This window comes from Escherichia sp. MOD1-EC5189 (genome assembly GCF_002966045.1).
GTDB lineage: Bacteria > Pseudomonadota > Gammaproteobacteria > Enterobacterales > Enterobacteriaceae > Escherichia > Escherichia coli_F.
The window spans coordinates 57672-114892 of sequence record NZ_PTRX01000011.1 but is presented as its reverse complement, the minus strand read 5'-3'; the positions used below and the strand labels follow the sequence as shown (position 1 = coordinate 114892).

Genomic DNA, 57221 nt, shown 5'->3' with positions numbered 1-57221 from the left:
ATGCTGGGCGCGTTCGGCGGATGCCGGATGGTCGTCAAACATTGAGCTTTGGCGGCCTTCTTCCAGTTTCGCCAGTTTTTCAAAGCTGGTGGCAAGACCAGCCGGGCTGATGCCGCGTTGGCGCAGAAGATCGTAAGAATAATCATCGGCTTCTGCTTCCTGGCGCTGGGAGAATTGCGAATTGACTAATTTCTCGCCCAGATCACCAAGTTGCGATTGCGATAAACTGCCGACAATCCCGCCCGCAGAGGCTGCCGCGACTCTCACGGCGTTGGTACCTAATGCAACTTGCATCCCTTTCTTCACATGGCCTAACGCGACGTGCCCCATTTCGTGACCGATCACCGCTTCGACTTCGTTATCCGTCATCATATCCATCAGCCCGCTATAGACGCGGATACAGCCGTTTGCCATCGCAAAAGCATTCACATCCTTCGCCATATACACTTTGTAGTTTACTGGCTGACCGTTGATATTGTTGCCTAGCGCATTGGCAATAGTTGTCAGACGTTTAGCGTATTCGCTATTGGCTGGCGCAATCGTCGCCTTGCTGTCCATCTCCTGACATGCCTGATCGCTCAGGGCTTTCACCTGCGCATCACTCAAACTGTAAGCCTGAAAAGCTTCCGCTCCTGATGAGAGCAGTCCGTTGGAGTCCATATTCTGGCAACCGGTCAGTACCGTTGCCACGCTCATTGCTACCAATAAGGCGCGAATTTTCATGTTTTCTCTTCCGCACAAGGTCAGGATTATTCTAAAAATGCACCGTTTGCAGGTGAATCGATGCTCAGTCTCAGTATAAGGAAAAGCGCAGCGGACGGGCGAGCAGATTGCGCAACATGCGAGCATGATCCAGAGATTTCTGAAGCGGCAAAAGGATGTTCCATGTACATGACGCGCGGCTTGCGGTAAATTGTTGGCAAATTTTCCGGCGTAGCCCAAAACGCGCTGTCGTCAAGTCGTTAAGGGCGTGCCCTTCATCATCCGATCTGGAGTCAAAATGTCCTCACGTAAAGAGCTTGCCAATGCTATTCGTGCGCTGAGCATGGACGCAGTACAGAAAGCCAAATCCGGTCACCCGGGTGCCCCTATGGGTATGGCTGACATTGCCGAAGTCCTGTGGCGTGATTTCCTGAAACACAACCCGCAGAATCCGTCCTGGGCTGACCGTGACCGCTTCGTGCTGTCCAACGGCCACGGCTCCATGCTGATCTACAGCCTGCTGCACCTCACCGGTTACGATCTGCCGATGGAAGAACTGAAAAACTTCCGTCAACTGCATTCCAAAACTCCGGGCCACCCGGAAGTGGGTTACACCGCTGGTGTGGAAACCACTACAGGTCCGCTGGGTCAGGGTATTGCCAATGCAGTCGGTATGGCGATTGCAGAAAAAACGCTGGCGGCGCAGTTTAACCGTCCGGGCCACGACATCGTCGACCACTACACCTACGCCTTCATGGGCGACGGCTGCATGATGGAAGGCATCTCCCATGAAGTTTGCTCTCTGGCGGGTACGCTGAAGCTGGGTAAACTGATTGCGTTCTACGATGACAACGGTATCTCTATCGATGGTCACGTTGAAGGCTGGTTCACCGACGACACCGCAATGCGTTTCGAAGCTTACGGCTGGCACGTTATTCGCGGCATTGACGGTCATGACGCGGCATCCATCAAACGCGCTGTAGAAGAAGCGCGCGCTGTGACTGACAAACCGTCTCTGCTGATGTGCAAAACCATCATTGGTTTCGGTTCTCCGAATAAAGCCGGTACTCACGACTCCCACGGTGCGCCGCTGGGCGACGCTGAAATTGCCCTGACCCGCGAACAGCTGGGCTGGAAATATGCACCGTTCGAAATCCCGTCTGAAATCTATGCTCAGTGGGATGCGAAAGAAGCAGGCCAGGCGAAAGAATCCGCATGGAACGAGAAATTCGCTGCTTACGCCAAAGCTTATCCGCAGGAAGCCGCTGAATTTACCCGCCGTATGAAAGGCGAAATGCCGTCTGACTTCGATGCCAAAGCGAAAGAATTCATCGCTAAACTGCAGGCTAATCCGGCGAAAATCGCCAGCCGTAAAGCGTCTCAGAATGCGATTGAAGCGTTCGGCCCGCTGTTGCCGGAATTCCTCGGCGGCTCTGCTGACCTGGCACCGTCTAACCTGACCCTGTGGTCTGGTTCTAAAGCAATCAACGAAGATGCTGCGGGTAACTACATCCACTACGGTGTTCGCGAGTTCGGTATGACCGCGATTGCTAACGGTATCTCCCTGCACGGTGGCTTCCTGCCGTACACCTCCACCTTCCTGATGTTCGTGGAATACGCACGTAATGCCGTACGTATGGCTGCGCTGATGAAACAGCGTCAGGTGATGGTTTACACCCACGACTCCATCGGTCTGGGCGAAGATGGCCCGACTCACCAGCCGGTAGAGCAGGTCGCTTCTCTGCGCGTGACCCCGAACATGTCTACATGGCGTCCGTGTGACCAGGTTGAATCCGCGGTCGCGTGGAAATACGGCGTTGAGCGTCAGGACGGCCCGACTGCGCTTATCCTCTCCCGTCAGAACCTGGCGCAGCAGGAACGTACTGAAGAGCAGCTGGCAAACATCGCGCGCGGTGGTTATGTGCTGAAAGACTGTGCCGGTCAGCCGGAACTGATCTTCATCGCTACCGGTTCTGAAGTTGAACTGGCGGTTGCTGCCTACGAAAAACTGACTGCTGAAGGCGTGAAAGCGCGCGTGGTTTCCATGCCATCTACTGACGCATTCGACAAGCAGGACGCGGCTTACCGTGAATCCGTACTGCCGAAAGCGGTTACTGCACGCGTTGCGGTGGAAGCGGGCATTGCTGACTACTGGTACAAGTATGTTGGCCTGAACGGTGCCATCATCGGTATGAATACCTTCGGTGAATCTGCACCGGCAGAGCAGTTGTTCGAAGAGTTCGGCTTCACCGTTGACAACGTTGTTGCGAAAGCAAAAGAACTGCTGTAATCGGTAAGATGCTTTGTGAGAAGGGCCGCGAAAGCGGCCCTTCAGATTATTGGCAAAGTGCGCGTTGTTCATGTCGGATGCGGCGTGAACGCCTTATCCGACCTACAAGATCGTGCAAATTCAATATATTGCAGGAAGTATGTAGGCCTGATAAGCGTAGCGCATCAGGCAGTTTTGCCTTTGCCATCAGTCTCAAGGGCCGCGAAAGCGGCCCTTTTTTTACTTAGTAGAGATAAACGGAACTGTACTGCCGGGGATCATGGTATCGGGTAGCTTACCGTCCCAACGCTCAGCAGTGGTGAGGGCAACAAGTCCGGGATTATCCCGCAGAGCTTCACCGCGCAGGCGGATCGCTTCTGCTTCAGCCGCACTTTTTAAACGAATAGTTTCAGCCTCTGCCGCGCCTCTTACGCGAATAGTCTCAGCTTCTGCTTTGGCTGCCGCCAGTTTACTGTCTGCTTCTGCCTGGGCCTGAGTTACCGCTATTTGCGCCTGGATTTTCTCTGTTTCCAGATTTTGCTTACGTGTGGCAATGGCGACTTCTGCTTTCATTCGATCTTCAATCGATTTTTCATAAGCGTCAGAAAAATCAATATTTTCAATCTGGACACCATCAATCACCACCGGGCCAACAACGGCTTTACGCATTGCATTTTGCAGATCCTGAACCAGTTTTGTACGATCCTGTACCGCGCTGATGGCGGTATATTGGCCGAAAACGTTCTCCAGTTGAGTTGGCAATTGACGGACAATCAGACGATCTTTTAATGCTTCAATGGTGTTGTAAGTGGTATAAACCGCGCCTGCTTCTGAAGGTTTAATGTGGAAGCTGACTGATACTGTCATTTGTGCCGGTTGCTGGTCGCGGCTGTAGGCCTGTAATCCCTGATAAACCACAGCCTGATTACGCGTGGAAATTTTCTCTACGCTTTCCATAAATGGGATCTTAAAACCCAGACCCGGCTCGGCAACTTTTACGATTTTTCCGTAGCGCAGCAAAATGCCGCGTTCACCTTCATTAACGGTGTAATACGAGAGAAATGGCAGCACAACCACGGTAAGCACGCCAATGGCGATAGCAATAGATTTTTGTGGGCGAAATGAGGTTATTGAAACAGGTGCTTTCATGGGAATCTTCCTTGAGTAAAGTGTGGGAATATGTCACATGAGGTGAGGAGAAAACAGCCAACAGGTGAGAATTCAGAATCTATAAAGGGGGAGAGCGAAAAACATCGGCTAAAAAAGTATGTTTTCGAACATTCAATAGATAAATAGAGATATGCATCACAAATACATAGGCAGATAAAACATTGGTTTTGTGATAAACATAACAAACACAAACTTGACTTTATAAGTATAAATTTCATGTTGTTGTTATTTAACATTTTATTATTTTGGTTCATGTTTTTTTTCTTCTCGCGTGCCCAATTGCTTTCATTAAATCGCACGAGTATTTTATTTTTACCGCCGGACGGTACCCTAAAAATAAAATAAGGATAATTTATGCGGCTTATTGATTATTTTCCAGAATCATCAATCTCAGTTATACATTCAGCAAAAGATTGGCAGGAAGCTATCAATTTCTCGATGGCATCATTGCTGGATAAAAACTATATCAGCGAGAATTACATTCAGGCTATTAAAGATTCCACCATTCACAATGGCCCTTATTATATTCTCGCACCAGGCGTGGCAATGCCTCATGCGCGACCGGAATGTGGGGCGCTTAAAACCGGGATGTCTTTGACGTTACTTAAACAAGGCGTTTATTTTCCGGGGAATGACGAACCGATTAAATTACTTATCGGTCTTTCTGCTGCCGATGCAGATTCGCACATTGGCGCTATTCAGGCGTTAAGTGAATTGCTGTGCGAAGAAGAAATACTTGAACAACTCTTAACTGCAACATCAGAAAAACAATTAGCGGACATTATCAGCCGCGAATAATGACTCTCTCCTCTACAGGATAATATTATGGAAAACAAGTCTGCTCGTGCAAAGGTCCAGGCTTTTGGGGGCTTTTTGACGGCAATGGTCATCCCCAATATTGGTGCTTTTATTGCCTGGGGTTTTATTACTGCATTATTTATTCCTACTGGTTGGTTGCCTAACGAACATTTCGCCAAAATTGTCGGCCCGATGATTACCTATTTATTGCCCGTAATGATTGGTTCTACCGGTGGCCATTTAGTTGGCGGTAAACGCGGCGCAGTCATGGGCGGAATAGGGACAATTGGTGTAATCGTCGGCGCAGAAATCCCGATGTTCCTTGGTTCAATGATCATGGGACCGTTAGGTGGGCTGGTCATAAAATATGTCGATAAGGCACTGGAAAAACGCATACCTGCTGGTTTTGAGATGGTTATCAATAACTTCTCATTAGGTATCACCGGGATGCTCCTTTGTCTGCTGGGTTTTGAAGTTATCGGCCCGGCGGTGTTAATTGCCAATACTTTCGTCAAAGAGTGTATTGAGGCGCTGGTACATGCGGGCTATCTGCCTTTGCTGTCAGTCATCAATGAACCGGCGAAAGTGCTTTTCCTCAATAACGCGATAGATCAGGGCGTCTATTACCCGTTGGGGATGCAACAGGCTTCAGTTAACGGTAAATCCATCTTCTTTATGGTGGCGTCCAACCCTGGGCCTGGCTTAGGACTGCTGCTGGCGTTTACTTTGTTTGGTAAAGGGATGAGTAAACGTTCTGCGCCCGGGGCGATGATTATTCACTTCCTCGGTGGGATCCACGAACTGTATTTCCCGTATGTGCTGATGAAGCCGCTGACCATTATTGCCATGATTGCCGGCGGTATGTCTGGCACCTGGATGTTTAACTTACTGGACGGTGGTCTGGTGGCTGGTCCAAGTCCGGGGTCTATCTTTGCTTACCTTGCACTGACGCCGAAAGGCTCGTTCCTGGCGACAATTGCCGGTGTTACGGTAGGTACCCTGGTGTCCTTTGCTATCACTTCCGTAATACTGAAGATGGAAAAAACGGTGGAAACGGAGAGCGAAGATGAGTTTGCGCAGTCCGCCAATGCGGTTAAGGCGATGAAACAAGAAGGTGCATTCTCGTTAAGCCGGGTTAAGCGTATCGCCTTTGTTTGCGATGCGGGAATGGGCTCCAGCGCGATGGGCGCAACCACCTTCCGTAAGCGCCTGGAAAAAGCGGGGCTGGCAATTGAAGTAAAACATTACGCGATAGAAAACGTGCCTGCGGATGTGGATATCGTCGTTACTCACGCTAGTCTGGAAGGGCGCGTGAAACGCGTGACGGATAAACCGCTGATATTGATTAATAACTATATTGGCGATCCCAAACTCGACACTTTATTTAATCAATTAACCGCTGAACATAAAAACTGATTGCCGAGGTAAAAATGAAAACCAAAGTTGCTGCTATTTATGGCAAGCGGGATGTCCGTCTGCGCGAATTTGAACTGCCCGAAATTACCGATAATGAACTGCTGGTGAGTGTAATTTCTGACAGTGTGTGTTTATCGACCTGGAAAGCGGCGTTACTCGGTAGCGAACATAAACGGATGCCCGACGATTTAGAAAATCATCCGGTCATTACCGGGCATGAATGTGCCGGGATTATTGTTGAAGTGGGGAAAAATCTTACCGACAAATATAAAAAAGGCCAACGTTTTGTATTGCAACCGGCGATGGGGCTACCAAGCGGGTATTCTGCGGGATACAGCTACGAATATTTTGGCGGTAATGCTACCTATATGATTATTCCGGAGATCGCCATTAACCTGGGCTGCGTATTACCCTATCACGGATCTTATTTTGCTGCGGCGTCTCTGGCAGAGCCGATGTGCTGCATTATTGGCGCTTATCATGCCAATTATCACACCACGCAATATGTTTATGAGCATCGCATGGGCGTGAAACCTGGTGGCAATATTGCGCTGCTGGCGTGTGCGGGCCCGATGGGGATAGGCGCTATCGATTACGCTATTCACGGCGGCATACAACCGTCGCGGGTAGTGGTGGTCGATATCGACGACAAACGCCTGGCACAGGTGCAGAAGCTGCTGCCGGTGGAGCTGGCGGCCAGCAAAGGCATTGAGCTGATATATGTGAATACCAAAGGAATGGCCGATCCGGTACAGAAGCTGCGGGCGCTGACAGGAGATGCTGGGTTCGATGACATTTTTGTTTATGCGGCGGTGCCTGCTGTCGTTGAGATGGCTGACGAATTACTGGCGGAAGATGGCTGCCTGAACTTCTTTGCCGGGCCGACGGATAAAAACTTCAAAGTGCCGTTTAATTTCTACAACGTCCATTACAACAGCACGCACGTCGTCGGTACATCGGGTGGTTCAACGGACGATATGAAAGAGGCGATTGCCCTGAGCGCCACGGGGCAGTTGCAACCGTCGTTTATGGTGACGCATATCGGTGGCCTGGATGCAGTGCCAGAAACCGTTCTCAATTTACCGGATATCCCCGGTGGTAAAAAACTCATTTACAACGGCGTTACCATGCCGCTCACTGCCATTGCCGATTTTGCCGAAAAAGGCAAAACAGATCCGCTGTTTAAAAAGCTGGCGCGGTTAGTTGAGGAAACGCACGGCATCTGGAATGAACAGGCCGAGAAATATCTGCTGGCGCAATTTGGCGTTGATATCGGGGAGGCCGCGCAATGATGTCCCTGGCGTGGCCATTATTTCGCGTTACGGAGCAGGCAGCGTTGGCTGCCTGGCCGCAAACCGGATGTGGCAACAAAAATAAAATTGATGGCCTGGCGGTCACCGCGATGCGCCAGGCATTAAACGATGTCGCTTTTCGTGGGCGAGTGGTTATCGGCGAGGGAGAAATTGACCATGCGCCGATGCTGTGGATTGGCGAAGAGGTGGGCAAAGGCGGTGGGCCAGAAGTCGATATCGCGGTTGACCCGATTGAAGGCACGCGGATGGTGGCGATGGGGCAAAGCAATGCGCTGGCAGTCATGGCCCTCGCCCCACGAGGCAGCCTGTTACACGCGCCCGATATGTATATGAAAAAGCTGGTCGTTAATCGGCTTGCGGCGGGCGCGATTGATCTGGCGTTACCCCTGGCGGACAACTTGCGCAACGTGGCGAAAGCGTTAGGCAAACCGCTGGACAAGCTGCGTATGGTTACGCTGGATAAACCGCGCCTGAGTGCCGCAATTGAGGAAGCGACGCAACTGGGCGTGAAGGTTTTTGCCCTGCCGGATGGCGATGTTGCCGCCAGCGTGCTGACCTGCTGGCAGGATAATCCTTACGATGTGATGTACACCATCGGCGGCGCGCCGGAAGGTGTTATTTCTGCCTGTGCTGTTAAAGCATTGGGTGGGGATATGCAGACCGAGCTGATTGATTTTTGTCAGGCCAAAGGGGATTACACGGAAAATCGGCAGATTGCAGAACAGGAACGCCAGCGTTGCAAGGCAATGGGGGTTGACGTGAACCGTGTGTACTCGCTCGATGAACTGGTGAAGGGGAACGATATCCTCTTTAGCGCTACGGGCGTGACGGGCGGTGAGTTGGTGAACGGTATCCAACAGACGGCGAATGGGGTGCGGACGCAGACATTACTGATCGGCGGCGCGGACCAAACGTGTAATATAATAGACTCCCTGCATTGATGGTGATCTATCGGAAGACCAATGGCGACGCTGACAGAAGATGATGTGCTTGAGCAACTGGATGCACAGGACAATTTATTTTCATTTATGAAAACTGCGCATTCTATTTTGCTCCAGGGGATACGCCAGTTTCTGCCGTCGCTGTTTGTCGATAATGATGAAGAGATCGTGGAATATGCAGTGAAGCCGTTACTCGCTCAAAGCGGCCCGCTTGACGATATTGATGTTGCGCTACGTTTGATTTTTGCGCTGGGGAAAATGGACAAATGGCTGTATGCCGATATCACGCACTTTTCCCAGTTCTGGCATTACCTGAATGAACAGGATGAAACGCCCGGATTTGCCGATGACATTACCTGGGATTTTATCAGCAACGTCAATAGCATAACCCGCAATGCGACGCTCTATGACGCGTTAAAAGCGATGAAGTTCGCTGATTTTGCCGTCTGGTCAGAGGTGCGTTTTAGTGGGATGGTCAAAACGGCGCTGACGCTGGCAGTAACGACCACCTTAAAGGAATTAACGCCGTGAAAATTGACTTAACGGTGAATGGTCTGAAGGTACAAGCACAGTACCATGTTGATGAGATAGAAAATGTACATAAACCGTTGCTGCGTATGTTGGCGGCCTTACAGACGGTAAATCCGCAGCGGCGTACCGTGGTTTTTCTTTGCGCTCCGCCGGGGACGGGTAAATCTACCCTAGCCACCTTCTGGGAATATCTCGCGCAACAAGACCCTGAACTACCCGCTATTCAGACGCTCCCGATGGATGGTTTTCACCATTACAATAGCTGGCTGGATGCGCATCAATTGCGCCCCTTCAAAGGCGCACCAGAGACATTCGATGTAGCGAAACTGTCGGAAAATCTGCGCCAGGTAGTGGAAGGGGATTGTACGTGGCCGCAGTACGATCGACAAAAGCATGAGCCTGTTGAAGATGCGTTGCACGTTACCGCACCACTCGTCATCGTCGAAGGAAACTGGTTGTTGCTGGATGACGAGAAGTGGCGCCAGCTTGCGCAATTTTGTGATTTCTCGATCTTTATCAACGCGCCAGCTACTGCGTTGCGGGAACGACTGGTGAGGCGCAAGCTGGCGGGAGGGTTATCGCTGGCAGACGCAGAAGCCTTTTATGACCGTACCGATGGGCCGAATGTTCGCCGGGTGCTGGAAGAGAGTCTGCCTGCAAATTTGACCTTAATGATGACCGCTACGGGTGAATATCGTCTGGTGGATTAACGTTCCTGATTACACCATCTTCCAGTCGCACCACACGAGAGAAATGACGCCGGGTAAATGCGGCGTCATGACTGATTGCTACGACGCTCGTGCCTCGCTGGCGGCACTTTTCCAGCCAGCTTTCAAACACGCTCATCCAATTTTCGTCAAAATCCCGACTCGGCTCGTCCAGCAGCAATAGCGGCGGAGAGAGTGCTTCCAGGCAGGCGACGGCGACCATCCGTCGCTGCGCACTATGCAGATCTAACGGATGCGCGCTGGCAGTGTCTGCTAACTGACAGCATTGCAGGGCAGCATTGGTACGTTGAGTGATTTCATCCGCCAGGCATTTTTGCAGTTTCAAACCAAATGCGATCTCGTCAGCGACGGTGCTGTGAAAAAGCTGGTTTTCCGCTTCCTGAAACAGTACGCCAATCTTTGCTGCACGTTGGCGGTTTTTCAGGTTTTTCATCGCCTGTTGTTGCAGTATAACCGTACCGGTTGTGGGCGTAAGAAGACCTGCCATTACTCGTAACAGCGTCGATTTTCCCGCGCCATTGTCGCCGGTCAGCGCCAACCATTCACCTTGTTTGAGTTGCAGAGAAATGTCGCAAAGACAATCCGTTGCCGCGCCAGGCCAGCGATAAGATATCTGGTTTAACGTTAACATAGTGGCTGGAGCGCTCCGTTTTGCAATTGCCACGCTTGCTGGCAGTAGTTCAGGAAAGGTGTGCGATGACGTTCAAAAAGAATAATCAGCGAACCACGTTCAAACGCCCAGTGTTGTAAGCGCTGCAACAGCATTTCGCTGGCCTGCGGCGTCAGGCGACTAAAGGCTTCATCAAGAATTAATAGTTTTGGCTGCATCGCGATGGCGCAGGCGATGACCACGCGCTGTGTCTCTCCACCGGAGAGTGTTGCCGGGTGACGATGGCGCAACGGCTGGCACTCGGTCAGAGTCAGGGCGGCATCAATCCGCGCCATAATCTCCTCTTCAGCAAGACACAGATTTTCTGGCCCAAAGGCAACTTCTTCTTCCACGCTAAAGGTACAGCCGGAGAGCTGCAAATAGGGCGATTGCTGAACGAGCTGGATGGTGGCGGATTGTTCATTAAGCGGGAGATACCCAATGGGCGTACCGAGAAGCGTCCCCGTGCCGGTTATCTCTCCTGGCAGAAAGTCCGGATACCAGCCCGCCATCAGTTGCGCCAGCGTACTTTTGCCACTGCCGTTGTCACCAAAGATGGCGACTATCCCCGGTTTGACATAGTGAAAGTCATAACAGAACGGAGGGTGCGTTGAGTGTGTCGGGCAATAGCGAAACTGTTCTAACGTAACCATATCCACGCTCCGAATTCTGCCAGCATCAGCAAGATCATGGCGTAACGTGCCACTTTTTCCAGGTTACTGTCAGGCGGTGCCCATAACGTAGTGCGCCGGTTGTGGATCCGAAATGCCCGCATATCCAGCGCCGCACCACGGATAGCCAGATCGTTTAGCGCATTGTGTGTTAGCGGAATAATTAGCGCGGGTATAGCACGTAAACGCTGATACCAGCCCTCATCCAGCGGCACGCCACGGGCGCGCTGCGCTTCATGAATAATCGCTAATTGCCGTTTTAACTGCTCAACGACCAACAAAGGCCCGGCGAACAGATAAGCGACGCCCGGCGGCAGGCGAGAAGCAAACAAAGCGCGGATAAAACGTTGCACTGGGACGAATTGCATCCACAACTGCGAGGTTGAAACAATCGCGAGAATCCGCAGCCAGAGCGTAATAGCATGCGTCCACCGTTCTGGCGAGCGTGGCGTGCCGCTTAGCCATTCTGTCAGCCAGCCACCGTGTACCAGCCACAGTCCAGCCCCCAGCGAGAACATCAGCCAGACAACATATTTTGCCCGCCGCCGCGTGGCCTTTAGCGCAATAAGGCAGAAAAAGGTCGCCGCGCTATAGACTGTCAGTATTGTCTGTGTGGGCAGGATAAGCGTGGTGCAGGCCGCCAGCGCCCACAGCGTTAGGGATGTAAACGGATGCATTTAGCGCACGGCAGCCATTGCCGGAAAATGGCGCGTGGTGCGAATCGGCAGCTGACGCAGTAAAAGCCAGACAATCACCGCTGTAAGAATTTTATCGACCAGGTTTGCGCCTATCACCGTAATCGCCACCGACTCCACCAGGTTTTGCCCCATAGAGTGCATCCAGGCAACGAACAAATCGGCTCCGCTACCGGTGACACCGCCGAACAGCGCAGTACGCAGCGGTACAGCGACGACCGTTACTGCAAGCGTAATAATCACGCCGCTGACAACGACTTTTGGCAGGGTGCGAAACCAACCCGCTCGCGCCAGCCAACCGGCGACCAAGCCAATAACCATCGCCACGGGGGCAAAGGCGGCGGCGATCGGGTCGGTGAGCAATCCCCAGAGTAAATTGGTCAGTAAGCCGGTCAGCATCCCGATCACCGGACCAAGCAGTACCGCGCTAATAAGTGTGCCGATGGAGTCGAGAAATATAGGTAATTTGACCATGCTGGCCAGTTGCCCGCCAATCATATTGATGGCGATAGAGATAACAATCAACACCAGTGCTTGACTGGAAAAGTGGCGACGCGCCATAAGAAAACCTCTCTGAAAGTAGTTATTTAACGGGGGAAATATGCAATTCGTCGTAACCAGAAAGCGCGCAAGGTTGGCGGCTAAACGCCAGCTCCTCAAGGCAGCCGATCACCAGTTCAAGCGTGGTCCGCACGGTACAGCCGGGCATCATATGACCGCCAAGTATCGTGCCGTGTGGATCGGAAACGCAGAGATGAAGATGTTCACCACTCTGTTCCAGTGTGCCGTTCAATGCGATGACTTCGAACTTACCGCTTAGTAGGGCCGTGTTTTCTTGCCCGGCATAGCGTAAGGCGACGTCAGTCAGACTGCCGGTACAACCTGCAATCCACGCGGCGTGGAGTTGTTGTTGCTGCGCGAAGGCGCGTAATTGGGAGAGAACTTCCTGCCCTGGGAGCAGGCGCAGCGCGTAAAAGCGTGCGGAGGAAGAATATGGGTAGGGCAATGTCATCATTGGAGTACTCCGAAACTCGGACGTATTGCGGATAATATCGACGCTGCATCAGTCATATTCTGATATAAGTCAGGGTTTGTGACGGCACAACGAAAAGATTTTGCTACGCTTATTCGTGATTCTGCAAAGTGGAATAAATTCCACAGGGGCGGGGCTGAAAACGTGACGTAAGTCAGATAATTGTCTTCTTTGACTGGACAATCATTCCTTTTATTCCACGTTTCGCTTATCCTAGCTGAAGCGTTTCAGTCGATTAAATGTTCGACAATTAACCAATCAGTCGCAGTTTGCGACAGGTAAGGTTTCCCCGGACGATTTGCTGGATTACTCTGTCTGGCAAATTTGCTCAGGGAAAACCTTGCAGGAGATCTATGACCGTACGCGTAGCGATAAATGGCTTCGGTCGCATCGGGCGTAATGTGGTTCGTGCTTTGTATGAATCCGGACGCCGGGCGGAAATTACCGTGGTGGCAATCAACGAACTGGCGGATGCTGCGGGCATGGCGCATTTGTTGAAGTATGACACCAGTCATGGCCGTTTTGCATGGGAAGTACGACAGGAACGCGATCAACTTTTTGTTGGTGATGACGCCATCCGCGTATTGCACGAACGTTCACTGCAATCGCTCCCATGGCGTGAACTGGGCGTCGATGTGGTTCTTGACTGCACCGGCGTATATGGCTCCCGCGAGCATGGCGAAGCGCATATTGCCGCCGGGGCCAAAAAAGTGCTCTTTTCACATCCTGGTAGTAACGATCTCGACGCGACCGTTGTTTACGGCGTCAATCAGGATCAACTTCGTGCGGAACACCGCATCGTTTCTAACGCTTCCTGTACCACGAATTGCATAATTCCCGTCATCAAATTGTTAGATGATGCGTACGGTATTGAGTCCGGCACTGTGACCACAATTCACTCCGCCATGCACGATCAACAGGTTATTGATGCATACCATCCTGACCTGCGTCGCACCCGGGCAGCCAGCCAGTCGATCATTCCGGTCGATACTAAACTGGCCGCCGGTATCACACGATTTTTTCCGCAATTTAATGATCGCTTTGAAGCGATTGCGGTACGTGTGCCAACCATAAATGTGACGGCAATCGATTTAAGCGTGACGGTGAAGAAACCTGTAAAAGCCAATGAAGTCAACCTGTTGCTGCAAAAAGCAGCACAAGGTGCATTTCATGGTATAGTTGACTATACGGAATTGCCGTTGGTCTCTGTAGATTTTAACCACGATCCGCACAGTGCCATTGTCGATGGCACCCAAACCCGGGTCAGTGGCGCACACCTGATCAAAACGTTGGTCTGGTGCGATAACGAATGGGGCTTTGCTAACCGAATGCTCGACACGACGTTAGCTATGGCTACTGTTGCTTTCAGGTAAGACGCAAGCAGCGTCTGCAAAACTTTTAGAATCAACGAGAGGATTCACCATGTCTGTAATTAAGATGACCGATCTGGATCTTGCTGGGAAACGTGTATTTATCCGTGCGGATCTGAACGTACCAGTAAAAGACGGGAAAGTAACCAGCGACGCGCGTATCCGTGCTTCTCTGCCGACCATCGAACTGGCCCTGAAACAAGGCGCGAAAGTGATGGTAACTTCCCACCTGGGTCGTCCTACCGAAGGCGAGTACAACGAAGAATTCTCTCTGCTGCCGGTTGTTAACTACCTGAAAGACAAACTGTCTAACCCGGTTCGTCTGGTTAAAGATTACCTCGACGGCGTTGACGTTGCTGAAGGTGAACTGGTTGTTCTGGAAAACGTTCGCTTCAACAAAGGCGAGAAGAAAGACGACGAAACCCTGTCCAAAAAATATGCTGCACTGTGTGACGTGTTCGTAATGGACGCATTCGGTACTGCTCACCGCGCGCAGGCTTCTACTCACGGTATCGGTAAATTCGCTGATGTTGCGTGCGCAGGCCCGCTGCTGGCAGCTGAACTGGACGCGCTGGGTAAAGCACTGAAAGAACCTGCTCGCCCGATGGTGGCTATCGTTGGTGGTTCTAAAGTATCTACCAAACTGACCGTTCTGGACTCCCTGTCAAAAATCGCTGACCAGCTGATCGTGGGTGGTGGTATCGCTAACACCTTTATCGCGGCACAAGGCCACGATGTGGGTAAATCCCTGTACGAAGCTGATCTGGTTGACGAAGCAAAACGTCTGCTGACCACCTGCAACATTCCGGTTCCGTCTGACGTTCGCGTAGCAACTGAGTTCTCTGAAACTGCACCGGCTACCCTGAAATCTGTTAACGATGTGAAAGCTGACGAGCAGATCCTGGATATCGGCGATGCTTCTGCGCAGGAACTGGCTGAAATCCTGAAGAATGCGAAAACCATTCTGTGGAACGGCCCGGTTGGCGTGTTCGAATTCCCGAACTTCCGCAAAGGTACTGAAATCGTGGCTAACGCTATCGCAGACAGCGAAGCGTTCTCCATCGCTGGCGGCGGCGACACTCTGGCAGCAATCGACCTGTTCGGCATTGCTGACAAAATCTCCTACATCTCCACTGGCGGCGGCGCATTCCTCGAATTCGTGGAAGGTAAAGTACTGCCTGCAGTAGCGATGCTCGAAGAGCGCGCTAAGAAGTAAAAAATCACAGGGCAGGGAAACCTGCCCTTGTTTCAGCGCGCTTTTAGAGCACGCATTTTTTCATACTCTAAATAATTCGAGTTGCAGGAAGGCGACAAGAGAGTGAATCCCCAGGAGCTTACATAAGTAAGTGACTGGGGTGAGCGAACGCAGACGCAGCACATGCAACTTGAAGTATGACGAGTATAAGGCCCGACGATACAGGACAAGAGACATGTCTAAGATTTTTGATTTCGTAAAACCTGGCGTAATCACTGGTGATGACGTACAGAAAGTTTTCCAGGTAGCAAAAGAAAACAACTTCGCACTGCCAGCAGTAAACTGCGTCGGTACTGACTCCATCAACGCCGTACTGGAAACCGCGGCTAAAGTTAAAGCGCCGGTTATCGTTCAGTTCTCTAACGGTGGTGCTTCCTTTATCGCTGGTAAAGGCGTGAAATCTGACGTTCCGCAGGGTGCTGCTATCCTGGGTGCGATCTCTGGTGCGCATCACGTTCACCAGATGGCTGAACATTATGGTGTTCCGGTTATCCTGCACACTGACCACTGCGCGAAGAAACTGCTGCCGTGGATCGACGGTCTGCTGGACGCAGGTGAAAAACACTTCGCTGCTACCGGTAAGCCGCTGTTCTCTTCTCACATGATCGACCTGTCTGAAGAATCTCTGCAAGAGAACATTGAAATCTGCTCTAAATACCTGGAGCGCATGTCCAAAATCGGCATGACTCTGGAAATCGAACTGGGTTGCACCGGTGGTGAAGAAGACGGCGTGGACAACAGCCACATGGACGCTTCTGCACTGTACACTCAGCCGGAAGACGTTGATTACGCATACACCGAGCTGAGCAAAATCAGCCCGCGCTTCACCATCGCAGCGTCCTTCGGTAACGTACACGGCGTATACAAGCCGGGTAACGTTGTTCTGACTCCGACCATCCTGCGTGACTCTCAGGAATATGTTTCCAAGAAACACAACCTGCCGCACAACAGCCTGAACTTCGTATTCCACGGCGGTTCCGGTTCTACTGCTCAGGAAATCAAAGACTCCGTAAGCTACGGCGTAGTGAAAATGAACATCGATACCGATACCCAATGGGCAACATGGGAAGGTGTTCTGAACTATTACAAAGCGAACGAAGCTTATCTGCAGGGTCAGCTGGGTAACCCGAAAGGCGAAGATCAGCCGAACAAGAAATACTACGATCCGCGCGTATGGCTGCGTGCCGGTCAGACTTCGATGATCGCTCGTCTGGAAAAAGCATTCCAGGAACTGAACGCGATCGACGTTCTGTAAGATATTCCTTTCTGCTTACCTCAAGGCCCGCTCTGCGGGTCTTTTTTTCGCCAAAAGAAAAAATGCCTGACCTGATGCGCTACGCTTATCAGGCCTACACGTATCCTGCAATATATTGAATTTGCAGGTTTTTGTAGGATGGATAAGGCGTTCACGCCGCATCCGGTATGACAAAGCGCACATTGATATCTGTCTGAGCCCCGCTCTGCGGGTCTTTTTTCGCCAAAAGCAAGGTGATGCAGATGAGAAATCTGTGATCTATTTGGCAAAATTATGCTTTATTGTTTACCCTTGTCAGACTGCCCGTCATAAGGCGGCGGAGTGTATTTCTCCATTTTGAGTCAGTTGAAAAGGAATATTGAATGGAAGATTTGAATGTTGTCGATAGCATAAACGGCGCGGGGAGCTGGCTGGTGGCTAACCAGGCGCTGCTGCTAAGTTATGCAGTAAACATCGTGGCGGCACTCGCGATCATCATCGTTGGTTTGATTATCGCGCGGATGATTTCCAACGCGGTGAATCGCCTGATGATCTCCCGTAAAATCGATGCCACCGTTGCTGATTTTCTTTCTGCATTAGTCCGTTACGGAATTATCGCCTTTACGCTAATCGCTGCACTGGGGCGCGTGGGCGTACAAACAGCGTCAGTCATTGCTGTACTCGGTGCCGCCGGCTTAGCTGTTGGTCTGGCTTTGCAGGGGTCCCTGTCTAACCTGGCCGCTGGCGTGTTACTGGTCATGTTCCGCCCGTTCCGTGCCGGAGAATATGTTGACCTCGGCGGCGTAGCCGGTACTGTGCTGAGCGTGCAGATTTTCTCCACCACCATGCGTACTGCAGACGGTAAAATTATCGTTATTCCGAACGGTAAAATTATTGCCGGGAATATTATTAACTTCTCCCGCGAGCCAGTTCGCCGTAACGAATTTATTATTGGCGTGGCATATGATTCCGATATCGATCAGGTTAAGCAGATCCTGACCAATATTATCCAGTCTGAAGACCGCATTTTGAAAGATCGCGAAATGACTGTGCGTCTGAACGAACTTGGCGCATCGTCGATTAATTTCGTGGTCCGCGTCTGGAGCAAAAGCGGCGATCTACAAAACGTGTACTGGGATGTGCTGGAGCGTATTAAACGTGAATTTGATGCCGCCGGTATCAGCTTCCCGTACCCGCAAATGGATGTGAACTTTAAGCGGGTGAAAGAAGACAAAGCTGCATAATCAACGCTGAGGCCAGATAATACTCTCTGGCCTCTCTCTTATTAGTTTTTCTGATTGCCAATTAATATTATCAATTTCCGCTAATAACAATCCCGCGATATAGTCTCTGCATCAGATACTTAATTCGGAATATCCAACGTGTTTTCTTATTATTTTCAAGGTCTTGCACTTGGGGCGGCTATGATCCTACCGCTCGGTCCACAAAATGCTTTTGTGATGAATCAGGGCATACGTCGTCAGTACCACATTATGATTGCCTTACTTTGTGCTATCAGCGATTTGGTCCTGATTTGCGCCGGGATTTTTGGTGGCAGTGCGTTATTGATGCAGTCGCCGTGGTTGCTTGCGCTGGTCACCTGGGGCGGCGTAGCCTTCTTGCTGTGGTATGGTTTTGGCGCTTTTAAAACAGCAATGAGCAGTAATATTGAGTTAGCCAGTGCCGAAGTCCTGAAGCAAGGCAGATGGAAAATTATCGCCACCATGTTGGCAGTGACCTGGCTGAATCCGCATGTTTACCTGGATACTTTTGTTGTACTGGGCAGCCTTGGTGGGCAGCTTGATGTTGAACCAAAACGTTGGTTTGCGCTCGGGACAATTAGCGCCTCTTTCCTGTGGTTCTTTGGTCTGGCTCTTCTCGCAGCCTGGCTGGCACCGCGCCTGCGCACGGCAAAATCACAGCGCATTATCAATCTGGTAGTGGGATGTGTTATGTGGTTTATTGCCTTGCAGCTGGCGAGAGACGGTATTGCTCATGCACAAGCCTTGTTCAGTTAGGCGCTATCTGATGGAAAAATAAAACAGAGGCGCTAAGCTTGCCTCCAGAGGTCCTGAATTTTGGGCAAGTCAATTAACACGGAGAGACTAACGTGAAGTTCAAAGTTATCGCCCTGGCGGCATTAATGGGTATTAGCGGGATGGCAGCGCAGGCTAACGAATTGCCGGATGGACCGCATATTGTCACCTCCGGTACGGCAAGCGTGGATGCGGTGCCAGACATTGCCACTCTTGCGATTGAAGTCAACGTGGCCGCGAAGGATGCCGCTACTGCCAAGAAACAGGCGGATGAGCGCGTCGCACAATACATTTCCTTCCTTGAACTCAATCAGATCGCGAAAAAAGATATCAGCTCAGCGAACTTACGCACCCAGCCAGATTATGATTATCAGGATGGTAAAAGTATCCTGAAAGGCTACCGTGCTGTGAGAACGGTGGAAGTCACGCTCCGTCAGTTAGACAAACTGAATTCCTTGCTGGATGGTGCGCTGAAGGCGGGTCTTAACGAAATTCGTTCTGTATCGCTGGGCGTGGCGCAGCCGGATGCCTATAAAGACAAAGCGCGTAAGGCAGCGATTGATAACGCGATTCATCAGGCGCAGGAACTGGCGAACGGCTTTCATCGTAAACTAGGGCCGGTATATAGCGTGCGCTACCATGTTTCCAACTATCAGCCCAACCCAATGGTGCGGATGATGAAAGCCGATGCCGCGCCGGTCTCAGCCCAGGAAACTTACGAGCAGGCTGCTATTCAGTTTGATGATCAGGTCGATGTGGTCTTCCAGTTAGAACCTGTGGATCAACAACCCGCTAAAACACCTGCCGCACAATAATACTTGTAGCCCGACGTATTGGTCGGGCTAATGCCTTTACCCGATATTGCCTCCTTTTTCTGTAATTTTCTGTAAAACCATGACGTAATCACCTATCTTTGCTCGCGGTTTCATCAAGGATAGGCTGACTGAAACGGTTAAGCGGACAAGGATGCGGGGGAGCGGGGATGGACATTTTTATTTCGAAAAAGATGCGCAATTTCATTTTATTAGCGCAAACCAATAATATTGCCCGGGCGGCAGAAAAAATCCATATGACGGCTTCGCCATTTGGCAAAAGCATTGCCGCGCTGGAAGAACAAATTGGCTATACGCTATTTACCCGCAAAGATAATAATATCAGCCTCAATAAAGCCGGGCAGGAACTGTATCAAAAACTGTTCCCGGTTTATCAACGGCTTTCTGTGATTGATAATGAAATCCATAACTCAGGACGTCGTTCACGAGAAATTGTGATAGGCATAGATAATACTTATCCGACCATTATTTTTGATCAGTTGATTAGTCTCGGAGATAAGTACGAAGGCGTGACCGCCCAGCCAGTTGAGTTCAGCGAAAACGGCGTTATCGATAATCTTTTTGACCGTCAGTTAGATTTTATAATCTCCCCACAGCATGTATCTGCACGAGTTCAGGAACTGGAAAACCTGACTATCAGTGAACTACCACCGCTGCGATTGGGCTTTCTCGTTTCTCGCCGTTATGAAGAGCGACAAGAGCAAGAGTTGCTTCAGGAGCTACCCTGGCTACAAATGCGCTTTCAGAACCGGGCCAACTTCGAAGCAATGATTGATGCGAATATGCGTCCTTGTGGGATCAATCCCACCATTATTTATCGACCTTACAGTTTTATGGCCAAAATCAGCGCCGTGGAGCGCGGACATTTTCTGACGGTGATCCCGCATTTTGCCTGGCGACTGGTGAATCCGGCAACGCTGAAATATTTTGATGCGCCGCACAGGCCGATGTATATGCAGGAATATCTTTATTCAATCAGAAATCATCGTTATACCGCCACGATGCTTCAGCATATTGCTGAAGATCGTGACGGGACGAGTCATTAACCCAGCATCGAGCCGGTTGCAATTAAATTACGGTGTAAATCGAAGACGTGGCTAAGATCGTGGTGAATATGTCCGCCGGGCGCATTTTCCAGATAGCGATGCAGATAATCCCGATACATAGGATGTGCACAATTATCAATGATGGTGCGGGCGCGTTGAAGCGGGGAAAGACCACGCAGATCGGCGATCCCTTGTTCGGTGATGATCACTTTGACGCTGTGTTCGCTGTGATCAACATGGCTGCACATTGGCACGACGGTTGAGATCTTGCCTTCTTTAGCAATCGACGGGGCCATAAAGATCGACAGATACGCGTTGCGTTCAAAATCACCGCTGCCACCGATGCCGTTCATCAGATCGACCCCGGCTACGTGCGTTGAGTTGGCATGCCCGTAAATATCAAACTCCAGGCCGACGTTCAGAGCGATGACGCCCAGACGACGGATGATTTCCGGGTTATTGGAAATCTCCTGCGGACGCAACACAATGCGGCTGGCAAAGTAATCCATATTGTCGTAAATCTTGCGCAGGGAATCGGCCGAGATAGTCAGGCTGGAGGCGCTGGCCCCGCTGATTTTGCCCGTTTCCAGTAAATGCACCACCGATTCCTGTAGCACTTCCGAATACATCATGAACGGAGGAATTTCCGGGTTTTCCCCTAGTCGCGCCATGACTGCATTATTGATATTGCCCACGCCACTTTGCAGCGGCAGAAATTCCGGCGGAATACGCCCATGCGCCATTTCCTGCAACAAGAACGTGACCACGTTATCGGCAATCTGCTGGCACATGGGATTTTGCTTATCCAGCATATTACCGGCGTCGGGCAAGTTGGTTTCCACGACGGCGACAATCTTTTTCGGATCGATTTGCACATAGCGAGTACCGACGCGATCCATTGCATGGAAGATCGACACGCTATTGCGCCGCGGTGGCGCGCCAGGAATCACAATATCCGCCAGTTCTGCAACGCGCGGATCGTGATAGTGATTGAGTTCAATGATCACTTTCTTCGCCCGCAGCAGCCAGGTCGGCGCGTTACCGATCCCGCTGGTTAACCAGACTCGACCATCCGGTGCCAGTGCCGATGCTTCAATGACGGCAACATCAATGTCGCCGAAGAAACCGTAATTGACCATTTGCGCCACTTCGCTCAAATGCAGGTCAACGAAGCTCACCTCGCCCTGATTGATCTTTTTACGCAAACCGGACGATGTTTGATATGGCGCACGCCAGGAAACAGCATCGGCGTCAGAAAGTACATCGTCAGCGGCGGCGCTGATTGACGCCCCCGTCAGCAGGCGAATTTGATACGGCTTTTTGGCCTCATGCTGTTCGTTAGCTCTGCGGGCAATCGCGTTGGGTAGGGCTTTCGGCGAACCCGCCGGGGTAAAGCCGCTAAATGCCACCATGTCGTTATGCTGGATAATTTCTGCCGCTTCATCGGCGGTCATCCTTGTCCACTGAGTTTCCATTTTTACTCCTTCGTTCGCAGGGATTAATGACCAACGAAATTAGGTTTACGTTTTTCGAGGAAAGCGTTCATCCCTTCCTGGTAATCTTCGCTGTCATAAACCGCGCGGCGCATCCCCTGAATACGTTCAAATTCATCGGAGTTCATGGTGTGCGCTTCGCCCAGTACACGCAGTTCTTCTTTGATAACGGCAATGGCTAACGGCGCTTTCTCAGAGATGTGGTGCGCCATTTGTAAGGTGAAATCTTCCAGTTCTTCCACTTCCACAACATGGTTGAGGATGCCGACAGCCAGCGCGCGTTGGGCGGTGATTGGCGAAGCGGTAAAAATCAGCTCTTTGACAATGTGGAAGCCCGCGTCGCGGGTCAGGTTGTGAATGCCGACCAGGTTATACGGGACGCCGAGGTTTACAGGCGTCATTGAGAAGGTTGAGGTACTGGCGGCGATGATCAGATCGGAACTCATGATCATTTCAAATGCGCCCCCCCAAACACTACCTTCCACCATCGAAATGATCGGTTTCGGGAATTTTTGGATCATGCGGGTGATTTGACGCAACGGATCATCATAGGAGAGCGGATCGCGACCGCCAGACGGCAGTTCGTGAATATCGTGACCTGCGGAGAAGACTTTGGATCCACTCGGCGCGCGCAAAATGATACAGCGAATTTCCGGCCGGTTGAGATCGCTTAATGCCTGCATAAGATCATCAATAAAGACTTTACTTAAGGCATTAAGTTTTCGGCCATAGTTAAACTCAATGACCGCCACTTTGTTGATAGTGACAACGTTCACATACTGATAAGACATAAAAATTCCTTTAATCAAAATATTGCGTCTGGATAAATTCACTGAGCTGTCGCAGGCCGGTGCGCGGTGAGAGCGTATTGTTTTTGACCGCTAAAAGCGTCTGGCGGTAATAGCGATCGAAATCTTCATTCGCGAACAGGTGATTCAGTACTTCTTCTTCGGTTTGTTTACGCAGCCATTCCACCGATTGTTGTTGCCGCACTTGCTGTAAACGACCACTGGCAGTTAGCGCGGTTTTGAAGTCGATGATGGCGTGCCAGATCTCATCGATTCCACGTTTTTCCAGTGCGCTACAAGTCAGAACTCGTGGCTGCCATTCGTCGTATTTACGTCGCAGAATATGCAGGGCACTCTCGTACATATGCCGGGCAATGGCGACATTGGTATGGTTATCGCCATCGTCTTTGTTGATAACGATAAGATCTGCCACTTCCATCAGCCCCTTTTTAATCCCCTGCAGATCATCGCCGCCACCGGCAATTTGCAACGAGATAAAACAGTCCACCATGCGGGCGACTTCCGTTTCCGACTGTCCGACGCCAACCGTTTCGACAATCACTACGTCATAACCCGCCGCTTCGCATAACAGCATTAATTCCCGCGCTCGCTGACTGGCACCGCCCAGATGGCCGGAGGATGGTACCGGGCGAATAAACGCCGCCTCGGCACGCGCCAGGTCATTCATGCGGGTTTTATCCCCGAGAATGCTACCGCCAGTGAACGGGCTGCTGGGATCGACCGCAATAACCGCAACCTTTAGTCCCTCACGAATCAACAACATGCCAAAGGCTTCAAGAAAGGTACTTTTCCCCGCGCCGGGTGTGCCGGTAACACCCAGTCGCAGGGCGTTACCACAGAACGGCATAATGGCATCAAGCAGTTGCGTACTTAGCGCCTGATGACGCGGGTGACGGCTTTCCACCAGCGTCATGGCCTGGGCGAGCGTGGCACGCTCACCCTGACGTAAGCGGCGAATACTTTCTGCCAGCGTGGCTTCATTAATCATGATGCTGGCTTATCAGATTCAGTACGTCGCGCACGCTGTCGAGCATAGGCGTACCTGGACCATAAATCGCCGCCACGCCGCGCTCCTGCAGGAAGGCGTAATCCTGCGGTGGAATGACGCCACCCGCGACCACGAAAATATCTTCGCGATTCCATTTCTTCAGCGCTTCGACCAGTTCCGGGATCAGCGTTTTATGACCGGCAGCCAGTGAAGATGCGCCCACTATGTGAACGTCGTTTTCTACTGCCAGGCGGGCGATCTCTTCAGGTGTAGAGAACATCGGGCTTAAATCTACGTCGAAACCGAGATCGGAATAGGCGCTGGCGATCACTTTCGCGCCGCGATCGTGCCCATCCTGGCCCATTTTGGCGATCAGAATGCGCGGGCGACGACCATTGTCGGCAAGGAACTGCTCCGTTTGCGCAACAATGGCATCGAACTCGGAGGCCGATTTCTCAGACTGATGATAGCTTTGCGCAATCACGCCGGTAACACACTGGCTTGGCACCAGATAACGGTCGAAAGCGGCTTCCAGCGCATCGGAAATTTCACCCAGTGTGGCGCGAACGCGAGCGGCATTAACAGCGGCAGCCAGCAGGTTTTCGTTGTGCTGTGCGGCGTGAGTCAGGGCGTTCAACGCGGCGGTTACGGCGGCATCATCACGGGTGGCGCGAATGCGTTCCAGCGAAGCAATTTGCTCGTTACGCACCATCACGTTGTCGATCTCAAGTACATCGGTTTCGTCTTCGTGATCCAGTTTGTACTTGTTGACACCAACGATGACACGCTTGCCCTGGTCGATCAACGACTGTTCGCGCGCGGAGGCCTCTTCGATCATTCGTTTTGGCAGACCTGCTTCGATCGCTTTCGCCATGCCACCGGCTTCGTTGATCTGTTGGATAATGGCTCTGGCTTGTTTGACGATTTGATCGGTCAGCGATTCAACGTAATAGGATCCGGCCAGTGGATCGACGGTGCGGCAGAGTTCTGATTCTTCCTGAATGATGATCTGGGTATTGCGGGCAATGCGTGCTGAGAAATCGGTTGGCAAACCCAGCGCTTCATCAAAGGCGTTGGTATGCAATGACTGAGTACCGCCCAGCGTTGCAGCCAGTGCTTCAATGGTGGTGCGGATAACGTTGTTATACGGATCCTGTTCAGTCAGGCTCCAGCCTGAGGTCTGGCAGTGGGTACGCAGCGCCAGTGATTTCGGATCCTGTGCGCCAAATCCACTGACCGCTTCGCTCCATAAATAACGTGCCGCACGCAACATGGCGACGTTCATAAACAGATCCATGCCAATGCCGAAGAAAAACGACAGGCGAGGAGCAAAGTCATCAATTTTCAGCCCAGCGGAGATTGCTGCTTTGATGTACTCAATCCCATCAGCGAGCGTAAATGCTACCTGCTGCACGCAGTTGGCACCCGCTTCACCCATATGGTAACCGCTGATACTGATGGTATTAAATCGCGGCATGTTGCCGGAACACCAGGCGATGATGTCTGCGATAATACGCATTGACGGTTTTGGCGGGTAAATATAGGTGTTGCGGCAAAGATACTCTTTGAGGATATCGTTCTGAATGGTGCCTGTCAGTTTATCGGGTGTAACACCTTGCTCTTCTGCGGCGACAATATAAAACGCCAGTACTGGTAGTACTGCGCCATTCATGGTCATCGAAACCGACATTTTATCCAGCGGGATCTGGTCGAACAGGACTTTCATATCTTCCACGGTGTCGATGGCGACGCCCGCTTTGCCGACGTCACCCGCAACGCGCGGGTTATCGGAGTCGTAGCCACGGTGGGTGGCAAGGTCAAACGCAACGGAAAGACCTTTTTGCCCGGCGGCCAGGTTACGGCGATAAAAAGCGTTAGACTCTTTTGCTGTCGAGAAACCGGCATACTGACGGATAGTCCACGGTTGGGCGGTATACATAGTGGCACGCGGGCCACGAACGTAGGGTGGCAAACCAGGAAGGGTACCGGTCACTTCCAGATTATCGAGATCGGCTTCAGTATACAGCGGCTTGATGGCGATCCCTTCTGCGGTTTGCTGAACCAGCGAGTCGACAGTTTTCTCCCGACGACTCAATTCCTTGTTGGCAATCTGTTGCCACTCCTGCACGTTAGACATTATTTGCTCCATAAAACGCAATCAAAATGAGGGTATTTGCGCTTACGGTGAGCTTTTTACGTGGGTTTGTCGCCAGCAAAAAAAATGCATTCAGACGTCGTTTTTTGCCGCCTGAGATTTGTCTATTTTGTGATGTGATTCAAGGAATACAAAAAGAACTGGAGGTGATGCCTGGTATGTATTACCAGGCATTATTTGATGGATTATTCCTGACGAAGAACTTTGTGACCATAATCGAGCAACGCATCAGTGACTTTACGCATCATGCGGCTTTCAGGAGCAAAGCGGTGCCAGTAGAGCATCCGGCGTTGAAATAGCCCTGGCGTTAAGTCAATCAGTTCGCCGCTGGCCAGTTCTTTCTCGATTTGCAGATGTGGGATCATACAGCAGGTGGTCCCCTGACGAGCAAGTTGCACGAACGCTTCTGAAGAATTAACGATATGGCAGGGTACGCTGCCTGGAGGCAGATCAAAGTTTTGCTGCAAAAAGGCCTGGTGCATATCATCAAGATGGTCAAACGCGACCACTGGCGCTTTCAGTAATGCCGAACGCGTTACGCCGTTAGGGAAATATTTTTCGGCGAACGGTTTTGAGCTGACGAACAGATAGTCGAGCGCACCGAGCTTATCGACAAGACAACTCGGTAGCGCCTGATGTTGAATACTCACCGCGCCGACCACTTCGCCGCGACGCAGACGTTCCTGAGTGCGGGTTTCATCTTCTACCTGCAAGTTGAGGCGGATAGGCGAATCAGCCAGTACAGGAGCCAGTGCCGGAAGCAGCCAGGTCGCCAGACTGTCAGCGTTGACCGCCAGTGAAAGCAGCAGCGGAGTTGAACCGGTTTGTTCATCGCCCAGCCACTCTTCTTCCAGTAACTCCACCTGGCGTAGCAGTGCCAGCAGTTTTTGCCCTTGTTCCGTCGGGCGCGGCGGTACGGTACGCACCAACAGCGGCTGCCCGAACATATTTTCCAGTTGCTTAATGCGCTGTGAGACGGCTGATTGTGTAATGCACAGCTTTTGTGCCGCGCGCTCAAATCCTCGTTCACGTATCACCGCATCCAGTGCCTGTAATGTTCTGTAGTCCGGGCGTTTCATTGCTGTTGTCTGCTCCTGGTAAATGCTTTTTCCTGCACTATGACACAATTTTGCGTCAGGTTGCATATACCGAAGCCGTCGGCGGGTACATTTGTATCAGTGGTTAAACACGCAGCTCAAAAGATCAGGGATTTGCGCTATTGCATTTCGCTCAGCGAGTTCGCGCCCTGGTTATGTTGAATGGCGTGGCGTTATTGCCTCTGTTCGCACCGTGGAGCGGCATACCCAGACCGTTGTATGCTTTATTTGCCGGGCGAAAGGGGATGCCCGCCATTGCGCGATATTTTATGGATGAGTTAACCACGCGGCTTGCCAACGGGGTCTGAATCGCTTTTTTTGTATATACTCGTCATACTTCAAGTTGCATGTGCTGCGTCTGCGTTCGCTCACCCCAGTCACTTACTTCTGTAAGCTCCTGGGGATTCACTCTCTTGTCGCCTTCCTGCAACTCGAATTATTTAGAGTATAATGCGTGTGAAATTTCATACCACAGGCGAAACGATCATGACGCAGGATGAATTGAAAAAAGCAGTAGGATGGGCGGCACTTCAGTATGTTCAGCCCGGCACCATTGTTGGTGTAGGTACAGGTTCCACCGCCGCACACTTTATTGACGCGCTCGGCACGATGAAAGGCCAGATTGAAGGGGCCGTTTCCAGTTCGGATGCGTCCACTGAAAAACTGAAAAGCCTCGGCATTCACGTTTTTGATCTCAACGAAGTCGACAGCCTTGGCATCTACGTTGATGGTGCAGATGAAATCAACGGCCACATGCAGATGATCAAAGGCGGCGGCGCGGCGCTGACCCGTGAAAAAATCATTGCTTCGGTTGCGGAAAAATTTATCTGTATTGCAGACGCTTCTAAGCAGGTTGATATTCTGGGCAAATTCCCGCTGCCAGTAGAAGTTATCCCGATGGCACGTAGTGCAGTGGCGCGCCAGCTGGTGAAACTGGGCGGTCGTCCGGAATACCGCCAGGGCGTGGTGACCGATAACGGCAACGTGATCCTCGACGTCCACGGCATGGAAATCCTTGACCCGATAGCGATGGAAAACGCCATAAATGCGATTCCAGGCGTGGTGACTGTTGGTCTGTTTGCTAACCGTGGCGCGGACGTTGCGCTGATTGGCACACCTGACGGTGTCAAAACCATTGTGAAATGATCTGACGGGGGAACCTCCCCCGTTAAAAAAATTCTCTTCATTAAATTTGGTGACATGTGTCACGTTTTTACTTGGCTATTGTCGATTGCTCTAAATAAATCCTCCAAACCAGCATATTCATCCAAGAAATACCTTTGCGTGATATTTCCTCAACATCGCGACGCAAACGTTCATATTGCCGCAATATTATTTTTTGATATGTTGAAAGGCGGATGCAAATCCGCACACAACATTTCAAAAGACAGGATTGGGTAAATGGCAAAGGTATCGCTGGAGAAAGACAAGATTAAGTTTCTGCTGGTAGAAGGCGTGCACCAAAAGGCGCTGGAAAGCCTTCGTGCAGCGGGTTACACCAACATCGAATTTCACAAAGGCGCGCTGGATGATGAACAATTAAAAGAATCCATCCGCGATGCCCACTTCATCGGCCTGCGATCCCGTACCCATCTGACTGAAGACGTGATCAACGCCGCAGAAAAACTGGTCGCTATTGGCTGTTTCTGTATCGGAACAAACCAGGTTGATCTGGATGCAGCTGCAAAACGCGGGATCCCGGTATTTAACGCACCGTTCTCTAATACGCGCTCTGTTGCGGAGCTGGTAATTGGCGAACTTCTGCTGCTATTGCGCGGCGTACCGGAAGCCAACGCTAAAGCGCACCGTGGTGTCTGGAACAAGCTGGCAGCTGGCTCTTTTGAAGCGCGCGGCAAAAAGCTGGGTATCATCGGCTATGGTCATATTGGTACACAGTTGGGCATTCTGGCTGAATCGCTGGGAATGTATGTTTACTTTTATGATATTGAAAACAAACTGCCGCTGGGCAACGCCACTCAGGTACAGCATCTTTCTGACCTGCTGAATATGAGCGATGTGGTGAGTCTGCATGTACCAGAGAATCCGTCCACCAAAAATATGATGAGTGCGAAAGAGATTTCACTAATGAAGCCCGGCTCGCTGCTGATTAATGCTTCGCGCGGTACTGTGGTGGATATTCCGGCGCTGTGTGACGCGCTGGCGAGCAAACACCTGGCAGGTGCGGCAATCGATGTCTTTCCGACGGAACCGGCGACCAACAGCGATCCGTTTACCTCTCCGCTGTGCGAGTTCGATAACGTCCTTCTGACGCCACATATTGGCGGTTCGACTCAGGAAGCACAGGAGAATATCGGTCTGGAAGTTGCAGGTAAATTAATCAAGTACTCTGACAATGGCTCAACGCTCTCTGCGGTGAACTTCCCGGAAGTATCGCTGCCACTGCATGGTGGGCGTCGTCTGATGCACATCCACGAAAACCGTCCGGGCGTGTTAACTGCGCTGAACAAAATCTTCGCCGAGCAGGGCGTCAACATCGCCGCGCAATATCTGCAAACTTCCGCCCAGATGGGTTATGTGGTTATCGATATTGAAGCTGATGAAGACGTTGCCGAAAAGGCGCTGCAGGCAATGAAAGCTATTCCGGGTACCATTCGCGCCCGTCTGCTGTACTAAATCCCCTTCTCTGAAAATCAACGGGCAGGTCACTGACTTGCCCGTTTTTTTATCCCTTCTCCACACCGTTGCCGCATTGCGCATTCTACTTTGCGAGTCTGCTCCAGAAAATAAATCAAAGTCAGATCAATGCGTTGTGTTTATTTAATGGGGATTTACGATGGCAGGGCAGCATGGGGCTGTAACGGTAAAGCCCTCACCGAAGCGAGGGCTTGAAGGAGAAGGGTTATGATGCGACTTGTCATCATACTGATTGTACTGTTACTCATAAGTTTCCCAGCTTATTAACAGTCAGTCTCAGGGGAGGAGCAATCCTCCCTTACCCTTACTCACTAAGCTAGGTCAAAGAATCAACGATGTCAATCAGGGCGATGCGGGAGTGTGTCGCCCTGAACTAATTTTTCTATACAGTAAATCGTATCCAATATTTTATAAGTCGTATTACGTTCGTCAGTATACTTACGGCAATAATGAAAATATGATCGTTATCATTCACTTCGTGAATGTATTTCAAATTTCATATATAGGAATATGTGATTTCAATCGCGTCTTTCATCACAATGGTGCGCACCATGATGCCGAAAATTTGTGATCAAATAATCTTGTGATTTTTCTGGGTGATTTTAATATCCAGTTATTACGATTTAACAGGGTATTATTATGGACGTAATTAATCAGAGTTCGACTAATATCATCAAATTTACAGATAAATTGATTTTTTTAAATCAGCACTTCTCCGATTCTGATGATTTTTTTCTTAGAGTCAGTGAAAGACTCCTGGCGGAGAATTTAGTAACAACAGCCTTTCTTCATAGTATTGCTTTACGAGAGAGAGAATATCCTACCGGGTTAGCTTTGGCACCCTTTTCAATTGCTATTCCTCATACCGATATAGAGTTTATAAAAGAACCATTTATCGCTTTTTATCAACTTGCCGAAGAGATGTCCTGGAATGAAATGGGGGCAGACGAGAGTAAGATAAAAGTAAAGTTTATTATATTGTTAGGTCTGGTAGATACCTCCAGCCATATTGATTTTCTACAAAGTCTGATCGCCTTATTTTCAACTGAAAATCATGCTCATTGGTTAAGCAAAACCCAAAGCAGCCATGATGCTACTAATTATCTTAATAAATACATTTAATTAAATTATAAAGGAACTTTTATGAAAAAAATCGTTGTAGCTTGTGGCAGTGGTGTTGCGACTTCACAAACAGTAGCAAGTAAAGTTGATCGTCTATTAAAAGAAAAGGGGCTTGACGATGTCAGAATTGAAGTTGTCGATCTCAAATCGCTGGATAACCACCTACGGGACTCGGTTGCTTATGTTGCTATTACAAAAATAGATAAAGAGTATCCTGTGCCTGTGATAAATGGTATTGCTTTTTTAACAGGAATAGGCATGGAGCAAGAGTTACAAAAAATTATTAATCTTTTCTAATAGATAATTATCCCGCCTACAAGGAATAAAAACTATGGATTTTCTTGCGCAAATAATTAATTATGTCCTGAATTTGGGGGCGCCAGTTTTTGTGCCATTTATTATGTTGCTGGCTGGGCTTTGCGTGAAAATGCGATTTAAAGAAGCCAGTTCAGCAGCGATAACACTCGGCGTGGCTTTTGTCGGCATGAGTATGCTCATCGGCTTTATGGTTGGAGCAATTGGTGTTGCTGCTGAAGCGATGATGAAGCGAACAGGACTTGAGCTTAGCATTATTGATGGTGGCTGGACTACAATGGCGAATATTTCATGGGCCTGGCCATATGCATTTTTAATGTTCCCATTGCAGATCGGTATTAACATCTTGATGTTGATGCTAAAAAAGACCGATACTTTCAATGCAGATTTATGGAATGTCTGGGGAAAAATATTTACTGCATTTATTGTTATGGGCTCGGTGACGCCACTGTTCGGCTCAACATGGGCATTAGTTATGGCATTTATTATTGCCTCTTTACAAATTATTCTTGAACTGAAGTCTGGCGATTTACACCAGTATCGTATTGAAAAAATGACCGGAATACCGGGGATTACCTGTACCCACCGGATGATGTTTCTCGGCGCTATTTACTATCCCTTTGATGTGTTATTACGTAAAATCCCTTTGTTAAATAAGCCGATGGATGCTGCAACATTACGTAAAAAAGTCGGGATTTTCGCTGAGAATCATGTCATTGGTTTTATCCTTGGAATATTATTTGGCGTTGTTGCGGGTTATGATGTAGCAAAAACTCTTATGTTGGGGATACAGGCCGCAACGGCGTTGCATCTGTTTCCTGTCATTTCCAAGTTTTTTATGCAGGCGCTATCGCCACTCTCAGAGGCGATTAGTGATTATATGAATAAGCGATTTTCAGGTCGTAAACTCTTTGTCGGTATCGATTGGCCATTTCTTGGTGGAGCGAGTGAAATTTGGTTTGTTATCATTGTTGCGATTCCTCTTACCTTGCTCTGGGCTATAATACTACCGGGTAATAAAATCCTGCCTTTCGCTGGTATTATCAACATAGTATTAGTGGTTCCGGCCTATCTGTTAACGCAGGGTAACACTTTACGAATGGTTATTCTCAGTTTTATTGGCATTCCATTCTTTTTATTTGTAGGTACTGAGTTTGCTCCCATAATTACTGAGTTGGGGAACATGACCAAAGCGATCGATATTCCAGCCGGTAAACTTATATCAAATAGTTGTATTGATGCTCCTGTATTTACTTATGCGTTTTCTCATATATTTCAGTTTATGCAAGGGAATTTTGTTCCAGTAGTGATGGCGATAATATGGAGTGTTTGCTTTTGCTTTTATTGTCGCGAGTTATCACATGACACAAAACATGTAGCGTAAAATTCTAATATGTAATATTTATAATAAAGAGGTCGTTACCATGATTGATAACCGTATTTATGCAGTACTGAATGCCATAGTACGTGAACCTCTTATTACCAGCGGAGAGTTGTGTAAGAAATTTGTATTGACCAGAAAACAACTCAGCTATACATTGCATAAAATAAATGACTACCTGGCGACGAAAGAATTTTTGCCCATTTCTCGTCAACGCCGCGGTGGTTTCAGTGTTGATGCGAATGTATTATCGTTTTTTTACAGCAATATTGAATATCAACTCAATGAACGTTATGTCTATAGTGAAAAAGAACGACATTATATTATATTGTTTTTACTATTGTGTCGTAACGAAAAAATCAAACTTTTTCATTTCACACAAACATTACGTGTAAGTCAGAATACTATTCTTAATGATATTAAGAAAATTAATTCTATAACTGTTCGCTATGATGTTCAGGTCGTTTACGAAAGAATACAGGGGTATTTTATTGAGGGCAGTGAAATCCAAAAAAGATACTTATTACTGGAGGTCGTGATTTATTGTTTGTCCAGGCCATTTTTTGAAGATTTCACTGCAGAGGTTACAAAAAATGTTGAACAGAACAGAAAAGTGTTTGCTAATGCACTAACCTTAATTGAACAAGAGTTTAAAATATTTCTGACTGATGAGAAAGTCCAACAACTGACTTTATATATGAGTCTGGTTATGCTACGAATTAATGTCGGTAAAGTTTTACATGTTTTGCCCGAGCATCTTCACGAAGTCTACCGGACTCGTGAGTTCTTAATTATAGGTGAGATTTTAAATAAAGCAGGCATTAGTCATATTTCTGAACAGTCATTTTTAACGGCGATTATCCGTAGTGCAAATATCCAGACAATTTCAGATCGTTATTTTAATCTGGAACCATTGCTATTAGAAGGCATCGTTGCTGTTGTTAATAATTTTGAGAAATTATGCTGCATAGCCTTTCGTGATAAAGATGAGCTGATTAACAAAATTTATCAACACTGGAAACCGGCTTATTATCGGATAATTTATAATTTTACTTATGATTCTGGTGTTTATGAATTAATCGCCCAGGAGTTTAACTATCTTCATCAACTTGTCATTCGTTCGATTAGCCCGTTGGAGAGTTTGCTACAGCAGGCTTTACCGGAAGAGGAAGTTGCCTCATTGACGGTAATATTTGGGGGATGGTTAACACGTGAGGGATTGTTGCATAAAGTTAAAGTGAAAAAGTCTGGAGTTGTGGTGAACTATGGTAATGCCACTGTTTCTACATGGATTTTCTTAACGTTACAATCGCTACTGCCTGAAATCTATTTTCAGGATATTTTGTCATTTCGTGAGTATGAAAGATATACTAAAGATCATGACATTATTTTTAGCACCAGTCTTTTTTCAACTCATCGTCCTTTATTACTGATTAATTTACCTTTTGATAATGGACAAAAGAATACACTACGTAGCCAGGCTCTTTCTTTATTAGGATATCAGGATAATGAATCAGTACAGGTTGAGAATGTTTTGGCTATTGTTGAACGGTATGGCACAATCCAACAACGGAAGGATCTTCGGGCCGCTCTGGAAGATTATCTCTATAGCCATTCAAGGCCCATTAGTAATTTAGTTACATCCCATCCGCTCCCTTCTTTGGTTAGTTTATTACAAAAAGATTTTATTACTCTTGAGGTGAATATTCCAAAGTCATGGCAAGACGTAATTCATCAGGCTGCGTCACCATTAGTGAAAAATGGTGTAATTGAACCATGCTATATAGATGCAATTATCAATAAAATCATTAACGAGAGACCATATATTATGTTAGGAGAAGGTGTGATAATTGCTCATGCGGGCGTTGATGATGGTGTTAATAAAATCGGGTTTTCATTATATCGGTTACCGCATCAGATCTTGATAAATGATTATATATATGCAGATATTATCATTACATGTGCAACACATAATACGCAAGGTCATTTGAGAGCACTATCGCAGTTAAATAATTATCTTGAAGAACGCAATGGCGCACAATTCATCCGCGATGCAGTAGATAAAGAAATGATTGTATGTGCGTTGCAATACTATTCGTAATCAACAAAAGGAACATCGTTATGTTAGATATATTAAAGCAGCAAGTCGTGGAAATGGCAAAAACAACTCAACAATGGGGGATGTGTAAACATAAAGCGGGAAATACCAGTGTTCGGGACCCAGAAACGGGGTTTATCTGTGTTACACCAACAACTGTGGATAAAAATTTATTAACCGTTCGGGATATTGTTGTGCTTTCCCCAGAGGGGGATATTATCGAAAATCTTTCCGGACTGAGGCCCACTAGTGAATGTATGATGCATTTGCAGGCTTACCGGACGCGGCCGGATATCTACGCTGTTTGTCATACACACTCACGCTTTGCTTCCATTTTCGCCGTGCTGGAAAAAAGTATCCCGGCGGTTATTTATGAATGTGCAATTTTAAATCTGCAACGAGGAATTGTACCTGTTGCGCCATTTGCGTTACCTGGTACACAAGAGCTGGCATTAAGTATTATTGCTCCCTTGCAACAAGCCGATGCCATTTTATTAGGTCGTCATGGCGCGATGACTGTCGATGTATCGTCTTATGATGCTGTTTTAAAATCAGCCTATCTGGAAGAACTGGCGGAAATCTATTATCACACGCTACTGGTAAATGGTCTTCAGGAACCAAAGGTATTTAGCGGTGAAGAACTGGCTCGTTGGTCGTATCCACAGGTGATTAGATGAATCATTATTAATCACAGAAAAATTAGGTGATTTATGATTAAAGAAATGGTGTGGGTGACAAATAAAATGGGGCTTCATGCCCGACCAGCAAGCGTACTGGCGAAAACTGTAAAACAATTTCAGTGCGTGACAACTTTAAACTATAAAGGGAAAAATATAAAACCACATAGTGCTATGGCATTATTGACGGCAGGAATTAGGTCCAATACCCAGATTGAATTAATCTGTGAAGGTGCTGATGAACAGCAAGCAATTGTGGAGTTGAAACGATTATTTGCAACAGGGTTTGGCCATGATTAAAAGAAAGGTTTATTAACCTATTTATAATGCAACATCTATTAATTAAGGAAGTCACTGTGACAAACAGAATCGTACTGAATCCCATTGCTTATTTCGGTAATGGAGCGATAAAACACATTCTTGATGAAGTACAAACACGAAAATTATCTAAAGCATTTATTGTAACGGACTCAGAGATTGTTCGGCGTGGTGTAAGCGAAAGAATCACGAGCTTATTAAAGCACAACAATCTCGATTACACCGTTTTTGATGGTGTTGAAGCTAACCCAACAATAGAAATTGTACAGGCTGGCGTCAGGGCGTTTAAGTGCAGCAATGCTGATTATATGATTGCGGTAGGTGGCGGTTCTTCAATAGATACTGCTAAAGCCATTGGAATAATTATTGCTAATCCTGATTTTGCCGATGTTCGTACTCTGGAAGGGGGGGCAGCCACAGAAAATCCTGCAATACCGACTATTGCAGTCCCAACTACAGCGGGCACAGCGGCAGAAGTGACCATTAACTATGTCATCACTGATGTGGAAAATAGGCGCAAGTTTGTTTGTTACGATCCGCATTCTGTACCTGTAGCTTCAGTTATTGATGCAGACATGATGTCTTCTATGCCTCCATCATTAAAAGCGGCGACCGGGATTGATGCACTTACACATGCGATTGAAGGTTATACCACTCTCGGTGCCTGGGAGTTGACGGATATGTTCCATAAACAAGCAATTGAACTTATCGTTACTGCGCTAAGAGCTTCCGTAGCAGGAGATGCACTAGCGGGCGAAGATATGGCATTAGGACAATATATTGCCGGGATGGGATTTTCAAATGTTGGTTTGGGACTGGTGCACGGTATGGCGCATCCGTTGAGCGCATTCTACGATACGCCTCATGGTGTGGCGAATGCTGTTCTGCTACCGCATATAATGGACTGGAATTCAGAATTTACTGCTGAGAAATACCGTAATATCGCGGCAGCGTTCGATATACCGCAAGCGTATACTATGCCATTATCCGAAGTACGTAGAGAAGCCGTGAGCGCGGTTCGAAGGCTTAATCAGGATATCGGCATACCATCACGCTTACGTGAAATTGGGATGAAAGAAGAGGATGTCGCGGCTTTAGCGACTGCGGCTCTGGCTGATATTTGCACTGGGGACAATCCACGGCCTGTCACCTTAACGGATATCCAGCAGTTGTATCGCCAATTGTATTAATTGCTCTGCGGGAGTGTGTAGCCCTTACCACTCCCAGACTTTCGACGGTGTAACCACCGCAGGAAGTGGGATATCCCACTCTTCAACGGGGAGTTTTTCCACCAACTGACAATCATGCGCATAACCCACCGGTTGCATTTGATAGCGCTGCCAGTTTTGTAAGGTCCGATCATAAAAACCACCGCCCATTCCCAGGCGCTGACCGTACTCATCAAAGGCGACCAGCGGTGTGATCAACACGTCTAATCGGGAAAGGGGTAGCACGTCACGCACATCCAGTTTTGGCTCATGGATCTTCAACCTGTTCATCACCAGTTCGCTTTGCGGATGGTAATTCAGGAACAGCAAATTACCGGCACTAAAGGGATGCAAAACTGGAAGATATACGCGCTTACCGGCGCGCCAGAGTTGTTCTATGAGTGGCTGGGTGTCGAGTTCGCCATCAAAAGAGAGGAATACAGCGACCGTATGCGCCATCACCACCGGGGGATAAGTCATCATCCGGGTAGCAGCTTGTTGACCCATTTCTTGCTGTTGTTTCGGCGTTAACGCACGACGACGTTGCCGAATCATTTTGCGGATTTCTTGTCGAGATAATGTCAGTGGGATTTCTGGTAGTTGCGTCATGGCTGGTGCCAGATAAGAAGGGAATCTCCGAGATGCCGCCGCAGGCTGTAACCCTTGAACCCTTGGTTCAAGGTGAATGTGTCGTCGCAGTTTTAAGGCTTCTCGGACGGACCGAGCATGCTCACCAACCGCGGAGCGCCACATTCTTGTGGTATGAAATATCGGCTCAGGGGACTGGCCCGCTTGCGAACATCTCAGAGAAATTTTGTCTTCACGGTTACTCTACCACAGTAAACCGAAAAGTGTCATTCAAAGTTTTGGTTAGTTTTTTCGGTGATGCGACCTTGTTCAAGTAACGCTTGTTCTATGGTCTGCTGCAGCATCCGAATACGCTGTTCCATACTTGCCGCGTAGTCACGAGTCTTCGCTTTTTCTTGCGCTAACTCATAGCTGATATTCAATGCGGCAATGAAGACCAACTGTTCAGTATTTGTGACTCTAGTGCGTTCTTTCAGATCTTGCAACCGTTGGTTCAGATCGTCCGCTGCCTGATTCAACGCATCCCTTTGGTCAGGCGGGCAGTTCACACGCAGTGAACGGCCAAAAATTTGGATATCGACGGGTTGTGCAGACATGCCACCTTCCTGCTGATTGACTGCGCTGCCTTCGTCTTTAGACCCATGGTCTGCGAAGGGGCGACACTATAGCTACCCTGATGAGAAGAGACAAGCCCTTTTCTGGTCCACCAGGGCCCAAAGTGGTAGCATATCATGAATATTCCTCCCTTTGACGACGAATGCTTATGTCTATACAGAACGAAATGCCTGGTTACAACGAAATGAACCAGTATCTGAACCAACAAGGGACGGGTCTGACCCCTGCTGAGATGCATGGTTTAATCAGTGGGATGATATGTGGTGGTAACGATGACAGCTCATGGCTGCCACTGCTTCACGACCTGACGAACGAAGGCATGGCTTTCGGTCATGAGCTGGCACAGGCATTGCGCAAAATGCACTCTGCTACCAGCGATGCCCTGCAGGATGACGGCTTCCTTTTTCAGCTTTATCTGCCTGATGGCGATGATGTCAGTGTTTTCGATCGTGCTGATGCGCTGGCAGGTTGGGTCAATCACTTCCTGCTTGGTCTTGGCGTTACGCAACCGAAGCTGGACAAAGTGACCGGCGAAACCGGTGAAGCCATCGACGATCTGCGTAACATCGCGCAGCTGGGCTACGACGAAGACGAAGATCAGGAAGAGCTGGAAATGTCGCTTGAAGAGATCATCGAGTACGTCCGTGTTGCCGCGCTGTTATGCCACGACACCTTTACTCATCCGCAACCGACCGCGCCAGAAGTACAAAAACCGACTCTACACTAAAAACAAAAAACGTAAGGAGAGTGTTATGAGTGAGATATCCCGGCAAGAATTTCAGCGACGCCGTCAGGCCCTGGTAGAGCAAATGCAACCTGGCAGCGCCGCGCTGATTTTCGCGGCACCAGAAGTGACCCGTAGCGCCGACAGCGAATACCCCTATCGTCAGAACAGTGACTTCTGGTACTTCACCGGCTTTAACGAACCGGAAGCGGTGCTGGTGCTGATTAAAAGCGACGACACTCATAACCACAGCGTTTTGTTTAACCGCGTTCGCGACCTGACGGCAGAGATCTGGTTTGGTCGTCGCCTAGGCCAGGATGCCGCGCCAGAGAAACTGGGCGTTGACCGCGCACTGGCATTCAGCGAAATCAATCAGCAACTTTATCAACTACTTAATGGTCTGGATGTGGTGTACCACGCCCAGGGCGAATATGCATATGCTGATGAAATCGTGAACAGCGCGCTGGAAAAACTGCGTAAAGGTTCGCGACAGAATCTCACCGCCCCGGCAACGATGATCGACTGGCGTCCCATTGTTCATGAAATGCGCCTGTTCAAATCACCAGAAGAGATTGCCGTACTTCGCCGCGCGGGGGAAATCACCGCCCTGGCGCATACCCGGGCGATGGAAAAATGCCGTCCGGGAATGTTCGAGTACCACCTGGAAGGCGAAATTCACCACGAATTTAACCGCCACGGTGCGCGCTATCCTTCCTATAACACCATTGTCGGCAGCGGTGAAAACGGCTGCATTCTGCACTACACCGAAAACGAGAGTGAACTGCGCGACGGTGACCTGGTGTTGATTGACGCGGGTTGTGAATACAAAGGTTACGCGGGCGATATTACCCGCACCTTCCCGGTCAACGGCAAATTCACCCAGGCCCAGCGTGAAATCTACGACATTGTGCTGGAGTCTCTTGAAACCAGCCTGCGGCTGTATCGTCCGGGAACGTCCATTCAGGAAGTCACTGGTGAAGTGGTGCGCATCATGGTTAGCGGCCTGGTAAAACTCGGCATCCTGAAAGGTGATGTTGATGAACTGATCGCTCAGAACGCCCATCGTCCTTTCTTTATGCATGGCCTTAGCCACTGGTTAGGACTGGATGTCCATGACGTTGGCGTTTATGGCCAGGATCGCTCGCGCATTCTGGAACCGGGCATGGTACTGACCGTAGAGCCGGGGCTGTATATTGCGCCGGATGCAGAAGTGCCAGAACAATATCGCGGTATCGGCATTCGTATTGAAGACGACATCGTGATTACCGAAACCGGTAACGAAAACCTCACCGCCAGCGTGGTGAAAAAGCCGGAAGAAATCGAAGCGTTGATGGCATCTGCGAGAAAGCAATGAGCGTAATCATCGTCGGTGGCGGCATGGCGGGCGCGACGCTGGCGCTGGCTATTTCCCGGTTAAGTCACGGGGCGCTGCCGGTACATTTGATTGAAGCGACTGCGCCAGAGTCACATGCTCATCCGGGCTTTGATGGACGAGCTATTGCGCTGGCGGCGGGTACTTGTCAGCAACTGGCGCGCATCGGCGTCTGGCAATCTCTGGCTGATTGCGCAACCGCCATCACCAGCGTGCATGTCAGCGATCGTGGTCATGCCGGATTCGTCACCCTCGCCGCAGAAGATTACCAACTGGCGGCGCTGGGGCAGGTTGTCGAATTGCATAATGTCGGGCAACGGCTGTTTGCATTGCTGCGCAAAGCACCTGGCGTAACGCTGCATTGCCCTGATCGCGTGGCTAACGTTGCCCGTGCTCAGAGTCACGTTGAAGTGACGCTGGAGAGTGGCGAGACGCTGACGGGCTGCGTGCTGGTAGCCGCTGATGGCACCCATTCCGCGTTAGCCACCGCGTGCGGCGTTGACTGGCAGCAGGAGCCTTACGAACAACTGGCTGTGATTGCTAACGTTGCGACTTCCGTTGCGCACGAAGGGCGCGCTTTTGAACGCTTTACGCAACATGGCCCGCTGGCGATGTTGCCGATGTCTGACGGACGCTGTTCGCTGGTCTGGTGTCATCCACTGGAACGGCGCGAAGAGGTGCTGTCGTGGAGCGACGAGACGTTTTGCCGTGAACTCCAGTCGGCCTTTGGTTGGCGACTTGGGAAAATTACCCACGCTGGTAAACGCAGTGCTTACCCGCTGGCGTTAACCCGCGCCGCCAGACCTGTTACCCATCGTACCGTGCTGGTGGGCAATGCGGCGCAAACTCTGCACCCGATTGCCGGGCAAGGGTTCAACCTCGGTATGCGAGATGTGATGAGCCTTGCGGAAACGCTGACTCAGGCTCAGGCACGTGAAGATGACATCGGTGATTACGGCGTATTGTGCCGTTATCGGCAGCGTCGGCAGAGCGATCGAGAAGCAACCATCGGCGTCACGGACAGCCTTGTACATCTTTTTGCCAACCGTTGGACGCCGCTGGTTGTCGGGCGCAACATCGGGCTGATGGCAATGGAATTATTCACTCCGGCACGCGATGTGCTGGCGCAGCGCACCCTCGGTTGGGTGGCGCGTTGAAGGCGGTTTTAAGGAATAAACAATGCAAAGTGTTGATGTAGCCATTGTCGGCGGCGGCATGGTGGGGCTGGCGGTTGCCTGCGGCTTACAGGGGAGCGGCTTACGCGTTGCCGTACTGGAGCAGCGCGTACCGGAACCTCTGGCGGCGGATGCACCACCACAACTGCGCGTTTCGGCTATCAATGCCGCCAGCGAAAAATTACTGACTCGTCTTGGCGTCTGGCAGGACATTCTCTCTCGTAGGGCCAGCTGTTATCACGGCATGGAAGTGTGGGACAAAGACAGCTTTGGTCACATTTCGTTTGACGATCAAAACATGGGCTATAGCCATCTTGGGCATATCGTTGAAAATTCAGTCATTCATTACGCGCTGTGGAACAAAGCACAGCAGTCCTCAGATATCAGCCTGTTAGCCCCTGCAGAATTACAGCAGGTCGCCTGGGGAGAGAACGAAACCTTCCTGACGCTGAAAGACGGCAGCATGTTAACGGCGCGTCTGGTGATTGGCGCAGACGGCGCTAATTCCTGGTTGCGCAACAAAGCCGATATTCCGCTGACTTTCTGGGATTATCAGCATCACGCGCTGGTGGCGACCATTCGCACGGAAGAACCGCATGATGCGGTGGCGCGACAGGTTTTTCATGGCGAAGGCATTCTGGCCTTTTTGCCGCTTAGCGATCCGCATCTTTGCTCAATTGTCTGGTCACTGTCCCCAGAGGAAGCACTGCGGATGCAGCAGGCAGGTGAAGACGAATTTAATCGCGAGTTAAATATCGCTTTTGATAATCGCCTGGGCTTATGCAAGGTTGAGAGTGAACGCCTGGTGTTCCCGCTGACTGGGCGTTATGCGCGCCAGTTTGCCGCGCACCGTCTGGCGCTGGTGGGCGACGCCGCGCATACCATTCACCCGTTGGCGGGGCAGGGGGTGAATCTCGGCTTTATGGATGCTGCAGAGCTGATTGCTGAACTGAAACGGTTGCATCGTCAGGGTAAAGACATCGGGCAGTACATTTACCTGCGTCGCTATGAGCGTAGCCGCAAGCACAGTGCGGCGCTGATGCTGGCAGGTATGCAGGGATTCCGCGATCTGTTTTCCGGGGCTAATCCGGCGAAAAAACTGCTGCGTGATATTGGCCTGAAACTGGCCGACACGCTTCCTGGCGTTAAACCACAACTTATCCGTCAGGCAATGGGATTAAACGATTTGCCTGAATGGCTGCACTAAAAATTTCTCTTCTGCTGTTTATTTGATACCCATCACACTTTCATCTCCCGGTTTTTTCGCCGGGAGATTTTCCTCATTTGAAATAAACTAATTTCACCTCCGTTTTCGCATTATATTTTCTAATGTCACTAATTTTTGATTTAGTGTTTTTTGACATTTTTTCAGTTCTTAATATTGCCTTATTCAAATTAATTCCCTCATCACATCATCTTTGTATAGAAAGTGGAATATTTTTTGGTTTTTTATTCTGTTGCTATTCTGGCGTTTTTTAACCATAAGCTAATGTGATGATCAATTTTACCTTATGGTTAACAGTCTGTTTCGGTGGTAAGTTCAGGCAAAAGAGAACGATTGCGTTGGGGACCGGGAGTGGCTCCGATGCTGGGTTTCGTGGTGATAATTTCGCCATGGAAAAGTTGTCAGCCCCGCTTATTCAATGAGGACAAGATGGCACAACAGACTCCTTTGTACGAACAACACACGCTTTGCGGCGCTCGCATGGTGGATTTCCACGGCTGGATGATGCCGCTGCATTACGGTTCGCAAATCGACGAACATCATGCGGTACGTACCGATGCCGGAATGTTTGATGTGTCACATATGACCATCGTCGATCTTCGCGGCAGTCGCACCCGGGAGTTTCTGCGTTATCTGCTGGCGAACGATGTGGCGAAGCTCACCAAAAGCGGCAAAGCCCTCTACTCGGGGATGTTGAATGCCTCTGGCGGTGTGATAGATGACCTCATCGTTTACTACTTTACTGAAGATTTCTTCCGCCTCGTTGTTAACTCCGCCACCCGCGAAAAAGACCTCTCCTGGATTACCCAACACGCTGAACCTTTCGGCATCGAAATTACCGTTCGTGATGACCTCTCCATGATTGCCGTACAAGGGCCGAATGCGCAGGCAAAAGCTGCCACACTGTTTAATGATGCTCAGCGTCAGGCGGTGGAAGGGATGAAACCCTTCTTTGGCGTGCAGGCGGGCGATCTGTTTATTGCCACCACCGGTTATACCGGTGAAGCGGGCTACGAAATTGCGCTGCCCAATGAAAAAGCGGCGGATTTCTGGCGAGCGCTGGTGGAAGCGGGCGTTAAGCCCTGCGGTCTGGGCGCGCGTGACACGCTGCGTCTGGAAGCGGGTATGAATCTTTATGGTCAGGAGATGGACGAAACCATTTCTCCTTTAGCCGCCAACATGGGCTGGACCATCGCCTGGGAACCGGCTGATCGTGACTTTATCGGTCGTGAAGCTCTGGAAGCGCAGCGTGAACATGGCACAGAAAAACTGGTTGGTCTGGTGATGACCGAAAAAGGCGTGCTGCGTAATGAACTGCCGGTACGTTTTACCGATGCGCAGGGCAATCAGCATGAAGGCATTATCACCAGCGGTACTTTCTCCCCGACGTTGGGTTACAGCATTGCGCTGGCACGCGTGCCGGAAGGTATTGGCGAAACGGCGATTGTGCAAATTCGCAACCGTGAAATGCCGGTAAAAGTGACGAAACCTGTTTTTGTGCGTAACGGCAAAGCCGTCGCGTGATTTACTTTTTGGAGATTGATTGATGAGCAACGTACCAGCAGAACTGAAATACAGCAAAGAACACGAATGGCTGCGTAAAGAAGCCGACGGCACTTACACTGTTGGCATCACTGAGCACGCTCAGGAGCTGTTAGGCGATATGGTGTTTGTTGACCTGCCGGAAGTGGGCGCAACGGTAAGCGCGGGCGATGACTGCGCGGTTGCCGAATCGGTAAAAGCGGCGTCAGACATTTATGCGCCAGTAAGCGGTGAAATCGTGGCGGTAAACGACGCACTGAGCGATTCTCCGGAACTGGTGAACAGCGAACCGTATGCAGGCGGCTGGATCTTCAAAATCAAAGCCAGCGATGAAAGCGAACTGGATTCACTGCTGGATGCGACCGCATACGAAGCATTGTTAGAAGACGAGTAACGGCTTTATTCCTCTTCTGCGGAAGAGGATTAGGGTGAGGAACATTTACGCCTCACCCTCACTCTCTTCGCAAGGAGAGAGGTTCACAATTCACTGCACGTTTCAGGAACCATCGCTCATGACACAGACGTTAAGCCAGCTTGAAAACAGCGGCGCTTTTATTGAACGCCATATCGGACCGGACGCCGCGCAACAGCAAGAAATGCTGAATGCCGTTGGCGCACAATCGTTAAACGCGCTGACCGGCCAGATTGTGCCGAAAGATATTCAGCTTGCGATACCACCGCAGGTTGGCGCACCGGCGACCGAATACGCCGCGCTGGCGGAACTCAAGGCTATTGCCAGTCGCAATAAACGCTTCACGTCTTACATCGGCATGGGTTACACCGCCGTGCAGCTACCGCCGGTTATCCTGCGTAACATGCTGGAAAATCCGGGCTGGTATACCGCGTATACTCCGTATCAACCTGAAGTCTCCCAGGGCCGCCTTGAAGCACTGCTTAACTTCCAGCAGGTAACGCTGGATTTGACCGGGCTGGATATGGCCTCTGCTTCTTTGTTGGATGAAGCCACCGCTGCCGCCGAAGCAATGGCGATGGCAAAACGCGTCAGTAAACTGAAAAATGCCAACCGCTTCTTCGTTGCTTCTGACGTGCATCCGCAAACCTTAGATGTAGTACGTACACGCGCAGAAACCTTTGGTTTTGAAGTGATTGTCGACGATGCGCAAAAAGTTCTCGATCACCAGGACGTCTTCGGCGTGCTGTTACAGCAGGTTGGCACTACCGGTGAAATTCACGACTACACTGCGCTTATCAGCGAACTGAAATCACGCAAAATTGTAGTCAGCGTCGCCGCCGATATTATGGCGCTGGTGCTGTTAACTGCACCGGGTAAACAGGGCGCGGATATTGTCTTTGGTTCGGCGCAACGCTTTGGCGTACCGATGGGCTACGGTGGCCCACATGCGGCATTCTTTGCGGCGAAAGATGAATACAAACGCTCAATGCCGGGCCGTATTATTGGTGTATCGAAAGATGCTGCGGGCAATACCGCGCTGCGCATGGCGATGCAGACTCGCGAGCAACATATTCGCCGTGAGAAAGCGAACTCCAACATTTGTACTTCCCAGGTACTGCTGGCAAACATCGCCAGCCTGTATGCCGTTTATCACGGCCCGGTTGGCCTGAAACGTATCGCTAATCGCATCCACCGTCTGACCGATATCCTGGCGGCGGGCCTGCAACAAAAAGGTCTGAAGCTGCGCCATGCGCACTATTTCGATACTTTGTGTGTGGAAGTGGCCGACAAAGCGGGCGTGCTGGCGCGTGCCGAAGCGGCTGAAATCAACCTACGTAGCGATATTTTGAATGCGGTGGGGATCACCCTTGATGAAACCACCACGCGCGAAAACGTGATGCAGCTTTTCAGCGTACTGCTGGGCGATAATCACGGACTGGACATCGACACGCTGGACAAAGACGTGGCTCACGACAGCCGTTCTATTCAGCCTGCAATGCTGCGCGATGACGAAATTCTCACCCATCCGGTGTTTAATCGCTACCACAGCGAAACCGAAATGATGCGCTATATGCACTCGCTGGAGCGTAAAGATCTGGCGCTGAATCAGGCGATGATCCCGCTGGGTTCCTGCACCATGAAACTGAACGCCGCCGCCGAGATGATCCCAATCACCTGGCCGGAATTTGCCGAACTGCACCCGTTCTGCCCGCCGGAACAGGCCGAAGGTTATCAGCAGATGATCGCCCAACTGGCTGACTGGCTGGTGAAACTGACCGGTTACGACGCCGTCTGTATGCAGCCGAACTCTGGCGCTCAGGGCGAATACGCGGGGCTGCTGGCGATTCGTCATTATCATGAAAGCCGCAACGAAGGGCATCGCGATATCTGCCTGATCCCGGCTTCTGCGCATGGCACTAACCCGGCTTCCGCGCATATGGCAGGAATGCAGGTGGTGGTTGTGGCGTGTGATAAAAACGGCAACATCGATCTGACTGACCTGCGCGCGAAAGCGGAGCAGGCGGGCGATAATCTCTCCTGCATTATGGTGACCTATCCTTCCACCCACGGCGTGTACGAAGAAACGATCCGTGAAGTGTGTGAAATCGTGCATAAGTTCGGCGGTCAGGTTTACCTTGATGGCGCGAACATGAACGCCCAGGTTGGCATCACTTCGCCGGGCTTTATTGGCGCGGACGTTTCGCACCTTAACCTGCATAAAACTTTCTGCATTCCGCACGGCGGTGGTGGTCCGGGTATGGGACCGATCGGCGTGAAAGCGCATTTGGCACCGTTTGTTCCGGGTCATAGCGTGGTGCAAATCGAAGGCATGTTAACCCGTCAGGGCGCGGTTTCTGCGGCACCGTTCGGTAGCGCTTCTATTCTGCCAATTAGCTGGATGTACATCCGCATGATGGGCGCAGAAGGGCTGAAAAAAGCAAGCCAGGTGGCAATCCTCAACGCCAACTATATTGCCAGCCGCCTGCAGGATGCCTTCCCGGTGCTGTATACCGGTCGCGACGGTCGCGTGGCGCATGAATGTATTCTTGATATTCGTCCGTTGAAAGAAGAAACCGGCATCAGCGAGCTGGATATTGCCAAGCGCCTGATCGACTATGGTTTCCACGCGCCGACTATGTCGTTCCCGGTGGCGGGGACGCTGATGGTTGAACCGACTGAATCTGAAAGCAAAGTGGAACTGGATCGTTTTATCGATGCGATGCTGTCTATCCGCGCAGAAATCGACCAGGTGAAAGCCGGTGTCTGGCCGCTGGAAGATAACCCGCTGGTGAACGCGCCGCACATTCAGAGCGAACTGGTCGCCGAGTGGGCGCATCCGTACAGCCGTGAAGTTGCAGTATTCCCGGCAGGCGTGGCAGACAAATACTGGCCGACAGTGAAACGTCTGGATGATGTTTATGGCGACCGTAACCTGTTCTGCTCCTGCGTACCGATTAGCGAATACCAGTAATTTACTGATCCGACTATCTTCTAAAGGCGCTTCGGCGCCTTTGACACTGATGTCAAACTCAACATTGCCTGATACACCTCGTTTATCAGGCCTACATAGTCTGTGCAATGTATTGAATTTGCACGATTTTGTAGGCTGGATAAGGCGTTCACGCCGCATCCGGCATAATAAAAGCACTTTGTCATCAATAATTTGAAAGGCGCTTCGGCGCCTTTATTTTTTTAGGAAAACAAATGACTATAGCACTTGTGACCGGTGGCAGTCGTGGCATCGGGCGGGCAACTGCATTACTGTTGGCGCAAGAAGGATATACGGTGGCGGTTAATTATCAGCAAAACCGCCACGCAGCGCAGGAAGTTGTGAACTTAATAACTGAAGCAGGTGGCAAAGCGTTTGCGCTCCAGGCGGATATCAGCGACGAAAATCAGGTCATCGCAATGTTTACAGCAATCGATCAGCACGATGAACCGCTAGCCGCGCTGGTCAATAACGCCGGGATCTTGTTTACCCAGTGCACCGTAGAAAACCTTACCGCAGAGCGAATCAACCGGGTACTTTCCACCAATGTGACGGGATATTTTCTCTGTTGCCGCGAGGCGGTAAAACGCATGGCGCTTAAAAATGGCGGTAATGGCGGTGCTATCGTCAACGTCTCTTCAGTGGCCTCACGGCTGGGATCTCCGGGGGAATACGTTGATTATGCGGCATCGAAAGGGGCGATTGATACGTTAACCACCGGACTATCGCTGGAAGTTGCCGCGCAGGGGATCCGCGTTAACGGCGTGCGGCCAGGGTTTATTTATACCGAAATGCACGCCAGCGGTGGCGAACCTGGACGCGTTGATCGCGTTAAGTCGAACATCCCCATGCAGCGTGGCGGACAGGCGGAAGAGGTCGCGCAGGCCATCGTCTGGCTGTTAAGTGATAAAGCCTCTTATGTTACGGGAAGTTTTATCGATTTGGCGGGCGGGAAATAAAACAGGACAGTTATCTGACCGGATGCAACGAGTATTGCATCCGGTACTTCATCGACTTAAAGCTTCTCGCCGTTGCTGGCAATCACCTCTTTGTACCAGTTAAAGCTCTTCTTACGTGAACGCGACATATCGCCAGTACCGTCGTCATGTTTATTCACATAGATAAAGCCGTAGCGTTTGCTGTACTGCCCGGTGGTGAACGACACGCAGTCGATGCAACCCCACGGCGTGTAGCCCATCAGATCCACGCCATCGTAAGTCACCGCCTTTTTCATCTCTTCAATATGAGCTCGCAGGTAATCAATGCGGTAGTCGTCGTTGATGCTGCCATTTTCTTCCACTTTGTCGTAAGCGCCAAAACCGTTTTCGACAATAAACAGCGGCTTCTGGTAACGCTCATACAGTTCGCAAAGTGCGTAACGCAGACCCACCGGATCAATCTGCCAGCCCCAGTCCGAAGCCTTAACATAAGGGGTCGGTACGCTGCCTTCAAAACCAGAGATCGCATCGCCGGTGCCGCCTTCGGCTTTCACTGCGTTGGTCATGTAATAGCTGAAACCAAGATAATCGCAGGTGCCTTCACGCAGTACATCGAGATCGCCTTCTTCCATTTTGATGTTAAATCCGCGACGCTCCCACTCGTTCAACACATAGGACGGGTAATAGCCGCGTAGCTGCACATCGGTAAAGACGTAGCGTTCGCGCATCGACTCCTGAGCGAACATCACATCGTCCGGGTTACAGGAGTAAGGATAGAGCGGCACCATCGCCAGCATACAGCCGACTTTCATCTCCGGGTTAATGCGACGCGCGGCTTTCACCGCCAGGGCGCTGGCGACAAACTGGTGATGCAGCACCTGATACATCGTCTCTTCCGGGTTTTCATGTTCGGTATACACCACGCCGGAGCAGCAGTAACCGAACAGCGGTGCACGCCAGTTACGCTGGTTGTTAATTTCGTTGAAGGTCATCCAGTATTTGACTTTATGCTTATAACGTTCAAATACCACTTGTGCGAAACGGACAAAGAAATCAACCACTTTACGGTTGGTCCAGCTACCGTATTGCTGCACCAGATGCAGCGGCATTTCAAAGTGGGAGAGGGTGATCACCGGTTCGATGTTGTATTTCAGCAGTTCATCGAACATATCATCGTAGAACTTCAGCCCTTCTTCGTTTGGCTGAGCTTCATCACCTTTTGGGAAAATGCGCGTCCAGGCGATGGATGTACGAAAACATTTGAAGCCCATTTCGGCAAATAGCTTGATGTCTTCCTTGTAGTGACCATAAAAATCAACGGCTTCATGGTTTGGATAGTATTTTCCTGGCAAGACTTCTTTGGTGATTTCGCGCGGCACGCCGTGTGCGCCACCGGTCAGAACGTCACAAATGCTCGGCCCTTTGCCGCCTTTGTTCCAGCCGCCTTCGACCTGATGAGCGGCAACTGCGCCGCCCCATAAGAAATCTTTCGGTAAGGTGAGTTTTTTCACTATCATAGGCTCCAGATGAGTCAATTCTTACAGGAAATAGTACCATGCAGCCAAACGACATCACTTTTTTTCAACGTTTCCAGGATGACATTCTGGCTGGGCGTAAAACCATCACCATCCGCGACGAGTCTGAATCGCACTTCAAAACGGGTGATGTGCTTCGTGTCGGGCGCTTTGAAGATGACGGTTATTTTTGCACGATTGAAGTCACTGCAACCTCAACCGTAACGCTGGATACACTGACGGAAAAACATGCAGAGCAGGAAAATATGCCCCTGACTGATCTGAAAAAGGTCATTGCCGATATCTATCCCGGCCAGACACAGTTTTATGTGATTGAATTTAAATGCCTTTAAATTGAACTCACGCCTGTTAGTTGAAATTTCGCATTTAATTTCATGATTTTTCGGAGATTAGTCTCAAATCAGAATTTATTTTAGCTAACAGGTGTTCACTGGAACTATTCTCAGTTACGCTGGAGAAGTGTTCACGTGCGTGTACGTTTCTCCGGAGTAAGTTATGGTTCAGAAGCCCCTCATTAAGCAGGGATATTCGCTGGCAGAGGAAATTGCCAACAGCGTCAGTCACGGCATTGGGCTGGTGTTTGGTATCGTTGGGCTGGTGTTGCTACTGGTTCAGGCGGTGGATCTCAATGCCAGCGCCACAGCGATAACCAGTTACAGCCTCTATGGCGGCAGTATGATCCTGCTGTTCCTCGCTTCGACGCTGTATCACGCCATTCCTCATCAACGGGCAAAAATGTGGCTGAAGAAATTTGACCACTGCGCTATTTATCTGTTGATTGCCGGAACCTATACGCCTTTTTTGCTGGTGGGGTTGGATTCTCCGTTAGCGCGCGGGTTGATGATTGTTATCTGGAGCCTGGCGCTGTTGGGGATTCTGTTCAAGCTGACCATCGCGCACCGATTCAAAATTTTATCTCTGGTGACTTATCTGGCGATGGGCTGGCTGTCGCTGGTGGTGATTTATGAAATGGCCGTTAAGCTCGCGGCGGGCAGCGTTACCTTACTGGCAGTAGGCGGCGTGGTTTACTCGCTCGGGGTGATTTTCTACGTCTGCAAACGCATTCCCTACAACCATGCCATCTGGCACGGCTTTGTGCTCGGCGGCAGCGTGTGCCACTTTCTGGCGATCTATTTGTATATTGGGCAGGCGTAATAATTTACCCCAGCCGTGTCAGGCTGGGGATTAAGCATTTTGGCAGTTATCAAGCAAAATCCACATATTTGGCTCATCATAACCTGCAATCGCGCCGAGAATGTTTGCTCCTGGCCCTAAACTGACACCGTGTAAATAGGACGTTTTTATATTGGCACAGAACAAGCGATCGCCAATGCGGCAGATAGTCCCTTGTGGGTAAAAGTACTGAATGGTGGCTTGTATAGCCATTCCGGGAACATACTTCAGTTTCTCTTCGTGCCATTTTTCACGTTCAACTGCGGTGGCTTCTTGCCACACAGACTCGAATTGCTCGCAGGTAATGATTTCGCAATCATTATGTGTATCAACATACTGATCGGCCAGGTAGGGTCCCAAACATGAAACATCAATTTTTCCGCTGGACTCCTCAATAGTTACCTGACGTAATGCCGTTCCTTCTTCATCTACCTCAAACCAAATCTTAAAACCTTCAAAATCGACAAATATGTAGATCATTCTCTTTCTTTCCTGAAAGATTTGTTAATGCGACGTATCTGGCCACTGCCAGCATAAAATCCCTTTGCTACTTATCTGCGCCAGCTCGCGGCGCCATGGATGACTGAATGTCGGCGAAAATCCGGCAATTAAACCTGCCCGTGATCCTTGTTCTATATCCCAGACAGACAGTCCCTCCGCATTGGCTGAAAACAGATGGATGCCATCGGAAAAAAATCGTCCACCGGCTCCCGCAATGGGCGTAATCTCGTCAGAGGAAATATGACAAAGAAAGGCAACCTGGTTTTTTGCAGTTGTCTGATCGGAAAGAAGCACCTGAATTACGTATTGCTCATCATTTATCCAGCCAATGCCAATATCCCAGTCTTCCCGCTGGAGGGGAAAATTTTGCGCCCGGACTTTATCTTCAGTTTCCCAGACGTTACCAGAAAGCCAATTTTCAGGTTCGAAGTGGGCAAGCACGCCAACGGGACTCCATACCCAGCCATCATCAAGCATCCAGGTACCTGATGGTGAGAGATAAAGACCTCCGTGAAAATAATCGAGATAATGCGCTGGCTGTTCTTCACCGCTCTGGTAGGTTGTCGGACCCCGTGCAGTCAGTAAACGGCCCGTTTCAGGATCGGAGGCATCCAGACGGTTCCATGCTGTGCGGTGAATTATCACGGGGCGTTCATTATGAATGATAAAACTTAGCGAGAAAGGAACGGTTTCCGGGTGATAGTCTCCGCCATCCAGCGTCATAGTGATGCGCTTTTCCAGCAGATCGATAACAAGGCCGTAGCGCCCATAATCATGAACTAACGCCGCGAAACGCCCGGATGGATCGCAATGCAGGCGGGGCGTAAGATGCCGATTGCACCATGCCTCGTCCGTTTCTTCGGGTAGCGAGACTGACATCAGCGTTTTTCGGAGCCCGGTGTCCGGGTCGAAAATAGCCAGCTCATGAGAGGCACTGTAGAGCAACCAGTACCTGTCCGGCAGTGCAGTCATGGTTAACACGGGAGTGCCGGAAAGTTCTATAAAGCGAACAGGAGGTAAATGAGATACCGGGCATTCGTGAACAGTGATTTCACCAGAAACACCGTCAAGATATCCCTCCTGATTGATTAACTTAAGCTCATCCTGCCCAATACGCCTGACATTTAATTTTACGCCTTCGTGGGTGACGTCTTTACGGCACGCCTCACACAGAAGAAAGGACTCGGGACCCTTCCTCGTAAAGTACCAATAATAATCGCTTTCGGGATTCGCGAGTAAATGTTCGCATGCGCTAACGTTACTATTATCGTCCATGATCAATTTTCCTTTGGCTGTTAACGCTACTCTTCGAGCGAATACGGCAGCGGCTCGATATGCAATGTATTCATATCGTCGCGTACGCGGAAGATGCTGTCCGGTTCCATATCGTTATTCATGACGACCTGTACCACGACCTGACCATCTTCCAGTTTTACCGCAGCCAGCACCGTACCGGTACGACGCCAGTTCTCGCCCATTTTCAGCTCTAAATCTTCACCCGCTTCCGGCAGTCGGCTGGCGCTACCTGCCAGCAGCCAGAGGGCGCGTTTGTTGGCACCGCGGAATTTAGCTCGTGCCACCATCTCTTGTCCGGTATAGCAGCCTTTTTTAAAGCTGATGCCGCCCAGCGCCTGGAGGTTGGTCGCCTGTGGGATAAACTGCCCGCTGTTGGCGGCATCAATCACCGGAAAACCCGCTTCAATGTTTAATGCCAGCCACTGTTGGCTATTGTTCAGTTCCGCTTCACCGCGCAGTTTATCGGTCAGCGTATTGGCGGTAGCTTCATCGGTTACGATCAGGAAACGTTCTGCCGGGTGTTCAAACCATAGCAAAGTGGTCGCGCCTTCTTTAACTACCTGTTTTTCTTTCGTAGGCAGTTCACTAAAGAGATTTGCCAGCGCGGCGCGCGCCTGAAAACCGGCAACACCAAGCAGCACACGTTCATCGTCTGGCGCGATGGTCACTTTAGAGAACACCGCATATTTTTTCAGTTCAGTCAGTTGCGACTCGCGCACGCTGCGCCGTTCAATCCACGCAAAGCCGTCGCCGTCGCGGAACAGACGTAAATTGCTCCACATTTTGCCTTTGGCGTCGCAATGGGCGGCGAGCAGGTGCTGATCTTCTGTCATCTGGCTGACATCTGCTGTCACTTGACCCTGCATATATTTTTCGCTGTCCGCGCCAGTAATAGTGGCTAGCGCCCAGTCATCAAGCGTCATCAGCGTCAGTGGCAAACGGGCAGAAGCCGTAGGCTGACGGGGAGGAAAAGGTGTAAAAGCCATAATAGAGTCCTGAGTTGCTTAACGGCGTATTAATGACTAATGGTAAAAGAGCTATGAGGCAATGCAAGTGCTTTCACTACGCGATCTGTGCCTTCTGATATGCTTTGCGAGGCGACTTCCAAAAAAATGAATCCCTTGAAATATTGTGGGTTAATTTCGCGATCGCGATTGTGTTTACTGATATTCCCGCAAAAGAAGTCGAAAAACACGTTACAATAGCCTGGTACTGGATTTTCGTGAGACAGGAAGAAGATGGACATTAATAACAAAGCCCGCATTCACTGGGCATGCCGCCGTGGTATGCGCGAACTCGATATTTCAATCATGCCGTTTTTCGAACATGAGTACGACAGCTTAAGTGATGACGAAAAACGCATCTTTATTCGTCTGCTGGAATGTGACGATCCCGATCTGTTCAACTGGCTGATGAATCATGGTAAACCGGCCGATGCAGAACTGGAAATGATGGTCCGACTCATCCAGACACGGAATCGGGAACGTGGTCCTGTGGCAATCTGATTTACGCGTCTCCTGGCGCGCGCAGTGGCTTTCCTTGCTGATTCATGGGCTGGTTGCCGCTGTTATTTTACTCATGCCCTGGCCGTTAAGTTACACTCCGTTATGGATGGTGTTACTTTCGCTGGTGGTGTTTGATTGCGTTCGCAGCCAGCGACGCATTAATGCCCGCCAGGGGGAAATTCGCCTGTTGATGGACGGGCGTTTGCGTTGGCAAGGGCAGGAGTGGAGCATCGTCAAAGCGCCGTGGATGATTAAGAGCGGCATGATGCTGCGTTTACGTTCTGACAGCGGTAAACGGCAACATTTATGGCTGGCAGCCGACAGCATGGACGAAGCCGAATGGCGGGATTTACGGCGGATTTTGTTGCAACAAGAGACGCAAAGATAAAGATGACGGCAAAGCCTGTGCGCTAAGCCGTCAGTGACATCAGGCGTAATGCTCTGCCATTTCGTTGAGGATTTGCTCGCACCAGTTCTGAATACGCTCGTCGCTAAGGTCATACTGATTAGTTTCGTCCAGCGCCAGACCCACGAACAGTTGCCCGTCAGCAATCACCGGTTTCGGGCTGGTAAACTCATATCCTTCCGTTGGCCAGTAGCCGACGAACTTCACGCCTTTGGTCGAGAGTTTGTCATGCAGCATGCCGAGCGCATCGAGGAACCACTCGCCGTACCCCAGTTGATCGCCAAGCCCATACAGCGCAACAATTTTACCTTCGAGATTCAGGTCGTCGAGCTGATCCCAAACAGCTTCCCAGTCTTCCTGGATTTCGCCAAAATCCCAGGTCGGGATACCCAGAATGAGCACATCGTACTGCTCCATTAATTTCGGGGAGTCGTCCTTGAGGTTATGTAAGGTCACCAGTTCTGGGCCGATAATATCGCGGATTTTTTCTGCCGCCATTTCGGTATAACAGGTGCTGGAACCATAAAAAAGACCCATATTCATAACGTAAGCTTCTCGATTCTGCTGTGGCTTTTGCGGCTAGTGTATCAGAATCGCTTTAGTCACGGCACAATAAGGCATAATGGATCAAATGAGTGACCATAAGGGGCGCAAGTGAAACAGGATCTGGCACGCATCGAGCAGTTTCTTGATGCTCTGTGGCTGGAAAAAAATCTGGCTGAAAATACGTTGAACGCATACCGTCGCGATCTGTCAATGATGGTGGAGTGGTTGCATCACCGCGGGTTGACGCTGGCGACGGCGCAAAGTGACGATTTGCAGGCATTACTGGCAGAACGGCTGGAGGGCGGGTATAAAGCCACCAGCTCAGCGCGTTTGCTGAGTGCAGTGCGTCGATTGTTCCAGTATCTTTATCGCGAAAAGTTTCGTGAAGACGATCCCAGTGCGCATCTCGCTTCACCGAAATTGCCCCAGCGTTTGCCAAAAGATTTAAGCGAAGCGCAGGTCGAACGATTATTACAGGCACCATTAATTGATCAGCCACTGGAGCTACGCGATAAAGCCATGCTTGAAGTGTTGTATGCTACCGGGCTTCGTGTCTCTGAACTGGTCGGGCTGACAATGAGTGATATCAGCCTGCGTCAGGGCGTAGTGCGGGTCATTGGTAAAGGCAACAAAGAGCGCCTGGTGCCGTTAGGTGAAGAGGCGGTTTACTGGCTGGAAACTTATCTGGAACACGGGCGACCGTGGTTGCTAAACGGTGTGTCAATTGACGTGTTGTTTCCCAGCCAGCGCGCGCAGCAGATGACGAGACAAACCTTCTGGCACCGCATTAAACATTATGCTGTGCTGGCGGGGATCGACAGCGAAAAGTTGTCACCGCATGTGTTGCGTCACGCCTTTGCCACTCATTTATTAAATCATGGTGCGGATTTACGCGTGGTTCAGATGCTACTGGGCCACAGCGATCTCTCCACCACGCAAATTTATACGCATGTCGCTACCGAGCGTCTGCGGCAACTTCATCAACAGCATCACCCGCGGGCGTGATGTCTGAAAAGAACGGGAAGATTTATGAAGAAAGGTTTTATGTTATTTACGTTGTTGGCGGCGTTTTCAGGCTTTGCTCAGGCGGATGACGCGGCAATTCAACAGACGTTAGCCAAAATGGGCATCAAAAGCAGCGATATTCAGCCTGCACCCGTGGCTGGCATGAAGACAGTTCTGACTAACAGCGGTGTGTTGTACATCACCGATGACGGTAAACATATCATTCAGGGGCCAATGTATGACGTTAGCGGAACGGCTCCGGTCAATGTCACCAATAAGATGCTGTTAAAGCAACTGAACGCGCTTGAAAACGAGATGATCGTTTATAAAGCGCCGCAGGAAAAACACGTCATTACCGTGTTTACTGATATTACCTGTGGTTACTGCCACAAACTGCATGAGCAAATGGCAGACTACAACGCGCTGGGGATCACCGTGCGTTATCTTGCTTTCCCTCGCCAGGGGCTGGAGAGCCAGGCTGAGCAACAAATGAAAGCCATCTGGTGTGCGAAAGATAAAAAGAAAGCATTTGATGATGTGATGGCGGGTAAAGCTGCCACTCCGGCAAGTTGCGATATCGATATTGCCGATCATTACGCACTTGGCGTCCAGCTTGGCGTTAGTGGCACTCCGGCAATTGTGCTGAGCAATGGCACACTTGTTCC

The 57221-nt window shown here is 50.1% G+C and carries 59 protein-coding genes and 1 other RNA gene (2 of these 60 cut by a window edge); 39 read left to right on the top strand and 21 right to left on the bottom strand.

Annotated features, from left to right (window positions below; genetic code table 11):
* Window positions 1-723 carry the 5' portion of a metalloprotease LoiP gene (gene loiP / locus ATB02_RS12020; protein ID WP_000701841.1) on the bottom strand. It extends 36 nt beyond the left edge of the window, so the window shows 723 of its 759 coding nt (coding positions 1-723); it begins with the start codon at window positions 721-723; its stop codon lies beyond the left edge, outside the window.
* 277 nt (window positions 724-1000) lie between these two features.
* On the opposite strand from loiP, the gene tkt reads away from it, so the two are divergent.
* Window positions 1001-2992 (top strand): transketolase, encoded by a 1992-nt coding sequence (gene tkt, locus ATB02_RS12015; protein ID WP_000098630.1) that lies wholly within the window; start codon window positions 1001-1003, stop codon window positions 2990-2992.
* Between the two features lie 219 nt (window positions 2993-3211).
* Here the strand turns inward: tkt and ATB02_RS12010 are convergent, their stop codons facing one another.
* Window positions 3212-4120, bottom strand: a complete 909-nt coding sequence (locus ATB02_RS12010) for a prohibitin family protein (protein WP_000646925.1) — start codon at window positions 4118-4120, stop codon at window positions 3212-3214.
* 375 nt (window positions 4121-4495) lie between these two features.
* Here ATB02_RS12010 and cmtB point away from each other — a divergent pair, with 375 nt between their 5' ends.
* From cmtB to ATB02_RS11980, 6 genes are read left to right on the top strand one after another with little or no spacing between them, the layout of a single operon-like run.
* Window positions 4496-4939 (top strand): PTS mannitol transporter subunit IIA, encoded by a 444-nt coding sequence (gene cmtB / locus ATB02_RS12005; protein ID WP_105271637.1) that lies wholly within the window; start codon window positions 4496-4498, stop codon window positions 4937-4939.
* A 27-nt stretch (window positions 4940-4966) separates the two neighbouring features.
* Window positions 4967-6355 carry a PTS mannitol transporter subunit IICB gene (gene cmtA / locus ATB02_RS12000; RefSeq protein ID WP_088541722.1) on the top strand — a complete coding sequence of 463 codons (1389 nt, stop codon included), beginning with the start codon at window positions 4967-4969 and terminating at the stop codon, window positions 6353-6355.
* A gap of 14 nt (window positions 6356-6369) precedes the next feature.
* Window positions 6370-7647 carry a zinc-binding dehydrogenase gene (locus ATB02_RS11995; RefSeq protein ID WP_105271636.1) on the top strand — a complete coding sequence of 426 codons (1278 nt, stop codon included), beginning with the start codon at window positions 6370-6372 and terminating at the stop codon, window positions 7645-7647.
* Complete coding sequence (gene glpX / locus ATB02_RS11990) at window positions 7644-8609, top strand: class II fructose-bisphosphatase (protein WP_105271635.1); 966 nt, start codon at window positions 7644-7646, stop codon at window positions 8607-8609. Before ATB02_RS11995 ends, glpX begins: the two co-directional genes overlap by 4 nt.
* A gap of 21 nt (window positions 8610-8630) precedes the next feature.
* Complete coding sequence (fumE, locus tag ATB02_RS11985; protein ID WP_105271634.1) at window positions 8631-9140, top strand: fumarase E; 510 nt, start codon at window positions 8631-8633, stop codon at window positions 9138-9140.
* Window positions 9137-9850, top strand: a complete 714-nt coding sequence (locus tag ATB02_RS11980; RefSeq protein WP_105271633.1) for a nucleoside/nucleotide kinase family protein — start codon at window positions 9137-9139, stop codon at window positions 9848-9850. The genes fumE and ATB02_RS11980 overlap by 4 nt, the downstream gene beginning before the upstream one ends.
* On the opposite strand, the gene ATB02_RS11975 is transcribed toward ATB02_RS11980, so the two are convergent.
* Genes ATB02_RS11975 through ATB02_RS11955 form a run of 5 tightly spaced genes read right to left on the bottom strand, consistent with a single transcriptional unit; the run spans window position 9822 to window position 12898 of the window.
* Complete coding sequence (locus tag ATB02_RS11975) at window positions 9822-10499, bottom strand: ABC transporter ATP-binding protein (RefSeq protein ID WP_032185077.1); 678 nt, start codon at window positions 10497-10499, stop codon at window positions 9822-9824. The genes ATB02_RS11980 and ATB02_RS11975 overlap by 29 nt on opposite strands.
* The gene (locus tag ATB02_RS11970) at window positions 10493-11170 is read right to left on the bottom strand and encodes an ABC transporter ATP-binding protein (protein WP_032185119.1); all 678 of its coding nucleotides are present in this window, start codon (window positions 11168-11170) and stop codon (window positions 10493-10495) included. Before ATB02_RS11970 ends, ATB02_RS11975 begins: the two co-directional genes overlap by 7 nt.
* Window positions 11158-11865: an energy-coupling factor transporter transmembrane component T gene (locus ATB02_RS11965; RefSeq protein ID WP_000553252.1), complete on the bottom strand. Its 708-nt coding sequence runs from the start codon at window positions 11863-11865 to the stop codon at window positions 11158-11160. The genes ATB02_RS11970 and ATB02_RS11965 overlap by 13 nt, the downstream gene beginning before the upstream one ends.
* Window positions 11866-12444 (bottom strand): ECF transporter S component, encoded by a 579-nt coding sequence (locus ATB02_RS11960; protein ID WP_000113903.1) that lies wholly within the window; start codon window positions 12442-12444, stop codon window positions 11866-11868. It lies immediately after the preceding gene.
* Between the two features lie 22 nt (window positions 12445-12466).
* Complete coding sequence (locus tag ATB02_RS11955; RefSeq protein ID WP_000988706.1) at window positions 12467-12898, bottom strand: PPC domain-containing DNA-binding protein; 432 nt, start codon at window positions 12896-12898, stop codon at window positions 12467-12469.
* A 371-nt stretch (window positions 12899-13269) separates the two neighbouring features.
* Here ATB02_RS11955 and epd point away from each other — a divergent pair, with 371 nt between their 5' ends.
* The 7 genes from epd to srsR all read left to right on the top strand — a co-directional run bounded on the left by epd (window position 13270) and on the right by srsR (window position 20690).
* Window positions 13270-14289 carry an erythrose-4-phosphate dehydrogenase gene (gene epd / locus ATB02_RS11945; RefSeq protein ID WP_000218480.1) on the top strand — a complete coding sequence of 340 codons (1020 nt, stop codon included), beginning with the start codon at window positions 13270-13272 and terminating at the stop codon, window positions 14287-14289.
* Window positions 14290-14338: 49 nt separating this feature from the next.
* Window positions 14339-15502 carry a phosphoglycerate kinase gene (gene pgk, locus ATB02_RS11940; RefSeq protein WP_000111269.1) on the top strand — a complete coding sequence of 388 codons (1164 nt, stop codon included), beginning with the start codon at window positions 14339-14341 and terminating at the stop codon, window positions 15500-15502.
* A 214-nt stretch (window positions 15503-15716) separates the two neighbouring features.
* On the top strand, window positions 15717-16796 hold the full coding sequence (gene fbaA, locus ATB02_RS11935) for a class II fructose-bisphosphate aldolase (RefSeq protein WP_000034372.1): 1080 nt from the start codon (window positions 15717-15719) through the stop codon (window positions 16794-16796).
* A 362-nt stretch (window positions 16797-17158) separates the two neighbouring features.
* The gene (gene mscS / locus ATB02_RS11930; RefSeq protein WP_000389817.1) at window positions 17159-18019 is read left to right on the top strand and encodes a small-conductance mechanosensitive channel MscS; all 861 of its coding nucleotides are present in this window, start codon (window positions 17159-17161) and stop codon (window positions 18017-18019) included.
* 138 nt (window positions 18020-18157) lie between these two features.
* Window positions 18158-18793, top strand: coding sequence for an arginine exporter ArgO (gene argO / locus ATB02_RS11925; protein ID WP_000493350.1), 636 nt, complete (start codon window positions 18158-18160; stop codon window positions 18791-18793).
* A 92-nt stretch (window positions 18794-18885) separates the two neighbouring features.
* The gene (locus tag ATB02_RS11920; protein ID WP_105271632.1) at window positions 18886-19626 is read left to right on the top strand and encodes an oxidative stress defense protein; all 741 of its coding nucleotides are present in this window, start codon (window positions 18886-18888) and stop codon (window positions 19624-19626) included.
* A 167-nt stretch (window positions 19627-19793) separates the two neighbouring features.
* Window positions 19794-20690: a LysR family transcriptional regulator SrsR gene (gene srsR / locus ATB02_RS11915; RefSeq protein ID WP_105271631.1), complete on the top strand. Its 897-nt coding sequence runs from the start codon at window positions 19794-19796 to the stop codon at window positions 20688-20690.
* On the opposite strand, the gene scpC is transcribed toward srsR, so the two are convergent.
* The 5 genes from scpC to argP form a co-directional block, all read right to left on the bottom strand.
* Window positions 20687-22165: a propionyl-CoA:succinate CoA transferase gene (gene scpC, locus ATB02_RS11910; RefSeq protein WP_105271630.1), complete on the bottom strand. Its 1479-nt coding sequence runs from the start codon at window positions 22163-22165 to the stop codon at window positions 20687-20689. The two genes, srsR and scpC, sit on opposite strands and share 4 nt — an antisense overlap.
* A gap of 23 nt (window positions 22166-22188) precedes the next feature.
* Window positions 22189-22974 carry a methylmalonyl-CoA decarboxylase gene (gene scpB, locus ATB02_RS11905; RefSeq protein WP_000122080.1) on the bottom strand — a complete coding sequence of 262 codons (786 nt, stop codon included), beginning with the start codon at window positions 22972-22974 and terminating at the stop codon, window positions 22189-22191.
* 10 nt (window positions 22975-22984) lie between these two features.
* Window positions 22985-23980, bottom strand: coding sequence for a methylmalonyl Co-A mutase-associated GTPase MeaB (meaB, locus tag ATB02_RS11900; protein ID WP_105271629.1), 996 nt, complete (start codon window positions 23978-23980; stop codon window positions 22985-22987).
* Window positions 23973-26117, bottom strand: a complete 2145-nt coding sequence (gene scpA, locus ATB02_RS11895) for a methylmalonyl-CoA mutase (RefSeq protein WP_105271628.1) — start codon at window positions 26115-26117, stop codon at window positions 23973-23975. The genes meaB and scpA overlap by 8 nt, the downstream gene beginning before the upstream one ends.
* 203 nt (window positions 26118-26320) lie before the next feature.
* The gene (gene argP / locus ATB02_RS11890; protein WP_001360955.1) at window positions 26321-27214 is read right to left on the bottom strand and encodes a DNA-binding transcriptional regulator ArgP; all 894 of its coding nucleotides are present in this window, start codon (window positions 27212-27214) and stop codon (window positions 26321-26323) included.
* Window positions 27215-27354: 140 nt separating this feature from the next.
* Here argP and ATB02_RS11885 point away from each other — a divergent pair, with 140 nt between their 5' ends.
* The 11 genes from ATB02_RS11885 (at window position 27355) to fucO (ending at window position 36988) form a co-directional block, all read left to right on the top strand.
* Window positions 27355-27540, top strand: a complete 186-nt coding sequence (locus tag ATB02_RS11885; RefSeq protein ID WP_088541714.1) for a hypothetical protein — start codon at window positions 27355-27357, stop codon at window positions 27538-27540.
* A gap of 178 nt (window positions 27541-27718) precedes the next feature.
* A complete protein-coding gene (gene rpiA / locus ATB02_RS11880; protein WP_000189743.1) occupies window positions 27719-28378 on the top strand; it encodes a ribose-5-phosphate isomerase RpiA in 660 nt (219 codons plus the stop codon).
* Between the two features lie 255 nt (window positions 28379-28633).
* Complete coding sequence (gene serA / locus ATB02_RS11875) at window positions 28634-29866, top strand: phosphoglycerate dehydrogenase (protein WP_001151611.1); 1233 nt, start codon at window positions 28634-28636, stop codon at window positions 29864-29866.
* Between the two features lie 228 nt (window positions 29867-30094).
* Window positions 30095-30154 (top strand): type I toxin-antitoxin system toxin IbsC, encoded by a 60-nt coding sequence (gene ibsC, locus ATB02_RS11870; RefSeq protein WP_071525914.1) that lies wholly within the window; start codon window positions 30095-30097, stop codon window positions 30152-30154.
* Window positions 30155-30526: 372 nt separating this feature from the next.
* Window positions 30527-31009 (top strand): PTS sugar transporter subunit IIA, encoded by a 483-nt coding sequence (locus ATB02_RS11865; protein ID WP_105271627.1) that lies wholly within the window; start codon window positions 30527-30529, stop codon window positions 31007-31009.
* Between the two features lie 21 nt (window positions 31010-31030).
* The gene (locus ATB02_RS11860; RefSeq protein ID WP_105271626.1) at window positions 31031-31306 is read left to right on the top strand and encodes a PTS sugar transporter subunit IIB; all 276 of its coding nucleotides are present in this window, start codon (window positions 31031-31033) and stop codon (window positions 31304-31306) included.
* 34 nt (window positions 31307-31340) lie between these two features.
* Window positions 31341-32708, top strand: a complete 1368-nt coding sequence (locus ATB02_RS11855) for a PTS galactitol transporter subunit IIC (RefSeq protein ID WP_105271625.1) — start codon at window positions 31341-31343, stop codon at window positions 32706-32708.
* Window positions 32709-32748: 40 nt separating this feature from the next.
* Window positions 32749-34806, top strand: a complete 2058-nt coding sequence (locus ATB02_RS11850) for a BglG family transcription antiterminator (RefSeq protein ID WP_105271624.1) — start codon at window positions 32749-32751, stop codon at window positions 34804-34806.
* 20 nt (window positions 34807-34826) lie between these two features.
* Window positions 34827-35480, top strand: a complete 654-nt coding sequence (locus tag ATB02_RS11845; protein ID WP_059268134.1) for a class II aldolase/adducin family protein — start codon at window positions 34827-34829, stop codon at window positions 35478-35480.
* Window positions 35481-35513: 33 nt separating this feature from the next.
* Window positions 35514-35780: an HPr family phosphocarrier protein gene (locus tag ATB02_RS11840; RefSeq protein ID WP_059221152.1), complete on the top strand. Its 267-nt coding sequence runs from the start codon at window positions 35514-35516 to the stop codon at window positions 35778-35780.
* Window positions 35781-35836: 56 nt separating this feature from the next.
* Window positions 35837-36988 carry a lactaldehyde reductase gene (fucO, locus tag ATB02_RS11835; protein WP_105271623.1) on the top strand — a complete coding sequence of 384 codons (1152 nt, stop codon included), beginning with the start codon at window positions 35837-35839 and terminating at the stop codon, window positions 36986-36988.
* A 24-nt stretch (window positions 36989-37012) separates the two neighbouring features.
* Here fucO and ATB02_RS11830 read toward each other — a convergent pair whose 3' ends face one another.
* The 3 genes from ATB02_RS11830 to zapA form a co-directional block, all read right to left on the bottom strand.
* Window positions 37013-37615 carry a 5-formyltetrahydrofolate cyclo-ligase gene (locus tag ATB02_RS11830; protein ID WP_000192740.1) on the bottom strand — a complete coding sequence of 201 codons (603 nt, stop codon included), beginning with the start codon at window positions 37613-37615 and terminating at the stop codon, window positions 37013-37015.
* Window positions 37616-37635: 20 nt separating this feature from the next.
* Window positions 37636-37819: non-coding RNA, 6S RNA (gene ssrS, locus ATB02_RS11825), on the bottom strand.
* Window positions 37820-37860: 41 nt separating this feature from the next.
* The gene (gene zapA, locus ATB02_RS11820) at window positions 37861-38190 is read right to left on the bottom strand and encodes a cell division protein ZapA (RefSeq protein WP_001276008.1); all 330 of its coding nucleotides are present in this window, start codon (window positions 38188-38190) and stop codon (window positions 37861-37863) included.
* 167 nt (window positions 38191-38357) lie between these two features.
* Between zapA and ygfB the strand changes: the two genes are divergently transcribed.
* The 4 genes from ygfB to ubiI are packed head-to-tail and all read left to right on the top strand — an operon-like array spanning window position 38358 to window position 42687.
* Window positions 38358-38936 (top strand): UPF0149 family protein YgfB, encoded by a 579-nt coding sequence (gene ygfB / locus ATB02_RS11810; RefSeq protein ID WP_001295378.1) that lies wholly within the window; start codon window positions 38358-38360, stop codon window positions 38934-38936.
* Between the two features lie 25 nt (window positions 38937-38961).
* Window positions 38962-40287: a Xaa-Pro aminopeptidase gene (gene pepP / locus ATB02_RS11805; RefSeq protein ID WP_105271622.1), complete on the top strand. Its 1326-nt coding sequence runs from the start codon at window positions 38962-38964 to the stop codon at window positions 40285-40287.
* Window positions 40284-41462 carry a 2-octaprenyl-6-methoxyphenyl hydroxylase gene (gene ubiH / locus ATB02_RS11800; protein WP_105271621.1) on the top strand — a complete coding sequence of 393 codons (1179 nt, stop codon included), beginning with the start codon at window positions 40284-40286 and terminating at the stop codon, window positions 41460-41462. The genes pepP and ubiH overlap by 4 nt, the downstream gene beginning before the upstream one ends.
* A 22-nt stretch (window positions 41463-41484) precedes the next feature.
* Window positions 41485-42687, top strand: a complete 1203-nt coding sequence (gene ubiI, locus ATB02_RS11795) for an FAD-dependent 2-octaprenylphenol hydroxylase (protein ID WP_105271620.1) — start codon at window positions 41485-41487, stop codon at window positions 42685-42687.
* A gap of 73 nt (window positions 42688-42760) precedes the next feature.
* Here the strand turns inward: ubiI and ATB02_RS26105 are convergent, their stop codons facing one another.
* On the bottom strand, window positions 42761-42844 hold the full coding sequence (locus tag ATB02_RS26105) for a hypothetical protein (RefSeq protein WP_123059846.1): 84 nt from the start codon (window positions 42842-42844) through the stop codon (window positions 42761-42763).
* A gap of 290 nt (window positions 42845-43134) precedes the next feature.
* On the opposite strand from ATB02_RS26105, the gene gcvT reads away from it, so the two are divergent.
* The 4 genes from gcvT (at window position 43135) to ATB02_RS11775 (ending at window position 48610) form a co-directional block, all read left to right on the top strand.
* Entirely contained in the window at window positions 43135-44229 is a 1095-nt protein-coding gene (gene gcvT / locus ATB02_RS11790; RefSeq protein ID WP_000068700.1) for a glycine cleavage system aminomethyltransferase GcvT, read from the top strand.
* Window positions 44230-44251: 22 nt separating this feature from the next.
* On the top strand, window positions 44252-44641 hold the full coding sequence (gene gcvH, locus ATB02_RS11785) for a glycine cleavage system protein GcvH (RefSeq protein ID WP_002461349.1): 390 nt from the start codon (window positions 44252-44254) through the stop codon (window positions 44639-44641).
* A 118-nt stretch (window positions 44642-44759) separates the two neighbouring features.
* Window positions 44760-47633, top strand: coding sequence for an aminomethyl-transferring glycine dehydrogenase (gene gcvP / locus ATB02_RS11780; RefSeq protein ID WP_105271619.1), 2874 nt, complete (start codon window positions 44760-44762; stop codon window positions 47631-47633).
* A 233-nt stretch (window positions 47634-47866) separates the two neighbouring features.
* Window positions 47867-48610, top strand: a complete 744-nt coding sequence (locus ATB02_RS11775) for an SDR family oxidoreductase (RefSeq protein ID WP_105271618.1) — start codon at window positions 47867-47869, stop codon at window positions 48608-48610.
* 56 nt (window positions 48611-48666) lie between these two features.
* Here the strand turns inward: ATB02_RS11775 and bglA are convergent, their stop codons facing one another.
* On the bottom strand, window positions 48667-50100 hold the full coding sequence (gene bglA, locus ATB02_RS11770; protein WP_157945207.1) for a 6-phospho-beta-glucosidase BglA: 1434 nt from the start codon (window positions 50098-50100) through the stop codon (window positions 48667-48669).
* Between the two features lie 44 nt (window positions 50101-50144).
* On the opposite strand from bglA, the gene yqfB reads away from it, so the two are divergent.
* Window positions 50145-50456: a N(4)-acetylcytidine aminohydrolase gene (gene yqfB / locus ATB02_RS11765; RefSeq protein WP_065227583.1), complete on the top strand. Its 312-nt coding sequence runs from the start codon at window positions 50145-50147 to the stop codon at window positions 50454-50456.
* 163 nt (window positions 50457-50619) lie between these two features.
* Complete coding sequence (gene trhA / locus ATB02_RS11760) at window positions 50620-51279, top strand: PAQR family membrane homeostasis protein TrhA (protein ID WP_000250274.1); 660 nt, start codon at window positions 50620-50622, stop codon at window positions 51277-51279.
* Window positions 51280-51309: 30 nt separating this feature from the next.
* Here trhA and ATB02_RS11755 read toward each other — a convergent pair whose 3' ends face one another.
* From ATB02_RS11755 to ygfZ, 3 genes are read right to left on the bottom strand one after another with little or no spacing between them, the layout of a single operon-like run.
* Complete coding sequence (locus ATB02_RS11755) at window positions 51310-51777, bottom strand: hypothetical protein (protein WP_105271616.1); 468 nt, start codon at window positions 51775-51777, stop codon at window positions 51310-51312.
* Between the two features lie 24 nt (window positions 51778-51801).
* Window positions 51802-53073, bottom strand: coding sequence for a hypothetical protein (locus tag ATB02_RS11750; RefSeq protein WP_105271615.1), 1272 nt, complete (start codon window positions 53071-53073; stop codon window positions 51802-51804).
* A gap of 26 nt (window positions 53074-53099) precedes the next feature.
* Entirely contained in the window at window positions 53100-54080 is a 981-nt protein-coding gene (ygfZ, locus tag ATB02_RS11745) for a tRNA-modifying protein YgfZ (RefSeq protein WP_105271614.1), read from the bottom strand.
* 252 nt (window positions 54081-54332) lie between these two features.
* Between ygfZ and sdhE the strand changes: the two genes are divergently transcribed.
* Entirely contained in the window at window positions 54333-54599 is a 267-nt protein-coding gene (gene sdhE / locus ATB02_RS11735) for an FAD assembly factor SdhE (RefSeq protein WP_000354046.1), read from the top strand.
* Window positions 54580-54987 (top strand): protein YgfX, encoded by a 408-nt coding sequence (locus ATB02_RS11730; RefSeq protein WP_000244781.1) that lies wholly within the window; start codon window positions 54580-54582, stop codon window positions 54985-54987. The genes sdhE and ATB02_RS11730 overlap by 20 nt, the downstream gene beginning before the upstream one ends.
* Window positions 54988-55026: 39 nt before the next feature.
* Here ATB02_RS11730 and fldB read toward each other — a convergent pair whose 3' ends face one another.
* Entirely contained in the window at window positions 55027-55548 is a 522-nt protein-coding gene (gene fldB / locus ATB02_RS11725; protein WP_001055872.1) for a flavodoxin FldB, read from the bottom strand.
* Between the two features lie 111 nt (window positions 55549-55659).
* Between fldB and xerD the strand changes: the two genes are divergently transcribed.
* Together xerD and dsbC are read left to right on the top strand one after the other, a co-directional pair.
* Window positions 55660-56556 carry a site-specific tyrosine recombinase XerD gene (gene xerD, locus ATB02_RS11720; protein WP_000806638.1) on the top strand — a complete coding sequence of 299 codons (897 nt, stop codon included), beginning with the start codon at window positions 55660-55662 and terminating at the stop codon, window positions 56554-56556.
* A 24-nt stretch (window positions 56557-56580) separates the two neighbouring features.
* On the top strand, window positions 56581-57221 hold the 5' portion of the coding sequence (gene dsbC, locus ATB02_RS11715) for a bifunctional protein-disulfide isomerase/oxidoreductase DsbC (protein ID WP_046076902.1). Its footprint extends 70 nt past the window's final position; the window shows 641 of its 711 coding nt (coding positions 1-641); its start codon is at window positions 56581-56583; its stop codon lies off the right edge, out of view.

Coding starts and splice junctions, on each gene's coding strand:
- ATB02_RS11860 (WP_105271626.1), top strand. CDS start 31,031: ATGAAAAAAATCGTTGTAGCTTGTGGCAGTGGTGTTGCGACTTCACAA.
- ATB02_RS11995 (WP_105271636.1), top strand. CDS start 6,370: ATGAAAACCAAAGTTGCTGCTATTTATGGCAAGCGGGATGTCCGTCTG.
- yqfB (WP_065227583.1), top strand. CDS start 50,145: ATGCAGCCAAACGACATCACTTTTTTTCAACGTTTCCAGGATGACATT.
- rpiA (WP_000189743.1), top strand. CDS start 27,719: ATGACGCAGGATGAATTGAAAAAAGCAGTAGGATGGGCGGCACTTCAG.
- ATB02_RS11775 (WP_105271618.1), top strand. CDS start 47,867: ATGACTATAGCACTTGTGACCGGTGGCAGTCGTGGCATCGGGCGGGCA.
- ATB02_RS11755 (WP_105271616.1), bottom strand. CDS start 51,777: ATGATCTACATATTTGTCGATTTTGAAGGTTTTAAGATTTGGTTTGAG.
- gcvH (WP_002461349.1), top strand. CDS start 44,252: ATGAGCAACGTACCAGCAGAACTGAAATACAGCAAAGAACACGAATGG.
- ygfZ (WP_105271614.1), bottom strand. CDS start 54,080: ATGGCTTTTACACCTTTTCCTCCCCGTCAGCCTACGGCTTCTGCCCGT.
- ATB02_RS26105 (WP_123059846.1), bottom strand. CDS start 42,844: ATGTCAAAAAACACTAAATCAAAAATTAGTGACATTAGAAAATATAAT.
- ATB02_RS11970 (WP_032185119.1), bottom strand. CDS start 11,170: ATGGTTACGTTAGAACAGTTTCGCTATTGCCCGACACACTCAACGCAC.
- ubiI (WP_105271620.1), top strand. CDS start 41,485: ATGCAAAGTGTTGATGTAGCCATTGTCGGCGGCGGCATGGTGGGGCTG.
- sdhE (WP_000354046.1), top strand. CDS start 54,333: ATGGACATTAATAACAAAGCCCGCATTCACTGGGCATGCCGCCGTGGT.
- argP (WP_001360955.1), bottom strand. CDS start 27,214: ATGAAACGCCCGGACTACAGAACATTACAGGCACTGGATGCGGTGATA.
- trhA (WP_000250274.1), top strand. CDS start 50,620: ATGGTTCAGAAGCCCCTCATTAAGCAGGGATATTCGCTGGCAGAGGAA.
- ATB02_RS11750 (WP_105271615.1), bottom strand. CDS start 53,073: ATGGACGATAATAGTAACGTTAGCGCATGCGAACATTTACTCGCGAAT.
- scpA (WP_105271628.1), bottom strand. CDS start 26,117: ATGTCTAACGTGCAGGAGTGGCAACAGATTGCCAACAAGGAATTGAGT.
- cmtA (WP_088541722.1), top strand. CDS start 4,967: ATGGAAAACAAGTCTGCTCGTGCAAAGGTCCAGGCTTTTGGGGGCTTT.
- ygfB (WP_001295378.1), top strand. CDS start 38,358: ATGTCTATACAGAACGAAATGCCTGGTTACAACGAAATGAACCAGTAT.
- pepP (WP_105271622.1), top strand. CDS start 38,962: ATGAGTGAGATATCCCGGCAAGAATTTCAGCGACGCCGTCAGGCCCTG.
- serA (WP_001151611.1), top strand. CDS start 28,634: ATGGCAAAGGTATCGCTGGAGAAAGACAAGATTAAGTTTCTGCTGGTA.
- ATB02_RS11840 (WP_059221152.1), top strand. CDS start 35,514: ATGATTAAAGAAATGGTGTGGGTGACAAATAAAATGGGGCTTCATGCC.
- meaB (WP_105271629.1), bottom strand. CDS start 23,980: ATGATTAATGAAGCCACGCTGGCAGAAAGTATTCGCCGCTTACGTCAG.
- srsR (WP_105271631.1), top strand. CDS start 19,794: ATGGACATTTTTATTTCGAAAAAGATGCGCAATTTCATTTTATTAGCG.
- fbaA (WP_000034372.1), top strand. CDS start 15,717: ATGTCTAAGATTTTTGATTTCGTAAAACCTGGCGTAATCACTGGTGAT.
- zapA (WP_001276008.1), bottom strand. CDS start 38,190: ATGTCTGCACAACCCGTCGATATCCAAATTTTTGGCCGTTCACTGCGT.
- ATB02_RS11960 (WP_000113903.1), bottom strand. CDS start 12,444: ATGGCGCGTCGCCACTTTTCCAGTCAAGCACTGGTGTTGATTGTTATC.
- gcvT (WP_000068700.1), top strand. CDS start 43,135: ATGGCACAACAGACTCCTTTGTACGAACAACACACGCTTTGCGGCGCT.
- gcvP (WP_105271619.1), top strand. CDS start 44,760: ATGACACAGACGTTAAGCCAGCTTGAAAACAGCGGCGCTTTTATTGAA.
- pgk (WP_000111269.1), top strand. CDS start 14,339: ATGTCTGTAATTAAGATGACCGATCTGGATCTTGCTGGGAAACGTGTA.
- epd (WP_000218480.1), top strand. CDS start 13,270: ATGACCGTACGCGTAGCGATAAATGGCTTCGGTCGCATCGGGCGTAAT.
- cmtB (WP_105271637.1), top strand. CDS start 4,496: ATGCGGCTTATTGATTATTTTCCAGAATCATCAATCTCAGTTATACAT.
- tkt (WP_000098630.1), top strand. CDS start 1,001: ATGTCCTCACGTAAAGAGCTTGCCAATGCTATTCGTGCGCTGAGCATG.
- ATB02_RS11830 (WP_000192740.1), bottom strand. CDS start 37,615: ATGACGCAACTACCAGAAATCCCACTGACATTATCTCGACAAGAAATC.
- ATB02_RS11975 (WP_032185077.1), bottom strand. CDS start 10,499: ATGTTAACGTTAAACCAGATATCTTATCGCTGGCCTGGCGCGGCAACG.
- mscS (WP_000389817.1), top strand. CDS start 17,159: ATGGAAGATTTGAATGTTGTCGATAGCATAAACGGCGCGGGGAGCTGG.
- ATB02_RS12010 (WP_000646925.1), bottom strand. CDS start 4,120: ATGAAAGCACCTGTTTCAATAACCTCATTTCGCCCACAAAAATCTATT.
- ATB02_RS11855 (WP_105271625.1), top strand. CDS start 31,341: ATGGATTTTCTTGCGCAAATAATTAATTATGTCCTGAATTTGGGGGCG.
- scpB (WP_000122080.1), bottom strand. CDS start 22,974: ATGTCTTATCAGTATGTGAACGTTGTCACTATCAACAAAGTGGCGGTC.
- fldB (WP_001055872.1), bottom strand. CDS start 55,548: ATGAATATGGGTCTTTTTTATGGTTCCAGCACCTGTTATACCGAAATG.
- ATB02_RS11845 (WP_059268134.1), top strand. CDS start 34,827: ATGTTAGATATATTAAAGCAGCAAGTCGTGGAAATGGCAAAAACAACT.
- ATB02_RS11965 (WP_000553252.1), bottom strand. CDS start 11,865: ATGCATCCGTTTACATCCCTAACGCTGTGGGCGCTGGCGGCCTGCACC.
- ATB02_RS11850 (WP_105271624.1), top strand. CDS start 32,749: ATGATTGATAACCGTATTTATGCAGTACTGAATGCCATAGTACGTGAA.
- fumE (WP_105271634.1), top strand. CDS start 8,631: ATGGCGACGCTGACAGAAGATGATGTGCTTGAGCAACTGGATGCACAG.
- scpC (WP_105271630.1), bottom strand. CDS start 22,165: ATGGAAACTCAGTGGACAAGGATGACCGCCGATGAAGCGGCAGAAATT.
- ATB02_RS11955 (WP_000988706.1), bottom strand. CDS start 12,898: ATGATGACATTGCCCTACCCATATTCTTCCTCCGCACGCTTTTACGCG.
- glpX (WP_105271635.1), top strand. CDS start 7,644: ATGATGTCCCTGGCGTGGCCATTATTTCGCGTTACGGAGCAGGCAGCG.
- ubiH (WP_105271621.1), top strand. CDS start 40,284: ATGAGCGTAATCATCGTCGGTGGCGGCATGGCGGGCGCGACGCTGGCG.
- ATB02_RS11865 (WP_105271627.1), top strand. CDS start 30,527: ATGGACGTAATTAATCAGAGTTCGACTAATATCATCAAATTTACAGAT.